General features: G+C 67.9%; 52 protein-coding genes (1 of these 52 cut by a window edge). 15 read left to right on the top strand and 37 right to left on the bottom strand.

Features of this window, described 5'->3' with window-relative positions; genetic code table 11:
- Positions 1-206: 206 nt before the first annotated feature.
- A complete protein-coding gene (locus tag ACFX4F_RS07520) occupies positions 207-596 on the top strand; it encodes a hypothetical protein (RefSeq protein ID WP_025877588.1) in 390 nt (129 codons plus the stop codon).
- A gap of 94 nt (positions 597-690) precedes the next feature.
- Here ACFX4F_RS07520 and ACFX4F_RS07525 read toward each other — a convergent pair whose 3' ends face one another.
- The gene (locus ACFX4F_RS07525; protein WP_380653740.1) at positions 691-1,230 is read right to left on the bottom strand and encodes a pseudouridine synthase; all 540 of its coding nucleotides are present in this window, start codon (positions 1,228-1,230) and stop codon (positions 691-693) included.
- A gap of 176 nt (positions 1,231-1,406) precedes the next feature.
- On the bottom strand, positions 1,407-2,264 hold the full coding sequence (locus tag ACFX4F_RS07530; protein ID WP_380653743.1) for a class I SAM-dependent methyltransferase: 858 nt from the start codon (positions 2,262-2,264) through the stop codon (positions 1,407-1,409).
- A 169-nt stretch (positions 2,265-2,433) separates the two neighbouring features.
- Between ACFX4F_RS07530 and ACFX4F_RS07535 the strand changes: the two genes are divergently transcribed.
- Positions 2,434-3,390, top strand: a complete 957-nt coding sequence (locus tag ACFX4F_RS07535; protein ID WP_089237704.1) for an aldo/keto reductase — start codon at positions 2,434-2,436, stop codon at positions 3,388-3,390.
- A 66-nt stretch (positions 3,391-3,456) separates the two neighbouring features.
- Here the strand turns inward: ACFX4F_RS07535 and ACFX4F_RS07540 are convergent, their stop codons facing one another.
- Positions 3,457-4,362, bottom strand: coding sequence for an NAD(P)/FAD-dependent oxidoreductase (locus ACFX4F_RS07540; RefSeq protein WP_375068831.1), 906 nt, complete (start codon positions 4,360-4,362; stop codon positions 3,457-3,459).
- Complete coding sequence (locus ACFX4F_RS07545) at positions 4,352-4,807, bottom strand: Rrf2 family transcriptional regulator (protein ID WP_265951649.1); 456 nt, start codon at positions 4,805-4,807, stop codon at positions 4,352-4,354. The genes ACFX4F_RS07540 and ACFX4F_RS07545 overlap by 11 nt, the downstream gene beginning before the upstream one ends.
- A gap of 183 nt (positions 4,808-4,990) precedes the next feature.
- Here ACFX4F_RS07545 and ACFX4F_RS07550 point away from each other — a divergent pair, with 183 nt between their 5' ends.
- Complete coding sequence (locus ACFX4F_RS07550; RefSeq protein WP_380653748.1) at positions 4,991-7,111, top strand: methyl-accepting chemotaxis protein; 2,121 nt, start codon at positions 4,991-4,993, stop codon at positions 7,109-7,111.
- Between the two features lie 125 nt (positions 7,112-7,236).
- On the opposite strand, the gene ACFX4F_RS07555 is transcribed toward ACFX4F_RS07550, so the two are convergent.
- Positions 7,237-8,139: a LysR substrate-binding domain-containing protein gene (locus tag ACFX4F_RS07555; protein ID WP_380653751.1), complete on the bottom strand. Its 903-nt coding sequence runs from the start codon at positions 8,137-8,139 to the stop codon at positions 7,237-7,239.
- A gap of 105 nt (positions 8,140-8,244) precedes the next feature.
- Here ACFX4F_RS07555 and ACFX4F_RS07560 point away from each other — a divergent pair, with 105 nt between their 5' ends.
- Positions 8,245-9,459, top strand: coding sequence for an MFS transporter (locus tag ACFX4F_RS07560; RefSeq protein ID WP_099819864.1), 1,215 nt, complete (start codon positions 8,245-8,247; stop codon positions 9,457-9,459).
- Positions 9,460-9,544: 85 nt separating this feature from the next.
- The gene (gene dkgB, locus ACFX4F_RS07565) at positions 9,545-10,354 is read left to right on the top strand and encodes a 2,5-didehydrogluconate reductase DkgB (RefSeq protein ID WP_329834300.1); all 810 of its coding nucleotides are present in this window, start codon (positions 9,545-9,547) and stop codon (positions 10,352-10,354) included.
- Between the two features lie 121 nt (positions 10,355-10,475).
- Here dkgB and ACFX4F_RS07570 read toward each other — a convergent pair whose 3' ends face one another.
- Entirely contained in the window at positions 10,476-11,183 is a 708-nt protein-coding gene (locus ACFX4F_RS07570) for an alpha/beta fold hydrolase (protein WP_380653756.1), read from the bottom strand.
- Positions 11,184-11,228: 45 nt separating this feature from the next.
- Here ACFX4F_RS07570 and ACFX4F_RS07575 point away from each other — a divergent pair, with 45 nt between their 5' ends.
- A complete protein-coding gene (locus tag ACFX4F_RS07575) occupies positions 11,229-11,609 on the top strand; it encodes a YbjQ family protein (protein WP_380653759.1) in 381 nt (126 codons plus the stop codon).
- 53 nt (positions 11,610-11,662) lie between these two features.
- Here ACFX4F_RS07575 and ACFX4F_RS07580 read toward each other — a convergent pair whose 3' ends face one another.
- Positions 11,663-14,383 carry a bifunctional acetate--CoA ligase family protein/GNAT family N-acetyltransferase gene (locus tag ACFX4F_RS07580; protein WP_380653762.1) on the bottom strand — a complete coding sequence of 907 codons (2,721 nt, stop codon included), beginning with the start codon at positions 14,381-14,383 and terminating at the stop codon, positions 11,663-11,665.
- Positions 14,384-14,636: 253 nt separating this feature from the next.
- Positions 14,637-16,007 (bottom strand): magnesium transporter, encoded by a 1,371-nt coding sequence (mgtE, locus tag ACFX4F_RS07585; RefSeq protein WP_099819869.1) that lies wholly within the window; start codon positions 16,005-16,007, stop codon positions 14,637-14,639.
- 343 nt (positions 16,008-16,350) lie between these two features.
- Here mgtE and ACFX4F_RS07590 point away from each other — a divergent pair, with 343 nt between their 5' ends.
- Complete coding sequence (locus tag ACFX4F_RS07590; protein WP_099819870.1) at positions 16,351-18,129, top strand: monovalent cation:proton antiporter-2 (CPA2) family protein; 1,779 nt, start codon at positions 16,351-16,353, stop codon at positions 18,127-18,129.
- A 171-nt stretch (positions 18,130-18,300) separates the two neighbouring features.
- Here ACFX4F_RS07590 and ACFX4F_RS07595 read toward each other — a convergent pair whose 3' ends face one another.
- The 26 genes from ACFX4F_RS07595 to ACFX4F_RS07720 all read right to left on the bottom strand — a co-directional run bounded on the left by ACFX4F_RS07595 (position 18,301) and on the right by ACFX4F_RS07720 (position 43,065).
- The gene (locus ACFX4F_RS07595) at positions 18,301-21,639 is read right to left on the bottom strand and encodes an ankyrin repeat domain-containing protein (RefSeq protein WP_380653766.1); all 3,339 of its coding nucleotides are present in this window, start codon (positions 21,637-21,639) and stop codon (positions 18,301-18,303) included.
- Positions 21,632-21,892, bottom strand: coding sequence for a YcgL domain-containing protein (locus ACFX4F_RS07600; RefSeq protein WP_089237730.1), 261 nt, complete (start codon positions 21,890-21,892; stop codon positions 21,632-21,634). The genes ACFX4F_RS07595 and ACFX4F_RS07600 overlap by 8 nt, the downstream gene beginning before the upstream one ends.
- A 159-nt stretch (positions 21,893-22,051) precedes the next feature.
- The gene (locus tag ACFX4F_RS07605) at positions 22,052-22,492 is read right to left on the bottom strand and encodes an excinuclease ATPase subunit (protein WP_380653771.1); all 441 of its coding nucleotides are present in this window, start codon (positions 22,490-22,492) and stop codon (positions 22,052-22,054) included.
- Positions 22,493-22,529: 37 nt separating this feature from the next.
- Positions 22,530-23,768 (bottom strand): beta-ketoacyl-ACP synthase, encoded by a 1,239-nt coding sequence (locus ACFX4F_RS07610; protein ID WP_380653774.1) that lies wholly within the window; start codon positions 23,766-23,768, stop codon positions 22,530-22,532.
- Positions 23,768-24,499: a 3-ketoacyl-ACP reductase FabG2 gene (locus ACFX4F_RS07615; protein ID WP_099819873.1), complete on the bottom strand. Its 732-nt coding sequence runs from the start codon at positions 24,497-24,499 to the stop codon at positions 23,768-23,770. The genes ACFX4F_RS07610 and ACFX4F_RS07615 overlap by 1 nt, the downstream gene beginning before the upstream one ends.
- Positions 24,496-24,954, bottom strand: a complete 459-nt coding sequence (locus ACFX4F_RS07620) for a hypothetical protein (protein ID WP_380653778.1) — start codon at positions 24,952-24,954, stop codon at positions 24,496-24,498. Before ACFX4F_RS07620 ends, ACFX4F_RS07615 begins: the two co-directional genes overlap by 4 nt.
- Positions 24,951-26,138: a beta-ketoacyl-[acyl-carrier-protein] synthase family protein gene (locus ACFX4F_RS07625; protein ID WP_380653781.1), complete on the bottom strand. Its 1,188-nt coding sequence runs from the start codon at positions 26,136-26,138 to the stop codon at positions 24,951-24,953. Before ACFX4F_RS07625 ends, ACFX4F_RS07620 begins: the two co-directional genes overlap by 4 nt.
- Positions 26,135-26,689, bottom strand: coding sequence for a DUF3261 domain-containing protein (locus tag ACFX4F_RS07630; protein WP_380653784.1), 555 nt, complete (start codon positions 26,687-26,689; stop codon positions 26,135-26,137). The genes ACFX4F_RS07625 and ACFX4F_RS07630 overlap by 4 nt, the downstream gene beginning before the upstream one ends.
- Positions 26,677-27,951, bottom strand: coding sequence for an NAD(P)/FAD-dependent oxidoreductase (locus ACFX4F_RS07635; RefSeq protein ID WP_380653787.1), 1,275 nt, complete (start codon positions 27,949-27,951; stop codon positions 26,677-26,679). Before ACFX4F_RS07635 ends, ACFX4F_RS07630 begins: the two co-directional genes overlap by 13 nt.
- A 62-nt stretch (positions 27,952-28,013) precedes the next feature.
- Positions 28,014-30,359: an MMPL family transporter gene (locus tag ACFX4F_RS07640; RefSeq protein WP_099819878.1), complete on the bottom strand. Its 2,346-nt coding sequence runs from the start codon at positions 30,357-30,359 to the stop codon at positions 28,014-28,016.
- Positions 30,352-30,981: an outer membrane lipoprotein carrier protein LolA gene (locus ACFX4F_RS07645; RefSeq protein WP_099819879.1), complete on the bottom strand. Its 630-nt coding sequence runs from the start codon at positions 30,979-30,981 to the stop codon at positions 30,352-30,354. Before ACFX4F_RS07645 ends, ACFX4F_RS07640 begins: the two co-directional genes overlap by 8 nt.
- A complete protein-coding gene (locus ACFX4F_RS07650) occupies positions 30,978-31,409 on the bottom strand; it encodes a thioesterase family protein (protein WP_033832524.1) in 432 nt (143 codons plus the stop codon). The genes ACFX4F_RS07645 and ACFX4F_RS07650 overlap by 4 nt, the downstream gene beginning before the upstream one ends.
- Positions 31,396-32,946 carry a histidine ammonia-lyase gene (gene hutH / locus ACFX4F_RS07655; RefSeq protein WP_108267710.1) on the bottom strand — a complete coding sequence of 517 codons (1,551 nt, stop codon included), beginning with the start codon at positions 32,944-32,946 and terminating at the stop codon, positions 31,396-31,398. Before hutH ends, ACFX4F_RS07650 begins: the two co-directional genes overlap by 14 nt.
- The gene (locus tag ACFX4F_RS07660) at positions 32,936-33,877 is read right to left on the bottom strand and encodes an acyltransferase (RefSeq protein ID WP_380653793.1); all 942 of its coding nucleotides are present in this window, start codon (positions 33,875-33,877) and stop codon (positions 32,936-32,938) included. Before ACFX4F_RS07660 ends, hutH begins: the two co-directional genes overlap by 11 nt.
- A gap of 1 nt (position 33,878) precedes the next feature.
- The gene (locus ACFX4F_RS07665) at positions 33,879-34,649 is read right to left on the bottom strand and encodes a glycosyltransferase family 2 protein (RefSeq protein WP_099819882.1); all 771 of its coding nucleotides are present in this window, start codon (positions 34,647-34,649) and stop codon (positions 33,879-33,881) included.
- On the bottom strand, positions 34,639-36,324 hold the full coding sequence (locus ACFX4F_RS07670; protein WP_380653797.1) for an AMP-binding protein: 1,686 nt from the start codon (positions 36,322-36,324) through the stop codon (positions 34,639-34,641). The genes ACFX4F_RS07665 and ACFX4F_RS07670 overlap by 11 nt, the downstream gene beginning before the upstream one ends.
- On the bottom strand, positions 36,317-36,868 hold the full coding sequence (locus ACFX4F_RS07675; RefSeq protein WP_380653800.1) for a hypothetical protein: 552 nt from the start codon (positions 36,866-36,868) through the stop codon (positions 36,317-36,319). The genes ACFX4F_RS07670 and ACFX4F_RS07675 overlap by 8 nt, the downstream gene beginning before the upstream one ends.
- A 22-nt stretch (positions 36,869-36,890) precedes the next feature.
- Complete coding sequence (locus ACFX4F_RS07680) at positions 36,891-37,148, bottom strand: acyl carrier protein (protein WP_025878014.1); 258 nt, start codon at positions 37,146-37,148, stop codon at positions 36,891-36,893.
- A 16-nt stretch (positions 37,149-37,164) separates the two neighbouring features.
- Positions 37,165-37,422, bottom strand: a complete 258-nt coding sequence (locus ACFX4F_RS07685) for a phosphopantetheine-binding protein (RefSeq protein WP_005411610.1) — start codon at positions 37,420-37,422, stop codon at positions 37,165-37,167.
- Complete coding sequence (locus tag ACFX4F_RS07690; RefSeq protein ID WP_089237756.1) at positions 37,409-38,206, bottom strand: 1-acyl-sn-glycerol-3-phosphate acyltransferase; 798 nt, start codon at positions 38,204-38,206, stop codon at positions 37,409-37,411. The genes ACFX4F_RS07685 and ACFX4F_RS07690 overlap by 14 nt, the downstream gene beginning before the upstream one ends.
- Complete coding sequence (locus ACFX4F_RS07695; RefSeq protein ID WP_380653804.1) at positions 38,199-38,945, bottom strand: beta-ketoacyl synthase chain length factor; 747 nt, start codon at positions 38,943-38,945, stop codon at positions 38,199-38,201. The genes ACFX4F_RS07690 and ACFX4F_RS07695 overlap by 8 nt, the downstream gene beginning before the upstream one ends.
- A gap of 228 nt (positions 38,946-39,173) precedes the next feature.
- Positions 39,174-40,187, bottom strand: coding sequence for a cytochrome d ubiquinol oxidase subunit II (cydB, locus tag ACFX4F_RS07700; protein ID WP_380653807.1), 1,014 nt, complete (start codon positions 40,185-40,187; stop codon positions 39,174-39,176).
- Between the two features lies 1 nt (position 40,188).
- Positions 40,189-41,586, bottom strand: a complete 1,398-nt coding sequence (locus ACFX4F_RS07705; protein ID WP_380653810.1) for a cytochrome ubiquinol oxidase subunit I — start codon at positions 41,584-41,586, stop codon at positions 40,189-40,191.
- 246 nt (positions 41,587-41,832) lie between these two features.
- Positions 41,833-42,048, bottom strand: a complete 216-nt coding sequence (locus ACFX4F_RS07710) for a hypothetical protein (RefSeq protein WP_380653813.1) — start codon at positions 42,046-42,048, stop codon at positions 41,833-41,835.
- Positions 42,045-42,698, bottom strand: coding sequence for an RNA polymerase sigma factor (locus ACFX4F_RS07715; protein WP_099819893.1), 654 nt, complete (start codon positions 42,696-42,698; stop codon positions 42,045-42,047). Before ACFX4F_RS07715 ends, ACFX4F_RS07710 begins: the two co-directional genes overlap by 4 nt.
- Before the next feature lie 37 nt (positions 42,699-42,735).
- A complete protein-coding gene (locus tag ACFX4F_RS07720) occupies positions 42,736-43,065 on the bottom strand; it encodes a hypothetical protein (protein ID WP_100554000.1) in 330 nt (109 codons plus the stop codon).
- Positions 43,066-43,232: 167 nt separating this feature from the next.
- Between ACFX4F_RS07720 and ACFX4F_RS07725 the strand changes: the two genes are divergently transcribed.
- The 7 genes from ACFX4F_RS07725 to ACFX4F_RS07755 all read left to right on the top strand — a co-directional run bounded on the left by ACFX4F_RS07725 (position 43,233) and on the right by ACFX4F_RS07755 (position 52,122).
- Positions 43,233-45,605 (top strand): S9 family peptidase, encoded by a 2,373-nt coding sequence (locus tag ACFX4F_RS07725; RefSeq protein WP_380653818.1) that lies wholly within the window; start codon positions 43,233-43,235, stop codon positions 45,603-45,605.
- Positions 45,602-46,021, top strand: a complete 420-nt coding sequence (locus ACFX4F_RS07730; RefSeq protein WP_380653821.1) for an NUDIX domain-containing protein — start codon at positions 45,602-45,604, stop codon at positions 46,019-46,021. Before ACFX4F_RS07725 ends, ACFX4F_RS07730 begins: the two co-directional genes overlap by 4 nt.
- Positions 46,022-46,051: 30 nt before the next feature.
- The gene (locus tag ACFX4F_RS07735; RefSeq protein WP_380653824.1) at positions 46,052-46,615 is read left to right on the top strand and encodes a hypothetical protein; all 564 of its coding nucleotides are present in this window, start codon (positions 46,052-46,054) and stop codon (positions 46,613-46,615) included.
- Positions 46,616-46,650: 35 nt separating this feature from the next.
- Positions 46,651-47,796, top strand: coding sequence for a hypothetical protein (locus ACFX4F_RS07740; RefSeq protein WP_380653827.1), 1,146 nt, complete (start codon positions 46,651-46,653; stop codon positions 47,794-47,796).
- 37 nt (positions 47,797-47,833) lie between these two features.
- Entirely contained in the window at positions 47,834-49,537 is a 1,704-nt protein-coding gene (locus ACFX4F_RS07745) for a hypothetical protein (RefSeq protein ID WP_380653830.1), read from the top strand.
- A gap of 40 nt (positions 49,538-49,577) precedes the next feature.
- Entirely contained in the window at positions 49,578-50,474 is an 897-nt protein-coding gene (hemF, locus tag ACFX4F_RS07750; RefSeq protein ID WP_380653833.1) for an oxygen-dependent coproporphyrinogen oxidase, read from the top strand.
- Positions 50,475-50,601: 127 nt separating this feature from the next.
- A complete protein-coding gene (locus ACFX4F_RS07755; RefSeq protein WP_380653836.1) occupies positions 50,602-52,122 on the top strand; it encodes a hypothetical protein in 1,521 nt (506 codons plus the stop codon).
- 55 nt (positions 52,123-52,177) lie between these two features.
- Here the strand turns inward: ACFX4F_RS07755 and ACFX4F_RS07760 are convergent, their stop codons facing one another.
- Together ACFX4F_RS07760 and polA are read right to left on the bottom strand one after the other, a co-directional pair.
- Positions 52,178-52,660, bottom strand: a complete 483-nt coding sequence (locus tag ACFX4F_RS07760) for a DUF421 domain-containing protein (protein ID WP_089237785.1) — start codon at positions 52,658-52,660, stop codon at positions 52,178-52,180.
- 315 nt (positions 52,661-52,975) lie between these two features.
- Positions 52,976-55,750 carry a DNA polymerase I gene (polA, locus tag ACFX4F_RS07765; RefSeq protein ID WP_380653839.1) on the bottom strand — a complete coding sequence of 925 codons (2,775 nt, stop codon included), beginning with the start codon at positions 55,748-55,750 and terminating at the stop codon, positions 52,976-52,978.
- Between the two features lie 97 nt (positions 55,751-55,847).
- On the opposite strand from polA, the gene ACFX4F_RS07770 reads away from it, so the two are divergent.
- Positions 55,848-56,132, top strand: a complete 285-nt coding sequence (locus ACFX4F_RS07770) for a DUF2782 domain-containing protein (protein ID WP_099819903.1) — start codon at positions 55,848-55,850, stop codon at positions 56,130-56,132.
- A gap of 207 nt (positions 56,133-56,339) precedes the next feature.
- On the opposite strand, the gene ACFX4F_RS07775 is transcribed toward ACFX4F_RS07770, so the two are convergent.
- Positions 56,340-56,488 carry the 3' portion of a universal stress protein gene (locus ACFX4F_RS07775; protein WP_025878044.1) on the bottom strand. 298 nt of this gene lie beyond the right edge of the window, so only the last 149 of its 447 coding nucleotides appear in the window; its start codon lies off the right edge, out of view — the gene reads right to left on this strand; the stop codon is at positions 56,340-56,342.

The raw sequence follows: 56,488 nt of genomic DNA on the forward strand, positions 1-56,488 counted from the left end.
GGTCGGATCCCTTTGCGTGGCAAAGGGCTCTGACCCAAGGATGCGCGCCGGGGTCAGAGCCCTTTCCCAACGGAAAGGGATCCGACCCCAACCTGCCTGATCCTGAATGGCTGCGGTAGAGTCACACCACGCGCCCGCCTGACTGACATACCGTTTACGGGCAACAGGCGACACTGGACTTCGACCCGAGGCAAGGACACCCCCGCATGAGCAAGTTGACCGTAATCACCGACCGCGCCCTGGAGCGCGCCCTCGACCTCGCCCACACCGCCGGCGATGGCCTGAAGAGCGCCGGCGGCAGCCTGCGGCACCTCGGCCCGCAGGCCAGCGACTGGATCAAGACCGGCGCCGCGCTTGGCGCGGTGAAGACCGGCGGCAAGGTCGCTACCAAGTTCGCCCGCCGCAATCCGGCGGTGACCATCGCGGCGGCTGCGGTGGGCGTGGGCCTGCTGGGCTACGCGCTGTACCGCAAGCAGCAGAAGAAGAAGGCCGCCAATGGCCATGTCGTGAACGGCCAGGCCCAGCGCATCAATGCGCGCGATCGCCGCAACGACACCGTGGTCGACGAGCACAGCGATATCGGCAGCGACGCCTGACTGGCCGGGGTCGGATCCCTTCCGCAGGAAGGGCTCTGATCCCATGACGCTGCACGAGGGCCGGACGCCGCAAGGCCTCCGGCCCTTTTTCGTTTCAGCCGATCTGCCGCCACTGCCCCGGCTGCAGGTCATCCAGCCGGTACGGCCCCATCGCAGCGCGTACCAGGCGCAGCGTCGGCAGGTTCACGGCCGCGGTCATCCGCCGCACCTGGCGGTTGCGTCCTTCGCGGATCGTGATCGCCAGCCAGCTGTCGGGCACCGTCTTGCGGAAACGCACCGGTGGATCGCGCGGCCACAGCTCAGGCGCAGGATCGAGGCGCTCGATCTTCGCCGGCAGCGTCGGACCATCATTGAGCACCACGCCATCGCGCAGCTGCTGCAGCTGCTCGTCGCTGGGCTTGCCTTCCACCTGCACCCAGTAGAGCTTGTCCGCCTTGTGCTTCGGGTCGGTCAGCTTGTGCGCCAGCGTGCCGTTGTCGGTCAGCAGCAGCAGGCCTTCGCTGTCATGGTCGAGGCGGCCGGCAGCGTAGACGCGCGGCGGCAAGCCGAAACCGGCCAATGTCGGCCGCGGCGGCACGCTGCGGTCGGTGAACTGGCAGAGCACGTTGAACGGCTTGTTGAAGGCAATCAGCATTACGGGCGCGGCAGGCGGCGGGTAAGGCATTGTCCCACGCCGCGCGTCGTGCAACCGACCTGTAGAGCCGAGCCGATGCTCGGCTGCTGTTGCGATCCGTCGCGCTGTGCGCGATGAGCCGAGCATGGGCTCGGCTCTACACTGGGGAATCCGCGCTGGCAGTACGACGTGCCGGCTTACGGCTTGATGAAGCGCAGGGTCATGCGGTCACTTTCGCCGATCGCCTGGTACTTCGCATCATCGGCCTTGTCGTGCTGGTTGGTCGGCGGCAGGGTCCAGACGCCATTCGGATGGTCCTTGGTATCACGCGGGTTGGCATTGACCTCGGTGCGCGCATCCAGCTTGAAACCGGCAGCCTCGGCCATCGCGATCACCTGCTGCTGGCCGACATAGCCGGTGTCGTCAGCGTCGGCCACGTCGGCCTTGGCGCGGTGCTCGACCACGCCGAGCACGCCGCCCGGCTTGAGCACGTTGAAGAAGCCCTGGAACATGCCCTGCGCCTGGCCCGCCTTGCGCCAGTTGTGCACGTTGCGGAACGTCAGCACCACATCGGCCGAGTTGGCCGCGCCGAACACAGGCTTGGCCGGGTCGTAGGCGACGACGGTGGTCTTGTCGAACTGTGCCGGTGCGGCGGCGTACTTCTTTTCCAGGCTGTCGCGGCTGCGCTGCTGGTAGTCGCGGCCGCGGCCTTCCGCCACGGCCTGCGGATCGACCACCGCAGCGATGTAATGACCCTTGTCGCGCAGCAGCGGCGCCAGGATTTCCGAGTACCAGCCATTGCCGGGCGTGATCTCGATGACGGTCTTTGCCGGCGCCACGCCGAAGAAGCCCAGCGTCTGCGCAGGATGACGGAAACCGTCGCGCTTGACGTTGGCCGGGTCGCGGGTCGACGCCTTCACCGCCGCATCGATCGCCGGCGACACCTGGATCTTTGCCGGTGCGACCGTGGCCGGTGCAGCGAATGCGGGAACGGCGACCAGCAGCGCCGAGGCAAGCAGCACGCGGCAACCACGCAGGGATGAGGCAGCAATCATCGGGGCGACTCCAGCGGAAGATGCGGCGAGACTAGCAGCCGCCGCGCCGCAGGTGTTCACAAAACGTTAGCCGCGTGCACGTCGCGGAACACAGTTTTGTGGTCAGCGCCGCAGCGCGGTCACACATCGCGCTCTATCCTGAAGGACTTCCCCCAAGGAGTCCGTGCCCATGACGGCAATCCGCGAACTGGGCCGTTCCGGCCTGCATGTAGCTCCGCTCGCCTTCGGTGGCAACGTATTCGGCTGGAGCGCCGATGAGAAGGCCAGCTTTGCGCTGCTGGATGCCTTCGTCGATGCCGGCTTCAACCTGGTCGACACCGCCGATGTGTATTCAGCGTGGGTGCCGGGCAACCAGGGTGGCGAATCGGAGACCCTGCTCGGCAAGTGGTTCGCGCGCAGCGGCAAGCGCGACAAGGTGGTGCTGGCGACCAAGGTGGCCAAGTGGGCCGAGCGGCCCGGCCTGACCCCGGACAACATCAATGCAGCGGTGGAAGATTCGCTGCGTCGGCTGCAGACCGATGTCATCGATCTGTACCAGGCTCACGAGGACGATGAATCCACGCCGCTGGAAGCCACCCTGGCTGCGTTCGGTCGCCTGATCGAGGCAGGCAAGGTGCGCGCGATCGGTGCGTCCAACTACAGCGCCACGCGCCTGGCCGAAGCGCTGAAGGTGTCCACCGACTACAAGCTGCCGCGTTACGAAACCCTGCAGCCGGAGTACAACCTGTACGACCGCGCCGGCTACGAGAAGGAACTGGAACCGCTGGTGCAGCGCGAGCAGATCGGCGTTATCAACTACTACGCACTGGCCAGTGGCTTTCTCAGTGGCAAGTACCGCACGCCGGATGATGCCAGCAAGAGCAGCGCGCGTGGTGCCACCGTGGTCAAGCGCTATCTGAACCCGCGCGGCCTGCGCATCCTGCAGGCGCTGGATGATGTGGCCAGCAAGCACAACGCCACTGCCGCGCAGATCGCGCTGGCCTGGCAGATCGCACGGCCGTCGATCACCGCACCGATCGTCAGCGCCACCAGCGTCGAGCAGCTGCACGACCTGCTGGCGGCGGCGAACGTGGCGTTGAGCGTGCAGGATGTGGCGCAGCTGGATGCGGCCAGCGTGGAAGGCTGAGGAAGGATGGTGCCGACCAACGTCGGCACCGTTCAGTAGATCCACGCCACGCGTGAATGCAGTAGCTCAACGCGGCAGGCTGTCTTCGCCGACCAGCGCATGGTGCACGCCGATACCCGCGCGCACGCCTTCGGCCATGGCCAGGGTGATGTTACCGACCGTGGTCGCATCACCGGCCGCATGGACGTTCGGCACCGAGGTCTGTTTCATCATGTCCACCTCGATCAGCACGCCCAGCGGACTTTCCACCAGCGCGCAGCCCAGCTGCTGCACCAGCGGCGTGGCCATCGCCTGGCCGGCAGGCACGAACAGCGCACGCTGGGCGACTCGGCGGCCATCGGCAAGTTCCACTTCCAGCCAGGTGGGCTGCTCACCGTGCACGCCGATGACCGGCGTGGTTTCGATCTGCACGCCGCGCTGCTGCATGGCGGCCAGTTCCTCGTCGCTGATCGGCAGGCCCTGGCTGAAGAAGGTGACGTTGCCCCAATCGGCGAACAGCGGCGCCTTGCCGGCCGACATCGGATGGCCGCCGAGCAGGCCGATCGAACCGCCACCCACTTCGTAACCGTGGCAGTACGGGCAGTGCAGCACGGTGCTGCCCCAGCGTTCGGCCATGCCGGGCAGGTCGGGCAACTGGTCGGCGATGCCGGTGGCCAGCAGCAGCTTGCGCGCGGTCAGCACCTGACCGTCGGCGGTATGCACCTCCACGCCATCGGCGCTGGCGGTGGCCCGCACGGCTTCGGCATTCAGCCAACGCACGGTCGGGTAGTCCAGCAACTGCTGGCGTGCGTTCTTCAGCAACTCGGCGCCACTGATCCCGTCCATGCCCGGCACGCCGTGCGAATGGCTGGCGAAGCGGTTTCGCGGCGAACCCGCGTCGATGATCGTGACCGGCCGGCGCGCACGCGCCAGGATCAGACCGGCAGCGATGCCGGCGTAGCTGCCACCGACAATGAGGACATCAGGATTCATGGTGAGCTTCCAGGGAACGGTGATGGGCAAGATGGCGGGCGAAGTCGGCGCCGAGCTGGTCAAGGGTGGTTGCCTGCAGCCGCTGTTCGAGCAGGCGCTGCGCTTCGCGGGCACTCTCCAGCAGGGCCTGGTTGACCAGCTGCTGGATCGGGCAGCCGCCCATGCCTTCGCGGGTACCGACCTGGACCATCGGCGGCGCGCCGATGGCCTGGTAGACGTCGTGCAGGGTGATCGTGGCCGCATCGCGGGCGAGCTGGCTGCCGCCACCGTGGCCGCGCGTGCTGCGGACCAGGCCGGCCTTGTGCATCTGCGCCAGCAGTCGCCGGATCACCACCGGATGGGTCGGCAGGCAGGTGGCCAGCTGTTCGGAGGTTCGCGGCCCGGGCTGGCCAACCAGATGGGCCATCACGTGCAGGGCGTCGGAAAGCGGGTTCGCGGATTTCATGTAACTACAATAGTTACATTTAAACCGGCTGTCGAGGGTCTGCTTTCGTTCCATATGGACACATTTGTCCTATTAAACACATCCTTCACATCACTAAACAGAACGGGAATGTGACACGCATCGCACTTCAGAGACCTAAAGGATGGTCGATACCGCATCGCACCCCTTCCGAGATCTCGTCCCATGAAAGCCTCTTCCCATGCGCCGCGGCTGCAGTCGAAGCTGCTCGGCGCCGTTTCTGTTGGTCTGGCCGTTGTCCTGGTATGCGCCCTGGCGGGCCTGGCGTCTGCCTGGTTGAAGCTGTCCACCGAAGTCCCTCCGGAGGTCGCCCACAGCCGCGACGCCGAGCGCCTGCAGCGTGAGTTCCGCGGGCAGGTGCAGGAATGGAAGAACGTGCTGCTGCGCGGTCACGATGACGCGTTGCGCCAGCACCACCTGCAGGCCTTCGACAGCGAAGGCCGCCTCGTCGCCGAACTGGCCAAAGGCCTGGCGGCCAGCCCCGATGCGCGCACGCGTGAACTGGCGCAGGCGTTTTCCGGCCTGCACGCACAGCTGCAGCAGGATTACCACGCGGCACTGCAGGCCTTCGCTGACGCCGGCTACGATCCTGCGGCCGGCGATTCGCTGGTGCGTGGCAAAGACCGTCCGGTGGCGACCGCGCTGGATGCGTTGGGTACGCAGGCCACCCAGGTGGCCGAAGCCGCAGTGACCGCGCGTTCGCACCAGGCACGGCAGACGCTGCTGCTGTGCGCCGCACTGACCATTGGCGCGGCCGTGCTGCTGTTGATCGGCCTGGGCTGGTGGCTGCGGCGCGCCGTGGTGCAGCCGGTGCTGGCCGTGGAAGCGGCCGCGCGTGCGGTCGCTGCCGGCGATCTCGACTACCGCGTGCAGGTGCGCAGCCGCGACGAGATCGGTCGCCTGGCGCAGGCGATGCAGGCCGTGCAGAGCACCGTGCGCGGCGTGCTCGACGCGCAGACCGCGATGGCCAAGGCACACGATGCCGGCACGATCAGCCACCGCATGGACAGCAGCGCCTTCCCCGGCGCCTACGGCACGATGGTGGCCGACACCAACACCCTGGTCGATGCACACATCCAGGTGAAGATGCGCGCGATCGCGATCATGGGCCGCTATGCAGTGGGCGACCTCAGCCTGGACATGGAGCGCCTGCCGGGCGAAAAGGCGGTGATCACCCAGGCGCTGGATGCGGTCAAATCCAACCTCGGTGCGATCAACGGCGAGATCCGCCGCCTGGCCGAAGCCGCTGCCGCAGGCGACTTCAGCCAGCGCGGCGACAGCGCGCGCTTCGAGCATGATTTCCGCGCGATGGTCGATGGCCTGAACCGGTTGATGCAGACCACCGAACACAACCTCGGCGAGGTCTCGACGATGCTGCGCGCCATTGCCGATGGTCGCCTGGGGGCACGCATGCAGGGCGATTTCCAGGGCGTGTTCGCCCGCATTGCCGGCGATGCCAACACCACGGCGGCGCAGCTGGCCACGATCGTCACCGACATCAAGCACGCCTCGGGCAACATCCACACCGCCGCTGCCGAGATTGCCGCCGGCAACAACGACCTGTCGCGCCGCACCGAACAGCAGGCGGCGAACCTGGAAGAAACCGCTGCATCGATGGAAGAACTGACCTCCACCGTGCGCCAGAACGCCGAGCATGCACGGCAGGCGAACCAGCTGGCGATCGGTGCACACAGCGTGGCCTCGCACGGCGGTGAAGTGGTCGGCCAGGTGGTGGCGACGATGGACGCGATCGAAGGCTCCTCGCGGCAGATCGCCGACATCATCAGCGTGATCGACGGCATCGCATTCCAGACCAATATCCTGGCGTTGAATGCGGCGGTGGAAGCAGCGCGTGCCGGTGAGCAGGGCCGCGGCTTCGCGGTGGTCGCCAGTGAAGTGCGTACGCTGGCACAGCGCTCGGCGGCGGCAGCCAAGGAAATCAAGTCGCTGATCGAGGCGTCGGTGGAACAGGTGGGCCACGGTACGCAGCGTGTGCGCCAGGCCGGCGACACCATGGCCGAGATCGTCGCTTCGGTGCAGCGCGTGACCGACATCATGGCCGAGATCTCCGCTGCCTCGCAGGAGCAGTCGGCCGGCATCGAGCAGGTCAGCCAGACCATCATCCAGATGGACGGCACCACCCAGCAGAATGCTGCGCTGGTGGAAGAAGCGAGCGCGGCGGCACGCAGCCTGGAACAGCAGGCGAACCGGTTGATCGACTCGGTGGATGTGTTCGATCTGTCGACCACGGCGGCGGCAAAGGATGCCTTGGCGCGCGCGGCCTGATCCTTTGCAGGCAGCCGAGCATGGGCTCGGCTCTACACCGGGCCGTCGATCGTTCCGGGCTCGGCTCTACACCGGGCCGTCGGTCGTTCCGGGCTCTGTAGAGCCGAGCCTACGCTCGGCTCACATCAGCGCAGGTAATCCGATGCGGCCATCGCTTCACCCAGGTAATCCAGGAACGAGCTGATCCGTGCCGACACGGCCGTGTTGCGGTAGTACACCGCATGGATCGGCTGGTACACATCCATCGTCTGTGCGGCCAGCACCGGCACCAGCGTGCCGGCCGCACGATCACGTTCGGTCACGAAGTCGGACAGGCAGGTGATGCCCACGCCTTCCACCGCCAGCGTGCGCAGCGTCTCGCCGCTGGACACCGCGATATCCGGGCGCACCAGCAGCTGCCCGTCGGCATCGCCCGGCAGCGGCCAGCGGTTCAGCGATTCCGGTTCGTTGAAGCTGAGCAGCGTGTGCTGGCCCAGCGCCGCCACGCTGGCCGGCTCTCCGTGCGCGGCCAGATAGCCCGGGCTGGCCAGCACCTGCAGCCGGCAGCGCCCCAGCGGCCGCGCATGCAGCGTGGAATCAGCCAGCGGGCCGATGCGGATCGCCAGGTCGGTACGCCGTTCCAGCAGGTCGATGTAGCGCTCGGAACTGTTCAACTCCAGCTGCACCTCCGGATAGCGCGCGCGGTAGCCGGCCACCAGCGGCGCGATCACGTGCAGCACGAACGGCATCGCCGCATCCACCCGCAGCCTGCCAGCCGGGCGCTCGCGGCGCGCGGCCATCTGTTCCTCGGCCGATTCCACTGCATCGATGATCGCGCGCGCATGACGCAGGTAGGCCTCGCCCTCGGCGGTCAGGTGCAGGCGACGGGTGGTACGGGTCAGCAGGGTGGTGCCCAGCTTGTCCTCCAGCCGGCCCAGCGCGCGGCTCACGCCTGAAGGCGTCTGCCCCAGCTGCTCGGCGGCGGCGCTGATCGAACCGCTGTCGATCACCGCCAGGAAGGCCTGCATTTCGTCGAGGGTGGTTTTCATGCCGCCATTATTGACCACGCGGCAAGAGTGATTGGCGTGAAGACCGGTTTTTCGGCAAAGGTCGACCGCGCACACTGCGCCCCTTCCTTCGCTCTGGACACTGTCATGATCCGTGGCATTCCGCTCGCCCTGCTGGCGCTGACCCTCGGCGCCTTCGCCATCGGCACCACCGAGTTCGTCATCGTCGGCCTGATCCCGACCATCGCCGCCGACCTCCAGGTCAGCCTGCCGTCGGCCGGCCTGCTGGTCTCCCTGTATGCCCTCGGCGTGGCCGTCGGCGCACCGGTGCTGACCGCGCTCACCGGCCGCGTACCGCGCAAGACCCTGCTGGTCGCGCTGATGGTGCTGTTCACCCTCGGCAACGTCATCGCGTGGATGGCACCGGGCTACACCTCGCTAATCGTCGCCCGCATCCTCACCGGCCTGGCCCACGGGGTGTTCTTCTCCATCGGCTCGATCATCGCCACCGCCGTGGTGCCGAAGGAGAAGGCCGCCAGTGCCATCGCCATCATGTTCACCGGCCTGACCGTGGCGCTGGTGACCGGCGTACCGCTGGGTACCTTCATCGGCCAGCACCTGGGCTGGCGCGCCACGTTCCTGGCCGTGGCCGGGCTGGGCGTGATCGCGCTGCTGGGCGCTCTGCTGTTCGTGCCTCGCGGCCTGGCGCAGAGCGCGCCGGCCACCTTCCGCCAGCAGCTGGGCGTGCTTGCGCAGCCGCGCCTGCTGATGGTCTACGCCATCACCGCACTCGGTTACGGCGGCACCTTCCTGTCCTTCACCTACCTGACGCCGATCCTGCAGGACGTCACCGGCTTCTCCGCCAACGCGGTCAGCCTGGTGCTGCTGGTGTATGGCGTGTCGGTGGCGATCGGCAACCTGTGGGGCGGCCGCATGGCCGACCGCATGGGCCCGGTGCCCGCGCTGAAGCGCATCTTCGCGCTGCTGGCCGTGGTGCTGCTGGTGATGACCTTCACCGCCCACAACACCTGGTTGATGCTGCTGACCGTACTGGCATTGGGCGCGGTGGCATTCGGCAACGTGCCCGGCCTGCAGGTGTATGTGGTCAAGCAGGCACAGCGCTACGCACCGCAGGCCACCGATGTGGCCTCGGGCCTGAACATCGCCGCGTTCAACATCGGCATCGCGCTGGGTGCATCGCTGGGTGGCCTGGTGGTCGAACACATCGGCCTGATGCACACGCCGTGGCTGGGCGCGCTGGTGGTGGTCGGCGCGTATGGCCTGACCGTGCTGAGCGGTCGCCTGGACCGTCGCGACGGCATCGATGATCGCGCCGAAGGCATCACCATTGCGGCGCATTGATGAGCGCAATGCACCGTTGCCGGCATGCACACGGCCCCTGCCCTACCCTTTGCAATCACCTCCTTCCCCCGCTTTGGAGTTCCCCATGACTGTCCCCGCTTTCGGTCTCGGCACCTTCCGCCTGAAAGACCAGACCGTGATCGACTCGGTGCGCAACGCACTGGACGTCGGCTACCGCGCCATCGACACCGCGCAGATCTACGGCAACGAAGCCGAGGTCGGCCAGGCCATCGCCGAGTCCGGCGTGCCGCGTGACGAGATCTACCTGACCACCAAGGTGTGGATCACCGAGTTCAAGCGCGACGCACTGCTGGCGAGCCTGCGTACCAGCCTGGAAAAGCTGCGCACCGACCATGTCGACCTGGCGCTGATCCACTGGCCGTCGCCGAACGACAAGGTCGATACGCCGATGGAGGAGTACCTGGCCGCGCTGGCCGAAGCCAAGGCACAGGGACTGACCCGCGAGATCGGCATCTCCAACTTCACCATCGCCCAGACCCGCAAGGCGATTGAAATCCTCGGCGCCGATGCGATCGCCACCAACCAGGTCGAGATCCACCCGTACCTGCAGAACCGCCTGCTGGTGAAGTTCCTGCAGGACAACGGCATCCGCGTCACCGCGTACATGAGCCTGGCCTATGGCGAGGTGATCAAGGACCCGGTGATCCAGGCCATCGCCGGCCGCCACCAGGCCAGCCCGGCGCAGATCGCACTGGCGTGGGCGCTGCAGCAGGACTACGCGGTCATTCCGTCGTCGACCAAGCGCGAGAACCTGGCCAGCAACCTGGAAGCGGCAGCGATCCGCCTGACCGAGGACGACATGGCGCAGATCGCCAAGCTGGACCGCGGCCATCGCCTGGCCAATCCGGAAGGCATTGCGCCGGCCTGGGATTGAGCAAAAGCCGCCGGGCATGGCCCGGCGCTACCGGTAGGTGCCGACCTTGGTCGGCGCTTACCTCTGGTCGATCGATGAAACACCGTGCCGACCAAGGTCGGCACCTACCAGAAGCGTGGGTTCAACCCTCACCCTGCAACAACCACCCGCGCATCGCCGCACTCACCTCGTCCGGCTTTTCCATCGGTGCCAGGTGCCCGCAATCAGGCACCACCACCAGCTGCGAATGCGGCACCAGCGCGTGCATCTCCTCGCTCACCGCCAACGGCGTGATGCGGTCGTTCGCACCACAGACAATCAGCAGCGGATCGCGGTAAGCGGCCAGCACGTCGTGGCCATCACTGCGTTCCAGCGCGCTCTGCCGCAGGAATACCTCCGCACCCAACCGCGCGGTCATGTCGCGCACGCGCTGCACCAGCACGTAGTCGTCCAGCCGCGAGGCATCGATGTAGCTGCGCATCAGCACATCGCCGAAACCGTGGAACTTGCCCGGCAGGCGCACGCTGGCACGCTGGCTGCGGCGCTGTTCGGCGCGTTCCGCGGAGTCGGCATGGATCGAGGTGTCGATCAGGGCCAGCTGCAGCACGCGCTCAGGCGCCGTGCGCAGGATCTGCTGGGCGACGAAGCCGCCCAGTGAGAAACCGGCCAGCGCGAATCGGGGGGGCGCCTGCGCCAGCACGTCCTCGGCCACCGCCTGCAGGGTCTCGCCCCGGGTCTGGTCGCCCACGGTGCAGTCGGCGATATCGGCCAGGTCGGCCAGCTGCGCGCGCCAGAGTTCGGCATCGTTGAGCAGGCCGGGGAGCAGCAGCAGCGGAATACGGTCGGTCATGCGGGTATTGTGGCGCCTTCAAACCCACAACACGACCACACAGCCATGGCCGATCCCTACAACAGTGGCACTCCCACCACCTCCGCAGCGCGCTTCGATGATTCGATGGTCACCACCGCCTTCGAGCTGCCCGGCTACCGCATCGCACGCAACCTGGGCGTAGTGCGTGGCATCACCGTGCGCTCGCGCTCGATCGTCGGCAACTTCCTCGGCGGCCTGCAGACGATCTTCGGCGGCAACATCACCATCTACACCGAGTTGTGCGAGCAGGCGCGCGAGGAAACCTACCGAGACATGGTCAAGCACGCGCGGCAGCTGGGCGCCAACGCGGTCATCGGCATGCGCTACGACGCCACCGATGTGATGACCGGCCTGACCGAGGTGCTGTGCTATGGCACGGCGGTGGTGGTGGAACCGTTGCGCTGAATCCGGCGTTCCGCCGGGCATGGCATCAAGTGCAGCCGAGCGTGGGCTCGGCTCTACAGCGGAGGCGCAGCGACTTCCACCTGCTGCACCGGCAGCGTCACCATCATCACCGTCGGGTCGTCCGGGTCCAGTTTGGTCTTGAAGCCCAGGCTCTGGCACATCGCCAGCATGGTGCTGTTCTCGCGCAGCACCTGGCCTTCCACCACGTCCAGGCCCAGCCACTTGGCGTACTCGATCATGATCGCCATCAGGCGCCAGCCGATGCCATGGCCCTTCAGGTCCGAGCGGATCAGGATGCCGTACTCGCCGCGGTGATAGTCCGCATCGGCATGCAGTCGCACCGCACCGAGCATTTCACCGGTGCGCGGCTCAATGGCCACCAAGGCGATCGAGCGCGCGTAGTCCAGCTGGGTCAGGCGGGCAATGAACTCGTGGCTGAAGTGCTTGACCGACTGGAAGAAGCGCAGGCGCAGATCCTCATCGCTGACGCGCGCGAAGAACGCACGGAACAACGCGTCATCTTCCGGCCGCACCGGGCGTACGAACGCGCGACCGCCATCGGACAGCTCGATGGTGCGCTCCCATTCCTTCGGGTACGGGAACACGGCGAAGCGTGGATGGCCACGCCCTTTGTGCAGGATGCGCGACGGGGCAACCGCCACGCGCGCGTCCAGCGCCAGGATGCCCTTGCTGTCCACCAGCAACGGGTTGATGTCCAGCGTGCGCACTTCGGGAATATCCGCTGCCAGCTGCGCCAGCTTGACCAGCGCCAGCGCCAGTGCGCGCTCGTCGGCCGCTGGCACATCGCCGTAGGCCTTGAGGATGCGCGAGGCGCGGGTCTGGCCGATCAGCTCGTGGGCCAGGCGCAGGTCCAGCGGCGGCAGCGCCAACGCCTTGTCATTGATCACTTCCACCGCCGTGCCACCACGGCCGACCACGATTACCGGGCCGAACGTGGCGTCGTCGGCGATACCGACGATGAGCTCGCGTGCCTTCGGGCGGACGATGGTCGGCTGCACCAGCAGGCCGTCGATGCGGGCGTCCGGTCGCAGCTGTCGCGCACGGGCAAGGATCGCCTTGGCCGCGCTCTGCACCGCAGGCAGCGTCGCCAGATTGAGTCGCACGCCATCCACTTCGGATTTGTGCGGAATATCGGGCGACAGGATCTTCAGCGCGACGGTCGCGCCACGCTCCAGCAGCGGTTGCGCCAGATCCATCGCCTCGTGCGCATCGCGCGCGTGCATCACCGGCGCAGAAGGAATGCCGTAGGCCTTCAGCAGCTCATGGGTGGCCAGCGGATCCAGCCAGCCTTGACCGTTGGCCAGCGCGGCCTCGACCAGCGCGCGTGCACGCACGGTATCCACGCTGAAGTCCTGCGGCAGGCTGGGCGGCGTTTCCATCAACGCGTTCTGTGCTTCGCGGTAACGCACCAGATGCTGGAAACCGCGCACGGCCTCGGCTTCGGTGGGATAGGTCGGCACGCGTGCCGCATTGAGAGTGGCGGTGGCCTGGTCGTCGTTGCCCAGCCACACCGCGAACACCGGCTTGTCACGGTGATGACGCGGGCGCAGGCCCAGCGTGCGGGTCAGCGCCTGCGCGGCGTCGGCCGAGGAGGTGAACGCCGTGGGCACGTTGACCACCAGCACCGCGTCGTTCTCGTTGTCGGCCAGCAGCGCCTCGATGGCCGTGGCATAGCGATCACCATCGGCATCGACCACGATGTCGACCGGGTTGCTGCGCGACCAGCCCTGCGGCAGTACTGCATCGAGCTTCTGCACGGTGCTGTCGGACAGTTGCGCCAACGTGCCATGCAGGGCGATCAGCTGGTCCACCGCCAGGTGGCCGACACCGCCGCCGTTGCTGAGGATGGCCAGGCGACGCCCGGGGAAGGTACCCAGGCGGCCCAGCGATTCGGCTGCGGTGAACAGTTCGTCCAGCGCACTCACCCGCAGCAGGCCGGCACGGTTGAATGCCGCGCCGTAGACATCATCAGCGCGCGCCAGTGCCTGCACGTGGGTATCGGCGCTGCCCGGCTGCACCCGTTCGGCGCGGCCGGACTTCACCACCACCACCGGCTTGGCACGCGCAGCGGCACGTGCGGCCGACATGAATTTGCGGGCGTCCTTGATCTGCTCGACGTAGAGCAGGATGGCGCGGGTACGGTAGTCGGTGGCGAAATAGTCCAGCAGGTCGCCGAAGTCCACGTCCATGGTGTCGCCCAGCGAGACCACGGCGGAGAACCCCACCGAACGTGCCACGCCCCACTCCACCAGGGCGGCGGCGATCGCCGAGGATTCGGAGATCAGCGCGAGGTCGCCGGCCTGCGGGAAATGCGCGGCGATGCTGGCATTGAGCCGTGCATGCGGTGCGATCACGCCCAGGCAGTGCGGGCCGAGGATGCGCAGGCCATGCGCGCGCGCGGCCGCCTCCACCTGTGCCCACGGCGAACCCGGGCCTTCACCCAGATGCGCGGTGAGGATGATCGCGGCCTGTACGCCACGTTCGGCGGCGGTGCGTACCACCTGCGGCACGATGGCGGCCGGCGCGGTGATCACCACCAGTTCCGGTACCCAGTCCAGGTCCTTCAAGCGTTTGACCGTGCGGATGCCATCGATCTCGGCGTGGCGCGGGTTGATCCATGCCACCTTGCCGGGGAAGCCGGTGCCACGCAGGTTGCGCATCACTGCGCGGCCGGCCGAGCGCTCACGCGGGCTGCCGCCGATCACCGCGACCGACTGCGGACGGAACACGGACTGCAGGTGGTAGGTACTCATGTGCCTACGTTACACGGACCGGTGCTGCGGCGGCATGATCGTGCGCAGGAACCTGGCATCGCATCCACGCATGGCGTGGATCTACTACGGCGGCCACGACCGATACATCCACGCATGGCGTGGATCTACCACGGCTGCCAGGACCAGTAGATCCACGCCATGCGTGGATGACGCCCCCTTACAGTAGATCCACGCCATGCGTGGATGACGCCCCCTTACAGTAGATCCACGCCATGCGTGGATGACGCCCCCGTTACAGCAGGGTGCCGTGCAGGATCATCGCGGCGATGCTGAAGTAGATCACCAGGCCGGTCACATCCACCAGGGTGGCGACGAACGGGGCCGAGGCGCTGGCCGGGTCGAAGCCCAGCCGCTTGAGGATGAAGGGCAGCATCGACCCGGACAGCGAACCGAAGGTGACGATGCCCACCAGCGCGGCGCCGATGGTGATCGCCAGCAGGATCCAGTGCTCGCCGTAGTCATGGAAGCCACCAAGCTGCCAGATCACGATGCGTACGATGGCCAGGCAGCCGAGGATGGCACCGAGCACCATGCCAGTGGGCACTTCGCGCAGGGCCACCTTCCACCAGTCGCGCAGGCGCAGCTCGCGCAGGGCCAGGCTGCGGATCAGCAGCGAGGTCGCCTGCGAACCGGAGTTGCCGCCCGAGCTCATGATCAACGGAATGAACAGGGTCAGCACCACCGCGCGCGCCAGTTCGTCCTCGTAGTGCTGCATCGCGCTGGCGGTCAGCATCTCGCCCACGAACAGCACGCTCAGCCAGCCGGCGCGCTTGCGCAGCATCTCGAAAAAGCCGATCTGCATGTACGGCTTGTCCAGCGCTTCCATGCCGCCGAACTTGTGCGCGTCTTCGGTGGACTCTTCGATCAGTGCATCGAGAATGTCATCGACCGTGACGATGCCGAGCATGTGCTGCTGCGCGTCCACCACCGGGATCGCCAGCAGATCGTGGCGGCGGATCAGCCGTGCCACGTCTTCCTGGTCCATCTGCGCATCCACCATCACCGGCGGATTGACCTGGGCCACGTCCAGGATCGATTCCTCCGGCAGGCCGGTGATCAGCCGGCGCATGGTCACCACCTGCTGCAGCTGCTGGGTGGCCGGGTCGAGGACGTAGATCGCGTACACGGTCTCGCGCGTGCGCTCGACCTGGCGGATGTGCTGCAGGGTCTGGGCCACGGTCCAGGTGGCGGGCACGGCGACGAACTCGGTGGTCATCAGCGCACCGGCGGTGTTCGGCGGGTAGCTCAGCAGCTTCTGGATGGTCTGCCGGGCTTCGTTGCCCAGCAGCGGAATCAGCCGCGCGCGTTCTTCTTCATCCAGCTCGTGGACGATGTCGGTGGCACGGTCGTCGGCCATCAACCCCAGCAGCGCGGCGGCGCGTGCCGGCGGCAGCGCGGCAACCAGTTCGCCACTGCGGTGCAGCTCCGGCGCCTCCAGCATCTTCACTGCACGCGGCAACGACAGCGCAGCCAGCGTCTCGGCGGCGCGCTGCAGTTCGAGCGTGTTGAGGAATTCCACCGCGTCGGCGGTGTTGTAGTTCGCCAGCGGTGCCGACAATGCTGCGGCATCGGCCACCGGACGCAGCAATTGCTTCTGGTTCATGGTGATTCGCCTTCATGGGGTGCGACATCGCGCAACGCCAACGCAGGCAAACCGTCCCGATGTCAGGCGGTGGCCATCGCTGGCGTCGACCGAGGTCGACTTCTACTGTCGCTGGACATGGGTTGGGGACTCTGGAGGGGTGTACTGACGGACATGCCGGCAGCGGCGGGCAGTCTGGACCGGCGACCGGTGCAGGTCAACCCGCAGCCGGTGACCGGGCAAGGGGCCCACTGCCGTTCTCGTGCGTACACAGCCGCGCGCGCATAATGGCCAGGTGGCCTCCGCCGCGCTTCCCCCCCGCCGAACGGACGCACAGCCGGCCTTCCGATGACCAGGTATTCCCATGCATAGCGGTGGTCTGGAACTGGCACTGGTGCTGCTGCTGGCCGCGGTGATCGCGGTGCCGGTGTTCAAGAAGTTCGGCTTCGGCGCGGTGCTGGGCTACCTGGCGGCCGGCGTGGTGCTGGGGCCGGATGGCCTCGGCTTCGTGCAGGATGCCGACCGCATCCTCGGCGCGGCCGAGATCGGCGTGGTGATGCTGCTGTTCGTGATCGGGCTGGAGCTGTCCCCTGCCCGGCTGAAGGTGATGCGGCGCTCGGTGTTCGGTGCGGGCGCAGCGCAGGTGGCGCTGTCCGGGCTGGTGCTGGGCGGGCTGCTGCTGCTCGATCACTTCCAGTGGAAGAGCGCGCTGGTGGTGGGCGTGGCGCTGGCGCTGTCGTCGACCGCGGTCGGCCTGCAGCTGTTGTCCGAGCACAAGGCGATCAACAGCGACCACGGCCGGCTGGGGTTTGCCATCCTGCTGTTCCAGGACCTGATCGCCATTCCGCTGCTGGCCGCGATTCCGCTGCTGGGCGGGGTCAAGAACGAGACGCTGCGCTGGGAAGATGCGGCCGTCGCGCTGGGCGCGCTGGCGGTGGTGATCCTGTGTGGACGGCCGGTGCTGCGCCGCCTGTTCGGCATCATCGCGCGCACCCGCAGCCCGGAAGTGTTCACCGCTACTGCGCTGCTGGTGGTGCTGGGCACCGCCTGGTTCATGCAGGAAGCCGGCCTGAGCCCCAGCCTGGGAGCGTTCCTGGCCGGCGTGCTGCTGTCCGATTCGGAATTCCGGCACGAACTGGAATCGCAGATCGAGCCGTTCAAGGGCTTGCTGCTGGGCCTGTTCTTCATCGCCGTGGGCATGGGCATCGACCTCGACCGCATCGCCGCCGAGCCGTGGATGATCGCCGCGGGTGTGGCGATCCTGCTGGTGGTGAAGTTCAGCCTGCTGTACGCCATCGGCCGCATCGCCAAGCTCAGTTCGCGGCAGTCGCTGCTGCTGGGCAGCGTGTTGTGGCTGGGCGGCGAATTCGCCTTCGTGGTGTTCAACGAAGCGCAGCGTGCGCATCTGCTGGGCAATGCCAACCATGACCGGCTGGTGGCGATTGTCGGCCTGTCGATGGCGATCACCCCGTTGCTGATGATCGCCCTGCTGCGCCTGCTCGGCGAGGAGAAAGCCGCGCCACGCCAAGCGGCGGAGGCCGACAAGGTGGCGCCGGACAATCGCCCGAAGGTGCTGATTGCCGGCATGGGCCGCTTCGGCCAGGTGATCGCGCGCCTGCTGACCGCGCAGAAGGTGCCGTTCGTGGCGCTGGAAGCGAACCCGGACACCGTGGCCGACCTGCGCCGCTTCGGCAACCAGCTGTACTACGGCGACCCGACCCGGCCGGAGATGCTGCGCGCCGCCGGTGGCGAGCACATCGACGTGTTCGTGATCACCGTGGACGACCCGGAAACCAACCTGCGCGCGGTGCGCATGGTGCGCCGCCTGTACCCGGATGCGACGGTGCTGGCACGCGCACGCAACCGCCAGCATGCGTGGCGGTTGATGGACATGTCGGCCGAACCGTTCCGCGAAGTGTTCGGTACCAGCCTGGAAATGAGCGGGCGCGTGCTGACCGCGCTGGGCGTGGCCCCGAACGTGGCCGAGCGCCATGTGCAGCAGTTCCGCGAACACGACGAGAAGCTGCTGCGCGACCAGTACCTGGTCTACGACGACGAGGCGGCGGTGATCCAGACTTCGCGCGATGCGCGCAACGACCTGATGCACCTGTTCGAAGCGGACGCGGAAAGCGACGACAAGTAGATCCACGCCATGCGTGGATGTTGTTGTTTCCGTGCGCGGCGATCATCCACGCATGGCGTGGATCTACTGAAGGCATCCTGCCGACCAACGGTCGGCACCCACCAGGGGTAGGATCCCAAGGTATTGGGGTCAGAGCCCTTTCCGTTGGAAAGGGATCCGACCCCGGGCCGGTCAGCCGTTGTCGCGCAGGAACCTGGCCATCGACGATACGCCCGGCACGCGCGGCTCGAACTCGGCGGCGACGTCGATGAAGCCGCGCATCACCGCGATCTCGCGCGGGCTGCGGTTCAAGCCATCGCGCGCTTCCGGATCGGCACCGGCGCGCAGCAGGCGCTGCACCAGCAGCGGCAACCCGTGGAGGGCGGCCAGGTGCAACGGGCCGAAGCCACGCGGGTCGCGCACGTCCAGGCTCACGTCTTCATCGAGCAGGCGCTCGACCGCGGCCATCACCACCTGCTCGTCGCAGGCGGTGCCCGGTTCGGCGCGCGCGCCCATCAGCAGCAGCAGCGGCGTGACCGCACCGGCGGCGGCCTGGTCCGGTTCTGCACCGGCCAGCAGCAGGGTGTCGAGCAGCGCCAGCAGGCGCGAACGGTCGCGCGCACTGAAGCCATACAGGGCGGCGCAGTGCAGCGGTGCCAGCTGCTGGGCATCGCCGGCATGCACGTTGGCACCGGCGGTGAGCAGGCGCGCCACGATGTCCGGCAGGCCCAGCGCCGAGGCCAGCATCAGCACGGTGACGCCGCCCGGCAGGCGGTGTTCGAGCTGCGCACCAGCATCAAGCAGGGCCGAGACGATCTCGACCTGGCGCATGCTGACCGCCGCCGACAACGGCGTCGCACCACTGGCAGCGGCATGCTGCGGATCGGCGCCGCGCGCCAGCAGCAGGTCGACCACGGCCAGATGGCCACCGCCGGCAGCACGCAGCAGCGCGGTGCAGCCCTGCGCATCGACGGCGTCGACGGCAAAGCCCAGATCATTCAAACGACGCACGGCATCGACATCACCGGCCATCGCGGCGGCCGGCAGATCGCCTTCGCGCAGGGTCCTGCGCGGCAGCGGCCAGACCCGCCAGTCCAGCCAGTCGGCCAGATCGCGACGACCGATCGACAGCGCCACGCCCAGCGGCGTCTGCCCATCGGCAGCACGCGCTTCCGGCGAGGCGCCGTGCTGCACCAGCAGCTTCAGGGCACTTTCGCGCGCCAGTGCGGTGGCCAGATGCAGCGCGGTCATGCCATGGCTGTCACGTGCTTCACGGTCCACGCCGGTGGTGAGGAGGGCCTGCTGCAGGCGCAGCCACCCCAGGCGCACCGCCAGTGACAACGGCGGATCACCGGCCGGCGAGGCAGCAAACGGATCGGCGCCGCGTTCCAGCAGTTCCAGCGCCAGCTGTTCCAGGCCACGCGCCGCCTGGTCGTGCTGCGCGCAGGCGGCCAGGAAACGCGCCAGGCCACCACGGCCGGCCGGCGACAGGCCATGCTGCAGCATCACCTGCAGGGCTGGCACGGCATCGATACCGCGCGACAGCAGCGCGAACATCGGTGTATCGGCACAGGCGTCACGCACGTACGGATCGGCACCGTGGGCGAGCAGCCAGTCGACCGCACGCGGCTCCAGCGCCAGCTCCGGGTCGAGCAGCAGGCCACCCAGTTCTTCAGGCTGGCACAGCCTGGCCAGTGCGGCCATGCCATCGGTGTTGCCGAACCCCAGCGCCTCGCGCAGCAGGGTCAACGGCGGACGATCAGGCAGCAGGCCGCTGGCACTGGCCGCCTCACCGCGCTCGGCCAGGCCATCGCTGACGGCGGCAGGCAACGGATAGGACGGATCCAGCAGGGCGACGATCGCCCAGCGACCGGCTTCGGCGGCGTAGTCCACCGCGCGCCGGCCGGCCGGATCGCTGCCGTCGGCGGCGATGCCCAGTTCCAGCAGGCGCTTGATCAACAGCGGCGAAACGTCCTCGGCCATCGTTGCCAGCAGCACCGCGTTGCGGCCATCGGTGTCGACAGCAACCAGGTCGGGCTTGTGTGGCAGCAGGTGCTCGACCACGGCGGCGCGGCCGGCACGTGCAGCTTCCAGCCACGGGGTACGGCCGAGCGCGTCGCGCGCTTCCAGGTTGGCACCGGCGGCAAGCAGCACGCCGATGATGTCCACGTGGCCGGCCAGTGCCGCTTCATGCAGCGCGCTGCGGCGCTGGCGGTCACGCGCGTCGGCACGTGCCTTGTGCTTGAGCAGCAGCTGCACGCCGGCCGGATCATCGTCTTCGGTGGCGGCCGCGGCCAGCAGCACCGGGGTGCCGTCAGCCGGCTCGCTGCGGGCGCCGCGCTCCAGCAGGAAGCGCGCCAGGCGCCAGTTGCCGACCTGGCAGGCCACCGCCAACGGCGACCAGCCATCACGGTTCAGCGCGTCGACTTCAGCCGCTGCATCGCGCAGCAGCGCGGCCACGCCCGGGTCGGAACTGCGGGCGGCATGGTGCAGGGGCGTATTGCCCTCACTGTCGGTGGCGCGCGAATCGGCACCGTTGGCCAGCAAGGTCATCACCGCCTCCGGACGCCCATGCCAGCTGTCGCGGGTCGCGGCCAGCAGCGGGGTCATGCCGCGATGCGGCGCGTTCACATCGACGCCGCGGCCGATCAGCTCACGCAGCAGGCGCAGGTCCGGCAGGACGGCGGCGAGCACTGCCAGGCTGCGCTGGTCGCGCCAGTTCGGGTCAGGCAGGGAGTATGGATCGGCGCCGGCCTGCAGCAGCTGCAGCGCACGGTCGATACGGCCGTGGCGTGCGGCTTCGTACAGGGCCGGGGTCAGCTCTTGCGGCGCCAGGGCTTCCAGCGGCGTGGTGTCCACCACCGCGCTGAACAGCGTTTCGCGATCGACCGGCAGTTCAGCGCCAACCGCGCTGCGCAGCGACACGAGCGGCGCCGGTGCAATGCGCTGCAGCAGCAGGTGCAGCAGCGGCGACAGCAGCAGCACCGCCAGTGCCGACGGCCAACGCGCGCTTTCCGGCAGCAGGTCCGGCCAGGTCGGCAGTACCACCAGTGCCGCCAGGGCCATCACCAGGGCCGCCACGCCAAGACCACGCCAGGCGCTGAGGTCACGACCCGCCAGCGCCTGCCAATGCTGGGCCAGGCCACCATCGAGACGCTCGACATCGTTCCACAGCGGCCAGGTGCGCCATGCCGCCAGCAGGCCGGCGCTGACCAGCACGCTCAGGCCCAGCACCGCGGCCAGGCTGCCGCTGTCGCGCAGCGCGGCCAGCGGCCAGGCCAACAGCAGGGCCAGCAGCAACGGCGCGGCGGTCCACAGCGCCAGCAGGGCCGGCAGGTCCTGGCGGGCGATCACCTTCGGCGACAGCAGCGCACGGCTGCGCCGCCACCACGAAATCCCCAGCGCGAACGCCGGTTGGGCCAGCGCCGCCAGCACCGCGCCGGGCAGGCCACCCAGCGCCGATCCCAGCGCCAGCAAGGCACCGACGGTGAAGGCCAGCGACAGGGCGCGGGATCGGGAAAGCTCAGTCATAGTGGCGCAGCATCATGCTGCTCACCGACGGCGGCACCTGCAGGTAGAACCCGCGCTCGGTCAGTTCGCTGCGCACCTTGGCCGGGTCGGCCTGGGCCAGCTGGCGCTGCGCGTCCAGGGTCACTTCCAGCACGAAGACGAGCGAACCCAACGACGCCGACAGCGGCGCAGGCAAAGCGCTGAAGTCATCGCGTCGGGCGAGATAGACGTAGGTGTCCGGCTTGAGTTGGCTTTTATAGACGTAGGCGTGCATGTCCACGGGACGATAACCCGGGAAGAGCCGTGATTGTGTCGGAAAGCCGACACCGGGGAAAGCCGTCACGCGACGATGGCGGCGTGATCGACGGCGTTTCCCCGGTGAGGTTCAGCAATGTGGCGACGCCGTTCAGCCAGCGCCACCGGTCGGCCGCGCTTACTTGACCTTGGCGTAGGTGCCCTTCAGGGCCACGCCGGCGACGAAGGTGCCGGCCCAGCACTCGTAGTTGGTCGCGCTCTTGAACTCGTTCTTCTTGTAGTAGCTGACGATATCGACCACGGCGTTGGCGCCGCGCGACTTGGCACCGTCCTGCAGGGCCAGCAGCGCCGACAGGGCCACCCAGTTGCAGGCCTCGACGTCGCTCTTGTTGGCAGCGTTGGTCTTCTTGTTGGTCACGTCTTCGCCCAGGCGCTGCTGCACGCTGACCGGCTGGCCGGCCAGGTAGAAGCGCACGCTGCCGTCGATGCCGGCATCTTTGGCGGCCTGCGAACTGATCAGCTCGCGCAGGGACTGTTCGACGCGGGTATCGCGCGCCGAAGCGGTGGAAGTCAGGGCCAGCAGCGCGGTGGCAGTGGCGATCATCAGGGTGCGGCGCATCGGAACGTCTCCTTGTTGAGGTGCGGGTACGGCGGGATCACGCGCTCCAGCGGCGGAACACCAGCGAGGTGTTGATGCCGCCGAAGGCGAAGTTGTTGCTCATCACGTACTCGGCCTGCAGCTCGCGGCCTTGCCCGGTGATGAAGTCGAGCTGGCCGCAACGCGGGTCCACCTCGACCAGGTTCAGGGTCGGCGCGAACCAGCCGGCGCGCATCATCTCGATGCTCATCCAGGCTTCGAACGCACCGCAACCGCCCAGCATGTGGCCGACGTAACTCTTCAACGAGCTGATCGGCACGCGGCTGCCGAACACCTGGGCGGTGGCCTGGGTCTCGGCGATGTCGCCGTGGTCGGTGGCGGTGCCGTGGGCGTTCACGTAGTCGATCTGCTCCGGTTGCAGGCCGGCGTCTTCCAATGCCAGGCGCATGGCCTGGGCCATGGTGTCGGCGCTGGGCTGGGTGACGTGCTGGCCGTCGCTGTTGGTGCCGTAGCCCACGATCTCGGCCAGGATGGTCGCGCCGCGTGCCTGCGCGTGCTCCAGATCCTCCAGGATCAGCGTGCAGGCGCCCTCGCCCAGCACCAGGCCGTCGCGGCCGGCATCGAACGGGCGCGGAGTGGTGTGCGGCGCGTCGTTGCGCGTGCTGGTGGCGAACAGGGTGTCGAACACTGCCGCGGCGGTGGCGTCGAGCTGCTCGGCGCCACCGGCCACCATCACCGTCTGCTTGCCGCTGCGGATCGCTTCGTAGCCGGCGCCCACGCCCTGGCTGCCCGACGTACAGGCGCTGGAGGTGGTGTAGACACGCCCGGACAAGCCAAAGAACACACCGATGTTGACCGGCGCGGTGTGGCTCATCATCTTCAGGTAGGTGGTGGCGCTGATGCCGTCGGTGGTGAACTCATGCAGCATGCGGCCGAATTCGCCGGTGGCCTCGTGGCTGCCCGACGATGAGCCGTAGGCCACGCCGGTGCGGCCGCTGCGCAGCACCGGGTGCTCGAACAGGCCCGCCTCACGCAGGGCGACCTCGGTGGCGCGCACCGACATGATCGCGACCTTGCCCATCGAGCGGGTGGTCTTGCGGTTGTAGTTCGGCGGCAGCTCATAGTCCTGCGCCGGTGCGGCCAGCTTGGTATTCAGGCCCGCATACACATCCCATTCCGGCATCGAACGCACCGCGTTGCGGCAGCTGCGCAGATGGGCCTGGATGGTCGGCCAGTCGTGGCCGAGCGGACTGATGGCGGCGGCACCGGTGACCACCACGCGACGATCGGCGGCCATCAGATCATCCCCCCGTTGACCGAGATCACCTGGCGGGTGATGTAGCCGGCCGGCTCGGACAGCAGGAACGCGACCGTGGCCGCCACTTCCTCGGGACGGCCGACGCGGCCGGCCGGAATCAGCTTCAATGCGTGTTCGACCACTTCTTCGTTGAGCATGTCGGTCTCGATCAGGCCCGGGGCCACGCAGTTGACGGTGATCTGGCGGCTGGCCAGCTCCAGCGCCAATGCCTTGCTGGCACCGATGATGCCGGCCTTGGCTGCACTGTAATTGACCTGGCCACGGTTGCCGGCCACGCCGGACACCGAGGACAGAGTGACGATGCGGCCCGGCTTGCGCCGCCGCACCATCGGCATGATCAGCGGATGCAGCACGTTGTAGAAGCCGTCCAGGTTGGTGTGGATCACCTGGTCCCAGTCGTCCTCGGACAGCGCCGGGAAGGCGCCGTCACGAGCGATGCCGGCATTGCACACCACGCCGTAATAGGCGCCATGTGCCTCCACGTCCGCTTCCAGCGCGGCGCGCGCGGCGGCACGGTCGGCCACGTCGAAGGCCAGCACGCGGGCCTGCTGGCCCAGTGCCTGGATCTCGTCGGCCACTGCCTGTGCTTCTTCCACACGGCTGCGGCAATGCACCACCACGTCGAAGCCATCGCGCGCGATACGCAGCGCAATGGCCCGGCCGATGCCCCGGCTCGCGCCGGTCACCAGCACGCTTCGATTTCCTGTCATGCCTGTCCACTCTCCAGATAGGCCATCGAGTCGGCCGGTTCGAACACCGACACGTTGGCAACCGCCCATTCTTCCTCGCCTGCCAGGATGCGGCAGGCGAACATCCCTAATCCATTGTCGCCCAACAGTTCGCAACGCGCCTGTACCTGCAGGCTGGTGCCGCTGGGGAAACTGCTGCGCGTGCTGGCATAGCGCCGGCTGCCGAGCAGGAAGCCCAGCTGCGGCGGGTTGCCGGCCGTGCGCGCACGGCAGCCGGCCCACGCCGCGATGGCCTGGGCCATGTATTCGATGCCGACCCATGCCGGGACGGCACCGTCTTCGATGAACAGGCCGGCCTCGGGCACCACCAGTTCCGCCTCGATGCTGTCCTGGTCCCAGCGCAGGATGCGGTCCAGCAGGCACATGTCCTGGCGGTGCGGCACCACCTCTTCGATGGCATACAGCGGCAGGTTCATCGGCGCTCCAGTGCCAGCACGGCATTGCTGCCGCCGAAGGCGAACGAATTGCTCAGCACACGCCGCGGCAGCTGCTGCAGGAAGGTCGCCGGGGCGACCAGCGGCAACGCCGGCAGCGCCGGATCGGCCACGCCGTCCCACCAGTGCGGCGGCAGCTGCTGCTGCGGATTCTCGGCCAGCAGGATCCAGCACAGCGCCGCTTCGATCGCACCGGACGCACCCAGCGTGTGGCCGGTCAGTGGCTTGGTCGAACTGGCGGGCACATCGGTGCCCAGCACCTGCGCCACCGCCAGGCTTTCCATCGCGTCGTTGTGGCCGGTCGCAGTGCCATGCAGATTCACGTAATCCACTTCCGAAGGCGCCCAGCCGGCACGCTGCAACGCCTGCTGCAGGGCATCGATGGCGCCCAGACCCTGCGGGTCCGGTGCGGACATATGGTGCGCGTCGGCCGACTCACCCCAACCGGCCAGGCTGACCGCACCCGGTTCGCGGGTCAGCAGGAACAGCGCGGCGCCCTCGCCGATGTTGATCCCGCAGCGATGCTGCGAGAACGGATTGCAGCGCACGGCGGAGACCGATTCGAGCGCGCTGAATCCAGCCACGGTGAACCGGCACAGGGAATCGGCACCACCGGCGATGACCGCATCGACGACGCCCGAACGCAGCATGCGCGCGGCCGACATCAACGCCTTGGCGCTGGACGAACAGGCCGTGGACAGCGTCCAGGCCGGGCCCAGCGCACCGCTGCGGGTTCGCACGAACTGCGCGGCGGTGCCCATTTCCTGCTGCGCGTAGTCGAAGCCTTCGGGCCAATGGCCGTGCTCGGCGCGGGTACGCAGTGCCTGTTCGGATTCACCGATGCCCGAGGTACTGGTGCCCAGCACCACGGCCACGCGCTCGGCACCGTAACGGCTGATGGCATCGGCAACGGCCGGCGCGATCTGCGCCAGGGCCACGTCCAGCAGCGCGTTGTTGCGGCCACGCAGGGACACCGGCAGTGCTTCCAGCGTCGGCAGCGGGCTGTGCACTTCGCCCAGCGCCAGGGTGCGACCTGGCAGCAGGGTGGCGTTGTCGCTCAGCCCGCTTGGCGCATCAGCGAACAGCGCAGCGGCGACCGCGGCGCGACCCTCGCCCAGTGCGCAGACCACGCCGAGGTCGTTGAGGAAAATGGGCGCGCTCTTCATGGCTGGCCGGCCATGTCGATCGATTCGATGCGCAGCGTGTAGCCCTCGGCGCGGTTGTCCAGCTGCACGCTGCCATCGTCCAGGCGCTGCAGCTGCAGCCACACCTGGCCATCTCGCGAGAGGCTGCGCTGGCGGCCGTCATCGCTCACCTGCCAGCCGGCCGGCAGCGCGGCGGCAATGGCATCGGTCGGCCACAGTGCGAACTGCAGGTCGTCCAGCACGCGCTCGGCACGCACCTGTGGCGGCAGCCAGGGCGCACGCTGCTGGGTCAGCTGCTGGCCGTCCCACTGCAGGCGCACGCCGGTCTGGCCCATCGCCTGCACGGCCAGCTGCACCTGCTGCGCGTCGGCTTCCAGCAGCGCGTCCAGGTCACGCTCGTGGCTGCCGAAGCGGAAGTGCAGCTGCTGCTGCAGGGCCAACGGCGCCGGCAGGCTGGATGGTGCCAACCGCAGCGGCGGCAGTTCGACCAGCGGCCGCGGCATGCGGCTGGCACAGGCGGCCAGCAGCAGGCACAGCAGGACCGCAGAAAGGCGGGCAATCAGGCGCTGCACAATTCCTCCAGCACACGCATGCGGCGGCCACTGTCATCGGCCACATACGGATTGTTGGTGTCCCAGGCGTAGCCGGCCAGGATGGAGCTGATCATGTCGCGCACCTGCGGCTGCTGGTTGGGGTGGTAGATGATCTTCTGGAAACCGCCCTGGTACCAGCTTTCGACGAAGCGGCGGAAGGTTTTCACGCCGGCACGCAGCGGAATCGAGAAGTCGCGTTCCCAGTCGACCGTTTCACCCGCGTAGCGGCGCTTCAGGCATTCGCTGGCCAGCTGCGCGGATTTGAACGCGATGGTGACGCCGGAGGAGAACACCGGATCGAGGAACTCGCCGGCGTTGCCCAGCAGCGCATAACCCGGGCCCCACAGCGAACTGACATTCGCCGAATAGCCGGTGATGCGGCGCACCGGCAGCACCGCCCACTCCGCGTTGGCCAGCAGCGAGGTCAGGTTCGGGTCCTCGCCGACGATGGCCTGCAGCTTCTGCAGGTCGTCGCCTTCGTAGCGTTCGAAGAATGACGGCTCGGCCACCACGCCCAGCGAGCAGCAACCGTTGGAGAACGGGATCGTCCAGTACCAGACGTCGATATGCTCGGGATGGGTGGTGATCAGGATCTTGTTGCGGTCGAAATCCGCTTCGGCCGGGATGTTGTCACGCACGTGGCAGAAGATGGCGCCACGCACCGGGAAGTTGGACGGCGATTCCAGGTCGAGCAGGCGCGGCAGCAGGCGTGCGAAGCCGGAGGCGTCGAGGATGAAATCGGCTTCGATGCGGTACTCGCTGCCATCCGGGCGGCGCACGTTCACCACCGGCTGTTCGCCCGGCTCGACCGCCAGCACTTCGTCGCCGAAGCGCAGGGTCGCGCCCATGCGCTCGGCGCCGCGCGCAAGCACGTTGTCGAAGTCGGCGCGCTGCACCTGGTAGGTGGTGCCCCAACCCGGCGAGAACTTCTTCCTGAAGTCGAACGCGGTGCGCGCGTCCCCGTGCACGAAGGCCGCGCCGTTCTTGTACTGGAAGCCCGCCTCGACCACGTCCTGCAGCAGGCCCGCCGCTTCGATGTATTCCATGCTCTGCGGCAGCAGGCTCTCGCCGATGGAGAAGCGCGGGAACTGCTGGCGTTCCAGCATCAGCACCTTGCGCCCCTGCTGGCGCAGCATCGCTGCGGCCACCGAACCGGCCGGGCCGGCGCCGATGATCAGGATTTCGGTACGTTCCACGTCTTCGTGGCTGGAAGAATCAGCGGCATCCACAGCAGTAGTCATCGGTGCGTCCTTGTTGCTCGATCAGGTGGAAAAGCGGAGGAATCGGAATGAAGCGTGTCCGTTCAGGCCGGCGGCACGTCATGCGGTGGCGGCCGGAACAGCGGCGAGATCAGCCAGACCAGGCCGATGCCGAACAGCAGGGTGAGCCCGAACGCGCGCAGCGCCGGCGTCTGCGAAAGACCCAGCAGGCCGAACGACAGCCACGTGCTGGCCGCGCCCACGCACACCGCCAGCCAGGCACTGGCGTCGCCGCGGTGCTCGATCAGGAAGATGCCGTAGTCGATGCCCATGCCCAGCAGCAGCATCAGTGCCAGCACATTGAACAGCTGCAGCGGCTGGCCGAACAGACCGAGCAGGCCCAGGGTGAGCGCACCGGCGACCAGGGTGGGGGCGAACACGCGCCAGGCATGGCGCCGATAGCGCAGCCACAGGGCGCCGAACACCAGCACGATGCCAACCAGCAGCAGGCCACCCATCAGCTTGCGGTAATGGCCCAGCAGCTGCGAGAAATCAGCGGTGCGGTCGACCCAGCGCACGCCGTCCAGGCCTTCGGCAGCGCCACGCAGGGTGGCCAGCGCATCGGCACGCGACAGGTCATCGACCATCACCACGCTGATCATCTGCCCGCCTACGTTGCCGACCCACAGGTGGCGGAACGGCTGCGAAGCCGGCGAGGCGAGGAAGGCCTCGGCGCTCAGCGGCGCCGCTGCGAATGCAGGGCGCTGCAAGGGCTCACCCACCGCTTCGCCGACCGCGGCCAGCACACCCGGTTCCACCCGGGCGGTCAGCGCCGCATCGGCCTGCTGTCGCGCGGGCGATGGCAACCAGTCGCTGATCGCGCGGTAGCCGCCGATGCGCTTGTCGTGGGTAAGTTCACGCAGGCGTTCGGTCAGTGCTTCTTCACGCTGCAACAGCTGTGCGGCGTCACTGCCCTGCACCAGGTAGAACTGCGCCGGGCTGGGCATGCCCAGCAGCTGGCTGAGGCGGATCTGCTGGGCCATCAGCGCCGGCGGCGACGATTGCAGGCTGCGCAGGTCGTCGTTGCTGTGCAGGCGGGCGATGCCGATGGCCGACACCAGCGCGGCCACGCCAAGGAAGATCGCCACCGGGCGACGCCCGTGCAGGCGCGGGAAGCGCTCCAGCGTATTGCCCAGCCACTGCGCGAAGCGGGTGGTTCGGATCTCGCCGCCGTCCAGCCAAGGGAACCAGAAGATCACCGTGAGGAAGGCGGCGGCCAGACCGACCACGGAGAACAACGCCATCTGCCGCAGGCCGGGGAACGGCGCCAGGCCCAGTGCCAGGTAGGCCAGCGCGCTGGTCAGCAGGGCCAACCACAGGCCCGGCAGCAGATGCCTCAGCAGCTTCCAGCGGCGGTCGGCCGGCTCGGCCTGGCGCGAAGCAAACCAGTGGATGCCGTAGTCCTCGGCCACGCCGACCAGCGAGGCACCAAACACCAGGGTCAGCACATGCACCTTGCCGAACACCAGCACGGTCACCGCCAGCGCCACGCCACAACCGATCAGCAGCGAGGCGGCAACCAGCAGGATCGGCCGCAGCGAGCGGAATGCCAACCACACCAGCAGCAGCACCGCCGCCAGCGAACCCCAGCCGATGGTGTTGATCTCCTGGTTGGCCTGCACCGCGGCGGCTTCGGCATGCAACGGCACGCCGGCATGCAGGATCTCCAGACCTGGCGCAGCGGCCTTGGCCGCTTCTCCGGCGCGTTCGAGCAGGCCATCGAGATGGCGCTCGCCATCCAGCCTGAAGGCCGAGCCCGGCGTATCGAACTGCAATGCCGCCCAATGCTTGCCCTCGGCCTCAAGCAGACCGTCATCGCCCAGGCGCAGCCCGGAGCCCTGGGCCTGCTGCTGCCACCACTGCGGCCACAGCGACAGCGGATCCTGCCGCCACTCGGTCAGGCGCGGCGCGCCCATCGGGCCGTACAGCGCGCCCAGCGCCTGTTCGGCCAGCGCAGCGGGTTCGGCCTGTTGCAGCTGCTCGCGCTGGGCCGGGGTCAGCAGGCGGTCGCGGTACGGTGCGTAGAACGCTCGCGCGTCATCGAACCAGCCTTCGATCGAACCACTGGGCACCAGCAGCGCGCTGTCGGCATCACTGGCCATTGCCGCAGCGAACGCCGCCTGCGCGCGCTTGGCAGCGGCACCGTCAGTGCTGCCGAGCAGCACCACCACCTGCCGCGAGCTGCCATCGGCGATGCGCCGGGTGACGTCGCTGAGCAGGCGGTCGTGCGCGTCCTGCGGCAACAGGGCGAGGATGTCGGTGTCGATCCGCGACTCCTGGCTCCACAGGCGCCACTGCTGCGCGCCCAGCACCAGCAACAGCAGCAGCCAGGCGATGCCCAGCCAGTGCCACCAGCGGCGCAGGCGATCCGGTGCGGCGCTGTCACTCAAAGCGGCGCGCCTCGTCGGCGTTCAACGTTGCCGGAGCCTCGCTCAGCGCAGTGAACTGGATGCGGGTGCGATCCTGGTTGGCTTCGATGATCTCGACCTGGCGCACGTAACGGTCGCCCTGCAGTGTCAGCGACTGGAAGGCCTTGGCCAGCATCGCCGACTTCGGCGTCAGTTTCAGACGCCAGCCCTGCCCTTCACGCGTGGCCTGGACGTTGAACTGGCTGGACAGTGCCTGCACGTCACCGCTCATCAACGCGAACATGATCGCGTTGACCGAGCGCATCGCCGGCTGCTGGCGCGCGTCCAGCTCGACGCGGGTGCTGCCATCGCGCTGGCGGCTGAGGATGCGGTCGGCGGTGACCACCACCTCGGACGGGAACGGCTTGAGCGTGGACCAGATCACGCCATGCTTGCGCGCGACCACGAACTGGCCCTGCGAGCGCAGCGGGTTCTTGAAGCCGCTGACCTGCTTTTCCTGGGTGAACTGCCCACGCAGCACGTCCGGCCGGGCGACGGCCTGGGTGATGGCATCGACGGCGGGATCGGCGGCCTGCAGCAGCGGCGCGGCAACCAGCAGCAGCGCGCACAGCAGCACGCGCGGAAGACGAAGGATTCGGATCACGGGGCAGGCACTCCAAGACGCTGCCACAGCACCGGCGGGCACTGGTACAGCATTTCCTTGCTGGCCGCGTCGACCGCGACCTGGATGGTCATCGCGCGGGTCAGCACCTGGCCGCTTTCCGCATCGAGGATCTCGTATTCGATCTTCAGCCGGTTCTCCCACTCGACGATGCGCGAGCGCACGCGCAGCGCCTGCCCGAACAGCAAAGGCCGCACGTACTTCACCCGCGCATCGACCACCGGCCACAGGTAGCCCGATTCGAGCATCTGCGGATAGTCGTAGTCGTAGCGCTTCAGCAACGCGCAGCGCGCGATCTCGAAGTACTTGAAGTAGTTGCCATGCCAGACCACGTTCATCGGATCGCAGTCATGGAACGCAGGGGCCAGCTCAATTTCGCCGACCAGTTCGTTGCCTTCATTCACCGACATACAGCTCCCAGCGTTGCGCGCGGATCTCCACCAGCAGTTCCCGCAGTTCGCGATCCAGCGCGCGGTCTTCTTCGACCAGGGCGATGCGCTGCCCCAGGTCGGCGTACATGTCGGCCAGACTGCCATGCAGCTGCGCGTTCATGCCAACCCGTTCGCGCAGTGCCAGCCCCTGGCGGGCGGCGATCAGCATGGCCGCCACCACCTGTTCAGTCAGTTCGATCACGCGCAGGCAGTCGCGCGCGGCGATGGTGCCCATGCTGACCTTGTCCTGGTTGTGGCATTCGGTGGAGCGCGAGAACACGGAGGCCGGCATGGTCTGCTTCAGTGCCTCGGCTGTCCATGCGGAAACGCTGATCTGCAGCGCCTTCAGGCCATGGTTGATCGCCGCACGCGGGCCGGTCGCCGCCGACAGGTTGGCCGGCAGGCCATGGTTGTAGCGGGCATCGACCACCAGCGCCAGCTGCCGGTCAAGCAGGTCGGCGATGTTGGCCACGGTGTTCTTCAGCGTATCCATCGCCAGCGCGATGTGGCCGCCGTAGAAGTGGCCACCGTGCAGGATGCGCTCGCCGTCGGCATCGATCAGCGGGTTGTCATTGGCGCTGTTCAGCTCGGTTTCGATCAGCTGGCGCAGGAACGGCAGGGTGTCTTCCAGCACGCCGATCACGTGCGGCGCGCAGCGCAGCGAGTAGCGGTCCTGCAGGCGCTGCTCGTTGCGCGGCGGGCGCTCGCTGTGCAGGTCGCTGCGCAGGCGCGCGGCAATGCGCGACTGCCCCGGGTGCGGCTTGGCGGCGAACAGGGTTTCATCGAAGTGGTGCGCGTTGCCGTCGCTGGACAGCACGTTGAACGCGGTCAGGCGCGTGGCCATGCGTGCCAGGTAGTCGGCGCGCTGCCAGGCCAGGCAGGCCAGGCCGGTCATAACCGCGGTGCCGTTCATGATCGCCAGGCCTTCCTTCGGCCGCAGCTTCAGCGGGGTCATGCCGATCTTCGCCAGCACCTCGGCCGCCGGCTGCACGCGGCCGTCGTGCAGCACCTCGCGTTCGCCGCACAGCACGGCTGCCACGTACGACAGCGGGGTCAGGTCGCCACTGGCGCCCACCGAGCCTTCGGCGGGAATCAACGGCAGCACATCGTGCTGCAGCAGCGTGGCCAGGCCTTCCAGCAACGGCACGCTGACGCCGGACATGCCGCGCACCAGCGAGGCCAGGCGCGCTGCCAGCACGGCACGGGTCTCGGCCGGGTCCAGGTAACGGCCCAGGCCGCAGCCATGGTAGGTGTACAGGTGGTGCGGCAGTTCGGCGACCAGTGCCGGCGGAATGTTCACCGTGCACGAATCGCCGTAGCCGGTGGTCACGCCATAGATGACGCCATCCTCGCGCAGCAGGCGGTCGAGGAAGTCGGCACCACGCTGGATATGGGCGCGGAACGCCGGCACATCGCTCAGCGCGGCCTCGCACGTGCGCTGGGCCAGGGCGACCACGTCTTCGATGGTCAGCGGTGCATCGCCGAAACGGCACACGGGTACGGCGTCAATCGTCATGAGGAGCCTGATCCCAGAAGGGGAAGAAATTGAACCAGTCCAGCGGGGACTGGATGACCTGGAGTTCCAGCCAGTGCGCGAAGCGCTGCGCCTGTTCGGCCAGTGCGGCATCGCGCGAACCGCGCGGCAGCACCACGCGCTCGGCGAACTGTTCGAAGGCCACCCGATAGCCGTCGCCTTGGTGCAGGCACGACATCGTGTAGACCGGGCAGCCCAGCGCAGCCGCCAGCACGTAGGCGCCGATCGGGAACGGCGCACGGTGGCCGAGGAAATCGGCCATCACACTGCGCCCGCCCTGCACCGGCACGCGGTCGCCGACGATGGCCACGAAACCACCGGAGGCAACCTTTTCGGCGAGCATCACAGCCGTGGCCGGGCCCATTTCGGTGACCTGCACCAGCTCCACCGCAGCCAGCGGGTCCAGCCGCTGCAGCAGGCGGTTGAAGCGCTGCGCGTGCGCGGTATGCACCAGCACGGTAATGCGGAACCCCGGCACCTGCTCGGCCAGTACCTGGCACAGTTCCAGGCAGCCGATGTGCGCGGTCAGGATCAGGCCGCCTTCGCGGCGCGCGATCTTGCCCAGCACCAGGTCGCGCTGCAAGCGGATGCGCTCGGGCGGATAGCGGCCGCCAAGGCCCAGAATCTTGTCCAGCATCGTGTCGGCGAAGCTGAAGAAATGGCGCAGGCTGTCGCGCCGGGTCGGCGCATGGCCAATCGCCCCGGTATGCGCCTGCAACCGCTGCAGATACTGCATCGAGGCCTGGCGGCCGACGCGGTTGCCGAGCCAATGGCAGGCCACCACCGGCCACACGCACAGGCGGAACGGCCAGCGCCCGAACCAGCGATGTACCCAGCACAGGAACAACACGCCGGCCACCGAGGTGGACTCGCCGATATCGGCCCAGTGCGGGGCGCTCTGCGCGCGGCTCATCTCAGCCCTGCCCCCGCAGCCGGCGCCACAGCAGGCGCGGCGCACGCCAGAGCATGCCGAAGAACAGCCGGGTATGCATGCGGCTGATGCGCACGTTGTCGCGCCACACATCGAAATGCGAAACGCCGTCGGCCGGATAGGTCACGCGCGTGGCCAGGTGCTCGACCGGTACCTGCCGCCAGTACAGGCGCACCATCACTTCGGTGTCGAAATCCATGCGCCGGCCGATGGTTTCCTCACCAATCAGGCGCAGCACTGGCGGCAGCGGATACACGCGGAATCCGCACATGGTGTCGCGCAGGTGCAGCGACAGCGTATTGATCCACACCCAGATGTGGGTGGCGTAGCGACCATACAGGCGCGCCTTCGGCACGCTGGCATCGTAGGCCGGAATGCCGCAGATCACCGCGTCCGGGTGCGCGCGGGCGGCATCGATGAAACGCGGCAGGTCGCCGGTGTCGTGCTGGCCGTCGGCATCGATCTGCAACACGTGGGTATACCCACGACGCTGCGCTTCAGCGAAACCGGCCAGCATCGCCCCGCCCTTGCCCTGGTTCACGTCCAGCCGCAGCAGGTCGACGCCCGATCGCTGTGCAAGTTCCCGCAGCACCCGCGCGCAGGAGGACTGCGAGCCATCGTCGACCAGCAGGCAGGGCAGGCCCGCGGCCTGCACGCCGTCGACCACCGCGCCGATGGCGTGTTCGTGGTCGTACACGGGAATGACCACCAGCGGCGCGAACGCGCCGCCAGCGGTGGCTGGTTCAATGCGCATCGGCGAAGACCACCCTGCCGCTGGCGTGCACGCCATGCACGGAGGTGTAGCGGAAGGTCAGCACGCCGCGTTCGGCGTCCCACTGCAGTTGCAGGGTCAGCTCGTCGCCGGGGCGGGCCACGCGCTGGAACTTCACCGCATCCATGCGCTGGAACCCGGCCGGCAGCACGAAGGCCTGCCGACCGAAGCGCACCGCCCAGTCCAGCTGGGCCACGCCGGGCAGGATCGCCGCCTGCGGGAAATGGCCCTGGAACGCGCGCAGCGCAGGGTCCAGCATCATCCGCAGGGTGGCCGCGGCCTCTTCGCGACAGTCCCAGACCGGCACCGGCAGCAGCGGCTGGAACAGCGCGACCAGCGCCGCCTGGGTGACCTTGCCCTGGGCATTGATCGGCAGCGATTCGACCAGGCGCCAGCGGCGCGGCCGGGTGACCGCGTCATGGCCCTGCGCCAGCCGCGTGCCCAATCGCTGTCCCAGCGCGCGCCGTGCGCTGTCGCCGGCACGTGCCAGCGCCGTATCGGCCGGCACCACTACTGCCGCCAGCTGCTCGCGCTGGCCCTGAAGCACAAGTACGCGCGCGTCCTCGACCTCGGGATCTTCGCGCAGGGCGCGCTCCAGTGCGTCCAGCGAAACGCGCCGTTCTTCGATCTTGACGATGCGGTCGGCGCGGCCCAGCAGGCGGAAGCGGCCATCGGCCAGTGCTTCCACGCGATCCTGGGTGCGCCACCAGTCCGACGTCTCCAGGTGCGGCGAGGCAACCGCCAGGCAGTCCTCCTCGATCCGCCACTGCACGCCCGGCAACGGCCGCCACGGCGGTGCATCGGCGTCCCAGCGGCGCCAGGCGATACCGCCGGTTTCGCTGCTGCCGTAAACCTCGGTGGGCGCCACGCCCAACCACTGGCGGACCTGGCGCGCGGCGTCCTCGGGCAGCGGGCCGCCGGAGGAAAACACCGCACGCAGGCGACCGTGCAGGCTGGCCCAGTCGAGCTGCTCGGGCAGGCGCTTGAGATGGGCCGGGGTGGCGACCAGCACCGTATCGGTACCGGCCAGCGCGCCCACCAGATCTTCGTGGAAGAAGCGCCGGGGCTGGATCGCACGGCCGGCGGCCAGCGGCCACAGCACGCGGAACAGCAGGCCATAGATATGCTGGTGGGACACGGTGCCATGCACCTGGGCGCCATCGAGCTGGGCGCCGAACGCGGCCTGCAGGGCATCGACCTCGCGCGCCAGCTGGTCCAGCCGCTTGCTGATGGCGCTGGGCTGGCCGGTGCTGCCGGAGGTGAACACGCACAGTTCGCAGCCGCGCTCGTCCAACGGCTCCAGCGGCGCATCGTCGGCGACGGCGGTCGCCTGCAACGGCTGGTAATCGGCCGACAGGTCACCGGCAAAACCACTCACCTGCGGCTGCAGCGCCTGCAATGTCGCGGGCAGGTTGTCGGCAGCCAGGAAGACCCGCTTGCCGGCATGCCAGGCACCGAACAACGCCGCAGCGAAGGCCACGGTGTCATCGAAGTAAAGCGCCCAGTCGCGGCCTTCGGCAGTGCTGAAAGCGTCACGCCAGGCCAGCACGCGCAGGCGGAAGGCGACGTGGTCGACGGCAATGCCATCGCAGACACCGATGTCGCGGCCGGGCTGCGCCGTGATCAGCAGCCGATCCAGGGCGATCCAGTCAGCCATGCGCGTGCGCTGCCTTGACCCGACGCCGTACCAGCCATTCGCCCCCGAACAACAATCCCATCATCACGTACGCCAACAATCCGTTGTAGAGCATCCAGACCCGGTCCGACGCATACAGCGCGGTGAGCAGGGCAAGACCACCATTGAGAACGAAAAAGCCGCACCACACCTGGGTGACGCGACGGGTATAGATCACCGCGAACGGTGGCAGGTCCGGCTCCTGCAGGCGCGCCAGGCGTTCCACCAGCGGCGGACCGAAGCGCAGGCTGGTGGCGAACACCGTCAACATCACCACGTTCACCAGTGCCGGGTACAGCTTCAGCGGCAGCGCCTGGTTGAGCACGGTGGCCAGCCCGGCCAGCAGGCCCGCGCCGGCGGCAGCGGCCCACCACAAGTGCTGGCGGGTGCTCAGCGCGCGCAGCAGGGCCAGCGCGAACAGCAGCAGCGCCAGCCAGCGCGGCTCGAAGCGGCCCATCGCCACGTAGACCAGTACCGGATAGGCAAGCGAAATCGCTGCCACCACGACCATGCGTGCCCGTGCCATGGTCGCGGCGTCCGTGCTGCTGTCAGGCAGCGGCCTGACCGGGCAGCAGGCCATGCACGACATCAACGATGTCCTGCACGGTGCGCACGGCCTTGAACGCTTCAGGCTGCAGGTTGCGGCCGAGCAGCGGCTTGAGCTGCACGATCAGGTCCACCGCATCGATGCTGTCGATGTCCAGGTCGTCGTACAGGCGCGATTCCGGGCTGATCCGCGCCGGCTCGATCTCGAAGCTGTCGGTCAGGATGCGGACGATGCGCTCGAACAATTCATTCTTGGTCATGGCAGTTCCTGGCGCCTTACGACTGGCGGGCGGCGACGAATTCGCCGAGCGCGCGCACGCTGGAGAAATGGCGACGGGTTTCTTCCGAGTCGGCCGAGAGGCTGACACCGTACTTCTTCTGCAGCGCCAGGCCCAGTTCCAGCGCATCGATCGAGTCCAGGCCGAGGCCTTCCACGAACAGAGGCGCGGTCGGATCGATGTCCTCCGGGGTGATGTCCTCCAGCGAAAGCGAGGAAATGATCAATTCCTTGATCTCGTGCTCAAGTGCTTGCACGGGTCGGATCTCCAGACAGGTCGAAATAACGAGTGAGGTGGTCGGTGACGCGACGGGCCGCCAGGGCATCCCCCCTTGGCGAGTCATCTTCGGCCAGGAACGGCGCGATCGGGATATCTTCGCCGATCTGCAGCTGAACGTGAAAACGACGTGAGGGCACACGATACCACTTCTGGCCCTTGGTCAACGTCGGCGGGGTGCAGGTGATGCGCACCGGGGTGATGTCCAGGCGCCCGCGCACGGCGATGTTGGCGGCGCCACGCTGCAGCCGCAGCGGCTGCCCGGGCACGCTGCGGGTGCCTTCCGGGAAGATGACCAGGGTGCCGCCGGCATGCACGGCCGCCGCGCAGTCATCGACCAGGCCGGCGCCGTCGTCATTGGAGATGTAGCCCGCCGCACGCACCGGCCCGCGCATGAACGGGTTGCAGGCCACCGCCCGCTTGACCACGCAATCGGCGTTGGGCAGCAGGGCGATCAGGCAGACCACGTCGATCAGGGTCGGGTGGTTGGCCAGCACCAGCAGGCCGTCGCGCTGCAGGCGTTCGCGCCCTTCCACCTGCAGGGTCATCACCCCCAGCCGGCACATCAGCCACACGTGGCTGGCGAAGGCGCGCTGGACCAGCCGGCGGGCCCGGCGTCGACGCGCCACCGGGTCGCGCATCAACAGCAGCACCGGCATCACCAGCACGCCCAGCAACAGGCCGCCGACGCCAAACGCGGCGAAGCTGAGGCCGGTGCCGAACACCCGCCAGGCATGATCGAGGCGGCGCAGCGCCTCAGCCACGGCGGCGCCAGGACCAGCGCTGGCCTTGGGTCACGTGCTGCAGCAGCGGATCCCCGGCCAGCAGGAAGCGGTGCAGGTCCAGCGCATGCGGCAACACGCCCGGCGCGCTCGGATCGACGTCGCCGGCGACCTGCCAGGACAGCGAAAGATCGGTGCCACCGGCCGTGCCGACGGGTGCCAGACGCCAGCACCAGGCGAAGAACGGGTCGGGTTCGTCGGCGAATTCGGCGTAAACGTCGGGCAATGGCGACTCATACACTACGATCCGCACTTCACGGGCACCATCACCGAGCAGGCCGACGGCCTCCAGGCACGCCGCTTCCACCGTCGACTGGCCGGCCGACAGCGCCAGGTAGTTGCCACGGTGGCCGCGGGCGATCGAATACAGCGCGGCGATCGCGTTGTGCACCGACAGGCCGAAGCCGGTGGGCGACAGCGGCTGATCGGCCACCAGCGAGCCCAGCAGGTCCATCGAACGGGCGACATCGCCATGGCGGCTGGCGAACACCAGCGGCACCTGGCTGTCAGCGCCCTGCCCGTCCTCGCACCAGCACGCGGCCTGGATCGCCATGCGGCCCAGGCGCTCGATACGGCGGCGCTGCATGGCCGGAATCTCGGCCAGCGCCGGTGTGTCCTCGCCCTGCGGCAGGAACGGCGACCCGGCCCAGCCCGTCCATTGGCTACGCTCGGTCAGGCCAGGCGCCCAGGCGGCCCAGTCGACAACGGAAAATTCGATCATTACCGGTGATGTTTCGATGGGCGAACGAGAGTCTCGAGCCATTACGGCGACACGCGGCTGCCCCCATTCCTGCAGCCATGCATCCGTCCAGGACGTCGCCGGCTGCCCCCCTGGCTGCCGGAAAGGAGCGCACGCTAGCACGTCCGACACAGGGATGACATGTTTCACAAACCACAACGGGGAGCGGTCAGCGACCGCCCCCCGCGTGGACTGCACCAGCGAACGGAGTCAGTGGTAGCCGGCGTCGGCGCGCACCTTGCCGCGGAACACCCGGTAGGACCAGGCCGTGTAGCCCAGGATCACCGGCAGCAGCAGCACCAGCCCGACCAGGGTGAAGCCCAGCGAAGAGGCCGGCGCGGCGGCCTGCCACAGCGTCATCGACGGCGGCAGCAGGTACGGCCACATGCCCAGCACCAGGCCGGCGAAGCCGAGCACGAACAACGCCAGGCTGAGCAGGAACGGCGGCAGGTCGCGACGCGGATGGGTGGCACTGCGCCACAGCGCGATGGCCACCGCCAAGGTCAGCAACGGCACCGGCGACAGCCACCAGAAGTTGCCGTCGCTGAACCAGCGCTCCATCAGCCGCGACTGCAGGAACGGCAGCCAGCTGCTGACCAGGCCCATCGCCGCGATCACCGCCACCACCAGCGGGCGGGTCATCTGCCGGGCCAGCGCCTGCACGCGGCCTTCGGTCTTCAGGATCAGCCAGGTACTGCCCAGCAATGCGTAGCCGGCCACCAGCGCGGCACCGGTCAGCATCGCGAACGGGCTGAACCAGCCGAACGCACCGCCCTGGTACACACCATCGACCAGCGGCAGGCCCTGCACCAGCGTGCCGAGGATCACGCCCTGGGCAAACGTGGCCAGCAACGAACCGAGGCCGAACGCCACACTCCACAGCCGCCGCGAACGGTGCGCCTTGAAGCGGAACTCGAAGGCCACGCCACGGAACACCAGCGCCACCACCAGCAGCAGCACCGGCAGGTACAGCGCCGACAGCAGCACCGCGTAGGCCTTCGGGAACGCCGCCATCAGGCCGGCGCCGCCGAGCACCAGCCAGGTCTCGTTGCCGTCCCAGATCGGCGCGGCGGTGTTCATCATCAGGTCCAGCTGTTCCTCGTCTTCGGCGAACGGCGCGAGGATGCCGATGCCGAGCACGAAGCCATCCAGCACCACGTACATCAGCACGCCGAAGCCGATCACCGCGAACCATGCCACCGGCAGCCAGGTCATCAGGTCCATGTCAGCGCTCCTCCAGCGGTTCGTCGGCGGCCGACAGCGGCCGCGCCGGGGTGTGGCTGCCATGGTCCAGCGACGGGCCTGCGTCGTACGGCTGTGGGCCATGGCGCAGGATCTTCACCAAGTACCAGATGCCCCAGCCGAACACGAAGGCGTAGCCGACCACGTACACCGTCAGCGACAGCGCGGTCATCCATGCGCTCTGCGGGCCCACCGCATCGGCGGTGCGCAGCACGCCGTAGACGACCCACGGCTGCCGTCCCATCTCGGTGACGAACCAGCCCGATATCAATGCGATGAAGCCACTGGGCAGCATCCAGTTCCAGCCGCGCAGCAGCCACGGCGAATCCAGCAGCTTCTTCCGCCACAGCTGGAAGGCCGAGACCCAGGCCAGCACCAGCATCAGCGTGCCCAGCCCGACCATGATGCGGAAGGCAAAGAACACCGGCGTCACCGGCGGCCGCTCGCTGGCCGGCACCGAGGTCAGCGGATCGAAGGTGCCGTCCAGGCTGTGGGTGAGGATCACGCTGCCCAGCTTCGGGATGGCCACTTCGAAGTCGTTGCGCTCTTCCTTCTCGTTGGGCAGTGCGAATACCACCAGCGGCACGCCCTCGCCCTCCTTGGTCTCATGCCAGTGCGCTTCCATCGCCGCGATCTTCATCGGCTGGTGCTTGAGCGTGTTCAGGCCATGCATGTCGCCAACGAAGATCTGCACCGGCACGGTCAGCGCGGCGAACGCGACGGCGGCGATCAACATGCGTCGGCCCGCGTCCACGTGCTGGCCACGACGCAGGTACCAGGCACCCACGCCACCGATCACGAAACAGGTGGTGATGAACGAACCCAGCGCCATGTGCGCCAACCGGTACGGGAAGGACGGGTTGAACACCACCTGCCACCAGTCCACGGGATGGACGATGCCGTTGACCATCTCGTAGCCGGCCGGCGTATGCAGCCAGCTGTTGGACGAGAGAATCCAGAAGGTGGAGAACAGCGTGCCCAGCGCCACCATGCAGGTGGACAGGAAATGCAGGCGCGGCGACACCCGGCCCCAGCCGAACATCATCACGCCGAGGAAGCTGGCTTCCAGGAAGAACGCGGTCAGCACTTCGTAGGTCAGCAGCGGGCCGATGACCGTGCCGGCTACTTCGCTCAGCCGCGGCCAATTGGTGCCGAACTGGAAGGCCATCACGATGCCGCTGACCACGCCCATGCCGAACGACACCGCGAAGATCTTCTGCCAGAAGAAATACAGTTCGCGCCATACGGGCAGCTTCGTGCGCAGCCAGCGCCATTCGATGAAGGCCAGCCAGCTGGCCGTGCCGATGGTGAAGGCCGGGAACAGTACGTGGAAACTGATGACGAATCCGAACTGGATCCGCGACAACAACAACGCGTCCAAGGGACGCCTCCTGCCAGGAGCCGGTGGGATACCAGACCACTTTAGGGGGATATCGTTAAGCCGGGATGCGACCGGGTGACGCGCTGCTTCACTTTGTCGCAGGTGGAGGTGGCGCAGCCGACATGGCGCGGCGCTATCGTTTAATCGCTCTGGTAGCTGCCAACCTTGGTTGGCACACACCCAAGCGCCGACCAAGGTCGGCATCTACCAACAGCGATTGAAGCAGCCCATCACCCGGCGGGCGCCTCAGCGCCAGAAGTACCAGACGCCCCCAGCCACAAGCGCCCCCAGCAACACCACCTGCACCACGACATAGCCCACGCCGCTATCGCGCGATTCGGAGACAATGCGCTTCCGCAGCGCCTCACTCACATCCGGTGTCTCTTCCTGCTGCGCCTGCTCACGCAACGCCTGTGCCAGCGCGCGCTCTTCCGCATCGCGGGAATCGGTCGGTCGGTTCACAGCAGCTCTCCGGCGGTGGCGTGCCGCACCAGTTCCTGCTTCAGGACTTGGCGCGCACGGTACAGGTGGCTCTTGATGGTACCGCGGGCAAGGCCCGTCACCTGTTCGATCTCGGCCAGATCGAAATCCTCCAGATAGTGCAGGCCTACGATCAGGCGCTGCGGCGCACTCAATCGTTCCAGCGCCGCGCCGAGGTGGCGGCCGGCCTGCAATGTCTCGCTGATTTCCGCCGGGCCAGGCCCGTCGTCACCAACCCCCAGTTCCTCGGGCGCTTCCACCGCCACCATCCACTGCGCTTCCAGTCGCCGCCGCCGCAGGTACTGCAGCGCGGTGGTGTAGGCCACGCGCGAAATCCAGGTACGCAGTGAGGATTCGAAACGGAACCGGTGCAGCTGGCGGAACACCGCCAGGAACGTTTCCTGCAGCAGGTCGGCCACCTGGTCGCGGTCGCCGACCATGCGGCCGATCACATGCGCGCAGGTGCGCTGATGTGTTTCCACCAGCTGCGCGAAGGCCGGTTGCGAGCCGTCGATGATGGCGCGCACCAGCGCCTGGTCCGCATCCAGCGGCTCGGCAGGGGTGGTCGCGGCCGCGGCATCCTGTCGATGCCGCCCCCGCAATGCGGCCAGCGCTTCCCCCAGCAGGCTCATGCGTGGGGCTCCTCCTGTGCCCGCAGCATGCGCCGGCTCAGCCCTTGCGCACTGCGGGGCGGGTGAAGTGCCAGGCCAGCAGCTGACCCAGGCCGGCGCTGCCGACCATCGCGGCGGCGGCGCCGAACGTCAGGTCGCGTGCACCGATCGCCTCCAGCAGCGCCATGGCCAGTGCCAGGCACACCAGGCTGATGCCCCAGCGCAGCGCGCCCTGGCGGCGGCGCTCCTCTTCCAATACCGCCAGCGAGCGGATCACCTCTTCCGGCACGTGCGGCGCCACCAGCTTGCTGCGCGCACGCGCATCGGCGATGGCATGGATCGCATAGGCGGTGCAGATGAAGAGGGTGATCGGGATGAGTTCCTGCATGGTCGTGCTCCTGTCCGCTGGATGATGCGGGTTCAGAAGATTGGATGCGCGACCCTGCCCACCGGTTGCACCGCTTTGCCGATCCCGCTGCCATGACCTGTGGCCCCCTCCCCCGGCCCTTGCGGCTGCTACGCTTGCCCGGTTTCCTCTTCTGGTGCTGTCCGCCCATGTCCCGAGTGCTGCCCCTGTCCCTCCTGCTGTCTGCCGTGCTGGCCGCTCCGGCCGTGCATGCCGCGCCCACGCCGATCACCATCGAACAGGCCATGGCCGACCCGGACTGGATCGGTCCGCCGGTGGAGAAGGCCTGGTGGTCGTGGAACAGCCAGCAGGTGGAGTACCAGCTCAAGCGCAACGGCAGCCCGGTGCGCGACACCTTCCGCCAGCCGGTGGCCGGTGGCGTGGCCGCGCAGGTGGCCGATGACCAGCGCGGCAGCCTCGACGTAGCCGATCCGGTGTACGACCGCAGCCGCACCCGCAGCGCCTTCGTGCGCAACGGCGATGTGTTCGTGCGCGACCTGCGCAGCGGCGCGCTGACCCAGCTGACCCGCAGCAACGAACGCGCCGCCGGCGTGAACTTCGCCGCCGACAACGGGGTGATCTGGCGTGTCGGCCAGAACTGGTTCCACTGGACCGCCGCCAGCGGCGTGCAGCAGGTGGCCAGCCTGAAGGCCGACAAGGATCCGAGCACGCCGCCGAAGGCCGACGTGCTGCGCGACCAGCAGCTGCGCACGCTGGAAACCCTGCGCCGCGACCGCGAGCAGCGCGAGGCGCTGAAGGACCAGGACCAGCGCTGGCGCCAGGCCGACCCGACCCGCGCACCGGGCCCGGTATTCCTGGGCGCCGACGTGGAGATCGTGGACAGCGTGCTGTCGCCGGACCTGGGCCACCTGATCGTGACCACCAAGCCGAAGGACTTCGATGACGGCCGCGGCGGCAAGATGCCGCTGTACGTGACCGAGTCGGGCTACGAGGAAACCGAGGACACCCGCACCCGCGTCGGCCGCAACGGCTTCGAGCCGCACACCCTGTGGTTCGTGGATGTACGCAGCGGCAAGGCCGAGAAGCTGTCGCTGTCCAGCCTGCCGGGCATCGGCACCGATCCGCTGGCCGAGCTGCGCCGCAAGGCCGGCAAGGACGCGCTGAAGGGCGAGCGCAGCGTGCAGGTGATGAGCGACTTCATGGGCGGTGGCATCCGCTGGAGCGCTGATGGCCAGCAGGCCGCGGTGATGCTGCGCGCCAACGACAACAAGGACCGCTGGATCGTCAGCGTTGCCGCTGCCGACGGCCGCGTGCAGAACCGCCACCGGCTGACCGACAACGCCTGGATCAACTGGGGCTTCAACGATTTCGGCTGGATGGCCGATGGCCGCACGCTGTGGCTGCTGTCCGAGGAATCGGGCTTCTCGCACCTGTACACCCAGGCCGGTGGCAGCAAGCCGCAGGCGTTGACCAGTGGCAAGTGGGAGACCTCGGCGCCGGTGCTGTCGGCGGACGGCAAGGGCTTCTACTTCCTGTGCAACCAGCAGGCCCCGCATGACTACGAAGTCTGCGCGGTCGATACCGCCGCCCGCCAGGTGCGCGAGCTGACCAACCTCAATGGCGTGGAAGACTTCTCGCTGTCGCCGGACGGCCAGCAGCTGCTGGTGCGCTACTCCGGTGCCTACCTGCCTGCGCAGCTGGCGGTGGTGCCGAGCACCGGCGCTGGCCAGGCGCGCGTGCTGACCGATACCCGCACCGCCGAGTACAAGGCGCGCCAGTGGGTCCAGCCGAAGCTGGTGGCGGTGCCGTCCAAGCACGGCGCCGGCGTGGTCTGGGCCAAGTACTACGAGCCGGAAAACAAGGAACCGGGGAAGAAGTACCCGATCGTGATGTTCGTGCACGGTGCCGGCTACCTGCAGAACGTGCACCAGCGCTACCCGGCCTACTTCCGCGAGCAGATGTTCCACAACCTGCTGGTGCAGAAGGGCTACATCGTGCTGGACATGGACTACCGCGGCAGCGAGGGCTATGGCCGCGACTGGCGCACGGCGATCTACCGCAACATGGGCCATCCGGAACTGGAAGACTACAAGGACGGCCTGGATTGGCTGGTCGACACCCAGCAGGGTGACCGTGACCATGCCGGCATCTACGGCGGTTCCTATGGCGGTTTCATGACCTTCATGGCGCTGTTCCGCTCGCCGGGCACGTTCAAGGCCGGTGCCGCGCTGCGCCCGGTGGTCGACTGGCACCAGTACAACCACGGCTACACCAGCAACATCCTCAACACCCCGGACATCGATCCGGAGGCGTACCGCGTGTCGTCGCCGATCGAGTACGCGCAGAACCTGCAGGACAACCTGCTGATCGCCCACGGCATGATGGACGACAACGTGTTCTTCCAGGATTCGGTGAACCTGACCCAGCGCCTGATCGAGCTGCACAAGGACAACTGGTCGATCGCGCCGTACCCGCTGGAGCGCCACGGGTACGTGCGTGCCGACTCCTGGCTGGACCAGTACAAGCGCATCCTCAAGCTGTTCGAGCAGAACCTGAAGTGAGTGCTGCCGCGGCCACGATCCACATCGTGGCCGCGGTCATCCTCGATGATCGCGGCAGTGCGCTGGTGGTGCGCAAGCACGGTGCCAGCCGCTTCATCCAGCCGGGCGGCAAGCCCGAGCCGGGCGAGGCGCCGCTGCAGGCACTGGCACGCGAACTGCACGAGGAACTGGGCGTGCGGTTGGATGCCGCCTCGGCGCTGCCGTTGGGCACGTTCGAGGACTGGGCGGTGAACGAGCCCGGCCACCGCGTGCAGGCACAGGCCTGGCGGGTGTGGATCGAAGGTGAGCCGTGCGCACGTGCGGAGATCGCCGAACTGGCCTGGGTACCGCTGCAGCCGCCGCACGGCCGGCCCTTGGCACCCTTGAGCGAACACCATATCCTGCCGGCGGTCGCTGCCCTGGCGACGGCCCGCTGACGAGGCGGGCATCGCTCACCCGGACAACGGATGTCAGCCTCGATTCCCCCGATTCCCGCCCCCACCCCACCGCCACCCAACAACTGGGTCGCCGCGATGGCGCAGGGCTCGTTCTGGCTGTGCCTGCTGGTCACCCTCTACTTCCTCGCGCAGGCGCTGATGGCCGCTGCACTGGCCCGCACCGAGTTCTGGATGACGCTGGTAACAGTGGCGTGGGAGCAGCAGCTCGACGGCAGCCTGTGGTGGATGCTGAAACACCCGGCGGCCACCTCGCTGCTTGTTGCCCTGCTCTGCCTGGTCTCGACCCTGGCCAGCTGGGGCCTGTGGCGCGGGCGACGATGGGGCCTGTGGGCCTACGTGTGGATGCTGGGCCTGAGTGCGTTGGCCAACTTCGTGATCGCCTGGTGGATGGACCGCCTGCTGCTGGTATTCATCGCGCTGCTCGCCAGCGACCCGACAGCGCAGCATGAGCTGCAGGTGCAGCGCGTGCTGTTCACCCTGACACTGGTCGGCACCTCGGTCTTGTTCGCGGGGCTGCAGGGTTGGCTGGGCTGGCGCCTGCTGCGGCCGGATATCCGCGCGCGTTTCCGCTGAGCCCTATCTCTTTCCCGCACGACAAGGACCGTCGCATGCGTTTGTTGAACTTCCTGCCCACCCTGTTCCTGCTCATCGCACTGCCTGCCGGTGCCGATGCGCTGCGGTGTGGCGAATACCGCAGTACCGATGGCGGCATGGCGCTCGTGTTCACCACCCCCAGTACCGGCTACCGCCACAACCACATCAGTGAGCCGGAGCCGCTGTGGGTCGATCGCAGTGCGGCGCGGACCCGGCTGGTCATGCTCGACGATGGCGTGGCGGAGCCGATCCGGATCAGTGCCGATGGACAGCGCATCGAGGACGACGTCGTCACGGTCTACACCCTGCGCCAGGCGCGCGCCTGCACCATCGAACCCACCGCGATGGACGGCAGCTGCCGCGCCGCCGGCAGCCACTGCATCGCGCAGCTGCCCATGGCCTCGCCCGGCCAGGCCCAACGCGCGTGCAACGAAGGCGTTGGCGCGGGCTGCTCGACGGTGCTGCGACAGCTGCACGATGAAGTGACTGCGGTGGGAAGCGACGACATCGGCCCCGCGCGCTTCGAGCGCCCGCCCGTCTGCCGCGAACACACGCCCGGGCATGACCCACGGGCCTGCGAGGCGCTGACCGACGATGCGCTGGTTGCCGCCATGCAGCGGGTAGGTGAACGCCTGCAGCAGGAAGACGAAGACACACTGGATTCGCGCCTTGCGGCCGCTGCACGCGATCACCTGCAGCAGCTGTGCCTGCAGCACCGCAGTGGCCGCTTCTGCGTCGAAGTGGCCGAACAACAGTTGATTGCGCTGGAACCTGCGTTGGCGGTGCAGGCCCTGCAGGTGGTCTGCGATGCGGGCCGCGTCAGCGCCTGCGAACGTACCGCACCATTGCGTGAACTCGGTGCCGATCTACGCCTGGTGCCGCTCCTGCAGGTGCCGTGCGGCCGCTATCAGGCCGATGGTGGCAGCCTGGACACGCTCACGTTCGACGATGCCGGGCGGGCCAGGGTCGATACGCAGGACGTGCGCGCGCTGCTGCTGGACGGCACCCTTCACATACGCCACGACAATGGCGCCGATTACGTGCTGGGCCTGCTGGCCAATGGCGATCTGCTGGGGCTGGACGCATTTACCGGGTACCAGCGTTACCGACGTCCTCCGGGCGCCCCGCAGTTTTGTCGCGAACGACCCGCCCGGCGCTGAAGCCGCGACGGCAGGTCCTGCGTTCTGGCGGATTTGATTGCGGATCGGGATGGGCTGGCTATCGTGGCCCGCGTCTTTCTGCTGTGGCCTCGACATGTCTGCTTACGCTCCGCGCAACCGGCTTCCGCGCTGCATCGCGTTGCTGTCCCTGCTGCTCTGCACCCAACAGGCCGCCGCATCCGGCCTGCCACGCTGCGGCGTTTTCGAGGCCGAAGGCGGCGGCAACCAGCTGCGCGTGGATGGGCCTGACCGCGGGGTCGAGAAAGGCAGCTACATCTCCGATCGGCCCTTCGTTGTCCAGCGCAGCGAAGGCACCCTCAATCTGGTTGATCTCACCTTCGGCCTCGTCTCTGAACTGGAGGTCCAGCGCGATGGTCGCGCCCTGCATAGGGACGGCAAACGCTACCGCCTGATCCAGCCGGCCGCGTGCCTGCCCCCGGTCGAACATACGCCCGGCAGCTGCCTGGCCGACGCCCGGCAGTGCCTCTACAACCACCATGAGCTGAGCCTTCCGGCACTGGAATCGGGCTGCGCCGAAGGCGTTCCGCAACTCTGCCAGCGCCTGCCCGATCGCTATCGCAAGGCCGACCAGGCCCCCGGCAGCGATACGCCGACCGAAGCACAGATCGCGGTGATACAGGCCACCATGGAAAAGGCGATGGCCGAGATGGATTTCCCCCGCCAGTGCCGCGACGATGACCCTGCTGCCGACGCCGAGGCCTGCATGGCCATTCTGGAAGAGCGGCCCGAGCTCGTCGAGGCAGTCGACACCGCCATTCGCACGGCCTCGATGGCGGCCAGCATGGTTGAAGTGTTTTCGCCTGCAGTCAAGCCCACACTGTCGGATACTCGGCTGCAACGCCTGCAGGGGCTCTGCACGAAGGTGGGCGAAAGTGGCTTCTGCGAGGATGTCGCCAAGCTGCAGTGGACCGCCGGCAATTTTCAGCAAGGCCGGGCGGCCTTGCAGGTGGCCTGCGACGGCGGCGACGAGCGATCGTGCCGTCAGGCGTCCGCGTTGCTGCAGCTGGGCGAAGCGCTGGTGCAGCACCCCGCCGCCGCCGTGCCCTGTGGCCACTATGCGGCCTCCGGCGGGCTGATGGACGAACTGACTTTCGGCGACGGTGGCATGGTGGAGGTTGGCTTCGGCTCGCGAGTACGCGCGCGCGTACAGGACGGCCAGATCCGCATGCGCCACGAGCGTGGGGCTGACTATGTACTGCAGCCGTTGGCCAACGGCGACTTGCTGGGGCTGGACGATTCGACGCGTTTCCAGCGGTTCCAGCGGCAACCGGGCAATGCACAGTGCAGCGCGCCACTGGTGTTCGACGAAACTCCGTTCCCGCAGGACTGCCCGCGCGCGCCCATCGACGGTGAAGCCGAAGCCTGCTGCGCCGCCGGCAGGATGCAGGGCTGCCACGTGCTGGGCAGTCGCGCCGCGCTGAACGGGAAGTGGGTGGAGGCCAGCCAGCATTACCAGAAGGTCTGCCAGGCCGGTATCCGCGAGGGCTGTGAGAACCTGGTCAGCGTCATGGAGAACAGCAGCAGGGTAGACGCCCGCCCCATGCTTGAGGCCATCTGCGAGGCCGATGGTAGTGGCCGCCATGTAGCCTGCGACGTGCTGGCGACGCGCAACTGGGGGTTGCTGGAGTTCGGCCAGGCTCTGGACCGCGCGGTCCAGGAACAGTCCGCGCACGAGGATCGGACCAGACCGGCCCCACGCACCCCCAACCACAAGCAGTAAGGGAGCTTGCCTGGCCGGGCCCTGCGGTAAAGTACGCGCCATGAACGAATTCGAGCGCGTGCGCGCCTACCTCACCGACCTGCAGGACCGCATCTGTGCGGCGATCGAGTCCGCCGATGGCCGCGCACGCTTCCAGGAAGACCTGTGGCAGCGTGCCGAGGGCGGCGGTGGCCGCACCCGCGTGCTGCGCGATGGCGCGGTGTTCGAACAGGCCGGCATCGGCTTCTCCGACGTGGCGGGCAGCCGCCTGCCGCCGTCCGCCTCGGCCAACCGCCCGGAGCTGGCCGGCGCCTCATGGCGCGCCACCGGTGTGTCGCTGGTGTTCCACCCGCTCAATCCCTATGTGCCGACCACCCATGCCAACGTCCGCTTCTTCCAGGCGCAGCGCGATGGCGAAGTGGTGGCCAGCTGGTTCGGCGGTGGTTTCGACCTGACCCCGTTCTACCCGTTCGACGAGGACGTGCAGCACTGGCATCGAACGGCACGCGATCTGTGCGCGCCGTTCGGTGAAGAGCGCTATGCCGCGCACAAGCGCTGGTGCGATGAGTATTTCTTCCTGCGCCATCGCAACGAAACACGCGGCGTGGGCGGTCTGTTCTTCGACGATCTGCACGGCGATTTCGAGCGTGACTTCGCCTACCTGCGCGCGGTCGGCGATGGCTTCCTCGATGCGTATCTGCCAATCGTGCAGCAGCGCAAGGACACGCCGTACGGCGAGCGCGAACGCGAGTTCCAGCTTTACCGCCGTGGCCGCTACGTCGAGTTCAACCTGGTCTACGACCGCGGCACGCTGTTCGGCCTGCAGAGCGGCGGCCGCAGCGAGAGCATCCTGATGAGCCTGCCCCCGCGCGTGCGCTGGGAGTACGGGTTTACCCCGGAAGACGGCAGCGCCGAAGCGCGCCTGGCCGATTACCTGGTGCCACGCGACTGGCTGTAGGCGCTTCGGGCACCGGACGCTGCACGCGTTGCCGCTGCGCAATCCGGGCAGTTGTGTGAACCACCGCCCGCGCTGCGGCGTGCTCCGCTTCATTTCCCCCTCTTGTCTTGAATCAAGGAAGACCGTGATGCCCGTTGTTGTTTCCCCACGCCGCCGGATGACCACCTGGCGCCTCATGCTGCTGCTCGCGCTGGCCGTGCCCAGCCTGCCTGTGGCCGCGCAGTCGATGGCCTGTGGCACCTACCTGCAGGACGATGGCAACGCCAGCCTGACCATCGAAAGCGAAGCCCACGGCTTCCTTTCGGGCCCCTACCAGGCCACGGAGCGGCTGCGGCTGGTACGCCAGGACAACCTGCTGGGCACCGGCAACCTGTCCACCGGTCGCCTGGAGAACTGGGAGTTCAGCGACAACGACCGCACGGTCACCGGCGGGTACCACACGTTCCACCTGAAAGCAGCGGCCGCCTGCAAGCCGGTACCGGAGATGGTCGAAGGCAGCTGCATGGCCGACACCAGTGACTGCCTGGAGGCACTGCCCGAGGCCGCGCCCACGCAGCTGCACGCCTGGTGCCGCGAGGGCGTGGAGGTGGCCTGCACCCAGTTGCAGGAGACCTACCAGCGCCAGGCCACGGCGGCGCAACCGCAGCGTGCCCGGGCCGAGCCGCAGATGCCACCCTACTGCCGCGATGACGCATCGCCCGAGGAGGGGGAAGCCTGCATGGCCGTCATGAAGGCCATGGCCGGCGAGCTGATGGGCAGGGCGGTGATGGGCCTGGAGCAGACCCTGGACGCACCGCTGCCAGCAGCGCAGCTGGATGAACTGGCGGCGCTGTGCGCGCAGCAGCAGGGCGAATCGTTCTGCAGCAACGTGGCCGAGGCGCTGTGGAACGGCGGACGCCTGCAGCAGGCGCAGCAGGCCCTGCAGCGCTCGTGCGCGCAGCGCGAGGGCACCTACGCCTGCGGCCCGGCCAAGGGCCTGGCGATGCTGACCCCGCTGGCGCCGTCGGCGCTGACCCCGGTCGCAGCTACCGCGCTTCCCTGCGGCCGCTTCGAGGCCGAGCTTGGCCTGCTGTCGTCGCTGCGGTTCCTGGATGCCGGCCTGGTCGAAGTGGAGGGTGTCGGCACCCGCCTGCGCGCACGCGTGCAGGACGGCAGGATCCTGATCCGTCGTGACGTGGGCAGCGATTTCGTACTGCAGCCACTGAGCAACGGAACCCTGGCCGGGATGGACAAGGACAACCGCTACGGCTACTACCAGCGCATGGACAAGTCCGCGACGAGCTGCCAGCCGCCGCCGGCATTCGTGGAGATCCCGCAGCCGCTGGACTGCCCGACCCTGGCCCGCAAGGGCGGTGCCGCGTCATGCTGCAACGACGGCAAGCTGCTCGGCTGCAAGGTCGCGGGGGAGGAACTGCACAACGCCGAGAAGTGGGCGCAGGCCCAGCCCTATTTCATCAAGCTGTGCAGCGCCGGCGTGCGCGATGGCTGCCTGGGGCTCGCCGCAGGCTATGCACATACTGCCGACCCCAAGGTACCGCAGACGATGGCGGCGATCTGCGCCAAGGACGGCAAGGGCACCCATGTAGCCTGCGATGTGGACGCCACACGTGACTGGGTGGGCATGAAGGCGCAGGCGGCCGAACAGTAAACCGTGTCGGCGTGGGTCGCAGGAGTACTGCCTTCGGCCCACGCTGTGGCGCGCGTCAATCGTCCTTGCGCTTGGGAATGATGGTGATGTGGCCGTTGGTTTCCAGCAGTGCCAGTTCCACCTCTTCCACGCCGATGCAGCTCTGCTGGCGCATGGCGACCTCGAAATCGGCGCGGCTGACCAGCTCGCGCCGCAGCACGCTGTCGAAGAGCTTGCCGTTGCGCGCGATCACCACCGGTTCGCCCTCGATCAGCCGTTCCATGCGGCGGCTGCGGGCGGTGATCCAGCCCACGCCGTAGTTCAGCAGGATCAGCGTGGCGGCCAGCAGCAGGCCACCGGCCAGCGACGTATCGGTACCCAGCAACGCGTTCTGCACCGCGTTGCCAAGCAGCACGATCAGCAGCACATCGAACGGCGTGACCTGCCCCAGCGCGCGCTTGCCGCTGAGCCGGACCATGCCCAGCACCACGGCATAGACCACCACCGCGCGCAGGATGAATTCCCACCACGGCATCGCCAGGGCGAACAGATCGGGCATTGCGGGTTCCCCTGCTGAGCGATGGCCCAGCGTGGCGCAGCAGCGCACAAATAAAAAGCCCCGCTGACCAGGGGGAGGTCAACGGGGCCGGGGAACGGGTGCTTGGGGAGGAGCCCCCGTTCCGAGATCTGCTCCAGGGGATGGGAGAGATCCACAACAGGCGTTGCGCCTGTCGGGAGTTATAGAAGCACTCCGAACACTAACGGTTCGTGAAGGGGCCCAATTTAATAAGCACCCCTCAGGGAAACATTCATGTTCGAGTCAGAAATATCACGCAAATGAACGAATTCACGGCGTTTTCGGCCTGAATGCGACTCAGTGCGCCTCATCCCAGTTACTGCCGGTGCCGGTATCAACCACCAGCGGCACGCGCAGTTGTGCTGCTTGCGACATGTGCTGCACGACATTGCTGCGCAGCTCTTCAATGAATCCGGTCTCGGCTTCGAATACCAGTTCATCGTGCACCTGCAGGATCATCCGCGCCGGGGCACCGCTGTCACGCAGCCACTGGTCCACCGCGACCATGGCGCGCTTGATGATGTCGGCGGCCGTGCCCTGCATCGGGGCATTGATCGCCGCACGTTCAGCGCCGGCACGCAGGCCCTGGTTACGTGCATGAATGTCGTTCAGGTACAGGCGGCGACCGAACAGGGTCTCCACGTAGCCCTGCTCCCGGGCCTGCTCGCGCATGCGCTCCATGAAGTCACGCACGCCCGGATAGCGACTGAAGTACAGCGCCACGTAGTCCTGCGCCTGGCCTCGGTCGATGCCGAGGTTGCGGGCCAGTCCGAACGCGCTCATGCCGTACATCAGGCCGAAGTTGATCGCCTTGGCCGCGCGACGCTCGTTGCTGGTCACTTCTTCCAGGGTGCGGCCGAATACCTCGGCGGCGGTGGCGCGATGCACGTCGGCGCCCTGCTCGAAGGCGCGCACCAGGCCCGGGTCTCCGGACAGGTGGGCCATGATCCGCAGTTCGATCTGCGAATAGTCGGCCGCCAGCAGCTGGAAACCTTCCGGGGCGATGAACGCGCGGCGGATGCGGCGGCCATCCTCGGTGCGGATCGGGATGTTCTGCAGGTTCGGATCGGACGAAGACAGGCGGCCGGTGGCGGCGCCGGACTGGTGGTAGCTGGTGTGCACCCGGCCGGTATCCGGGTTGACCATCTCCGGCAGCTTGTCGGTATAGGTGCTGCGCAGCTTGGCCAGGCCACGGTATTCAAGGATCACCCGCGGCAGCTCGTGCTGCTCGGCAATCGCCTCCAGCGCCTCTTCATTGGTGCTGGGCTGGCCCTTCGGGGTCTTCACCACCGCCGGCAGCTTCAGTTCGTCGAACAGCACCGCCTGCAGCTGCTTGGGCGAATCCAGGTTGAAGCTGCGTCCGGCCAGTTCGGTGGCCTTCTGCTGCGCGGCCAGCATGCGCGAGGACAGGTCTTGGCTCTGCCGGCGCAGTTCGTCGGTGTCGATCCGCACGCCGTTGGCTTCGATGCTGGTCAGCACCGGCACCAGCGGCATCTCGATGCTGCGGTACACGCTGTCCAGGGTCGGTTCGGCCCGCAGCTGCGGCTGCAGCGCATGGTGCAGGCGCAGGGTGATGTCGGCGTCTTCGGCGGCGTAGCGGCTGGCCTCGTCGATGTCCACCTGCGAGAACGAGATCTGCTTGGCGCCCTTGCCGGCCACCTCCTCGAACTTGATGGTGTTGTAGCCCAGGTAACGCAGGGCCAGCGAATCCATGTCGTGGCGGGTGGCGGTGGAATTGAGCACGAAGCTCTCGAGCATGGTGTCGTCGTGGTAGCCCTGCACGTCCACGCCATGGCGGCGCAGCACGTGCAGGTCGTACTTGCCATGCTGGCCCAGCTTCTTCTTCGCCGGGTCCTGCAGCACCGGCCGCAGCGCGTCGAGCACCTGTGCCAGCGGCAGCTGTGCCGGCGCGCCCGGATAGTCATGGCCGACCGGGATGTAGGCGGCCTTGCCCGGTTCCACCGCCAGGCTGATGCCCACCAGTCGCGCACGCATCGCATCCAGCGCGTCGGTCTCGGTATCGAAGCTGATCAGATCGGCCTGCTGCACACGTGCGACCCAGGCCTGCAGCTGCTCGGTGGTCAGCACGGTCTCGTACTCGCCGGGCGCCGACAGCGCCGGATCGAGTTCGCCCGCCGGCGGCGCTTCCGCGCTGCCACGGGCAAAGCCGGCCGCGGTGCCACGCAGGCTGGGCGTCGCGTCGTTGGCCACCGCAGGCGCTGGTACCGGCCCACCCAGTTCCTTCAATGCCTGGGTGAAGCCGTAACGCAGGTACAGCTCGCCCAGCGTGGACACATCCGGGTCACGCAGGGCCAGCGTGGTCGGGCTGGCGTCCAGCGCGACGTCGGTGCGGATGGTCACCAGCTCCTTGTTCAGCGGCAGGCGCTCCACCGCGGCGCGCAGGTTCTCGCCGATCTTGCCCTTCATGGTCGGCGCGGCCGCGATCACCCCGTCCAGGTGCTGGTATTCGGCCAGCCACTTGGCCGCCGTCTTCGGCCCGCACTTCTCGACCCCGGGCACGTTGTCCACGGTGTCGCCCATCAGCGCCAGCAGGTCGACGATCTGGTCGGCACGCACGCCGAACTTGTCCATCACCGCCGCATCCGAATCCATGCGGCTGCCGGTCATGGTGTTGACCAGTTCGATGCCCGGCCGGACCAGCTGGGCGAAATCCTTGTCGCCGGTCGAGATGGTGACCTTCAGGTCCTGTGCGACGCCCTGCAGGGCCAGGGTGCCGATCACATCGTCGGCCTCCACGCCATCAATGCGCAGGATGCTGATGCCCAGCGCTTCGACGATGCGGCACATCGGCTCGACCTGGCTGCGCAGTTCGTCGGGCATCGGCGGGCGGTTGGCCTTGTACTGGTCGTACAGGTCGTCACGGAAGGTCTTGCCGGGGGCATCGACGACGAACGCGACGTAGGCCGGGCGCTCCTTCAGCGTCGAGCGCAGCATGTTGACCACGCCGAACAGCGCGCCGGTGGGCTCACCCTGTGCATTGGACAGGGGCGGCAGCGCGTGGAACGCGCGGTACAGGTAACTGGACCCGTCGATCAGGACTAATCTGCTCATGCGACGATTCTACGCGCCCACGCCTGCACCGAGGCGACACGGCAGTGACGCGACGATGGGGCATAATCAAGGCTCTTTCCAGGCAAAGGCCCCGCCGATGAAAACCCTGATGCTGGCTTCCGTGCTCCTGCTCGCTGGCTGCGCCAGCATGGGCGGCGCCGGCGCGCCCCCGGTGGACGTCAAGGGCGCCGATGTCTCCAAGCGCACGATGGACAACGGTGACACCATCGAGGAGTACCGGGTGTCCGGCCAGCTGCGCATGGTCAAGGTGACGCCGGCACGCGGCGCGCCGTTCTACATGTACGACAAGAACGGCGATGGCCGCTTCGACAACGACAAGGATGGTGTGTCGCCGGTGTACTGGAAGCTGTACAGCTGGTGATGCGACCGGGGTCGGATCCCTTTCCACAGGAAAGGGCTCTGACCCCATCAAGGCGATCGGCAAGGCCCATCCACGCATGGCGTGGATCTACTGGGCATTTCGGTGGCCCTATCCACGCATGGCGTGGACCTACTGGGCGCCGGAAAAAACAACGCCGGCGCGCATCCTGCGGCCGGCGTCGGGTCCCCTCCCCGGGAACGCTCTGTATCAGCGAATGACCAGCACCGGCAGCGTGCTGCGCGCCAGCACCTCGGCGGTCTGGCTGCCCAGCAGCACGCGGGTGACACCGCGGCGGCCGTGCGAGGTCATCACGATCAGGTCGCTGTTGCGCTGGCCCGCCGTCTCGATGATGCCGT

The organism is Stenotrophomonas sp. YIM B13575, from assembly GCF_042787595.1.
GTDB lineage: Bacteria > Pseudomonadota > Gammaproteobacteria > Xanthomonadales > Xanthomonadaceae > Stenotrophomonas > Stenotrophomonas lactitubi_B.

What these genes read in the sequence shown, in the direction of transcription:
- ACFX4F_RS07675 (WP_380653800.1), bottom strand. Translation starts at nt 36,868, where the DNA reads ATGGCACGGGCACGCATGGTCGTGGTGGCAGCGATTTCGCTTGCCTAT.
- ACFX4F_RS07720 (WP_100554000.1), bottom strand. Translation starts at nt 43,065, where the DNA reads ATGCAGGAACTCATCCCGATCACCCTCTTCATCTGCACCGCCTATGCG.
- ACFX4F_RS07535 (WP_089237704.1), top strand. Translation starts at nt 2,434, where the DNA reads ATGACGGCAATCCGCGAACTGGGCCGTTCCGGCCTGCATGTAGCTCCG.
- ACFX4F_RS07735 (WP_380653824.1), top strand. Translation starts at nt 46,052, where the DNA reads ATGTCAGCCTCGATTCCCCCGATTCCCGCCCCCACCCCACCGCCACCC.
- ACFX4F_RS07665 (WP_099819882.1), bottom strand. Translation starts at nt 34,649, where the DNA reads ATGCGCATTGAACCAGCCACCGCTGGCGGCGCGTTCGCGCCGCTGGTG.
- hutH (WP_108267710.1), bottom strand. Translation starts at nt 32,946, where the DNA reads ATGACGATTGACGCCGTACCCGTGTGCCGTTTCGGCGATGCACCGCTG.
- ACFX4F_RS07570 (WP_380653756.1), bottom strand. Translation starts at nt 11,183, where the DNA reads ATGACCGACCGTATTCCGCTGCTGCTGCTCCCCGGCCTGCTCAACGAT.
- ACFX4F_RS07595 (WP_380653766.1), bottom strand. Translation starts at nt 21,639, where the DNA reads ATGACTGAGCTTTCCCGATCCCGCGCCCTGTCGCTGGCCTTCACCGTC.
- hemF (WP_380653833.1), top strand. Translation starts at nt 49,578, where the DNA reads ATGAACGAATTCGAGCGCGTGCGCGCCTACCTCACCGACCTGCAGGAC.
- ACFX4F_RS07670 (WP_380653797.1), bottom strand. Translation starts at nt 36,324, where the DNA reads ATGGCTGACTGGATCGCCCTGGATCGGCTGCTGATCACGGCGCAGCCC.
- ACFX4F_RS07770 (WP_099819903.1), top strand. Translation starts at nt 55,848, where the DNA reads ATGAAAACCCTGATGCTGGCTTCCGTGCTCCTGCTCGCTGGCTGCGCC.
- cydB (WP_380653807.1), bottom strand. Translation starts at nt 40,187, where the DNA reads ATGGACCTGATGACCTGGCTGCCGGTGGCATGGTTCGCGGTGATCGGC.
- ACFX4F_RS07520 (WP_025877588.1), top strand. Translation starts at nt 207, where the DNA reads ATGAGCAAGTTGACCGTAATCACCGACCGCGCCCTGGAGCGCGCCCTC.
- ACFX4F_RS07550 (WP_380653748.1), top strand. Translation starts at nt 4,991, where the DNA reads ATGAAAGCCTCTTCCCATGCGCCGCGGCTGCAGTCGAAGCTGCTCGGC.
- ACFX4F_RS07740 (WP_380653827.1), top strand. Translation starts at nt 46,651, where the DNA reads ATGCGTTTGTTGAACTTCCTGCCCACCCTGTTCCTGCTCATCGCACTG.
- ACFX4F_RS07530 (WP_380653743.1), bottom strand. Translation starts at nt 2,264, where the DNA reads ATGATTGCTGCCTCATCCCTGCGTGGTTGCCGCGTGCTGCTTGCCTCG.
- ACFX4F_RS07540 (WP_375068831.1), bottom strand. Translation starts at nt 4,362, where the DNA reads ATGAATCCTGATGTCCTCATTGTCGGTGGCAGCTACGCCGGCATCGCT.
- ACFX4F_RS07560 (WP_099819864.1), top strand. Translation starts at nt 8,245, where the DNA reads ATGATCCGTGGCATTCCGCTCGCCCTGCTGGCGCTGACCCTCGGCGCC.
- ACFX4F_RS07695 (WP_380653804.1), bottom strand. Translation starts at nt 38,945, where the DNA reads ATGATCGAATTTTCCGTTGTCGACTGGGCCGCCTGGGCGCCTGGCCTG.
- ACFX4F_RS07650 (WP_033832524.1), bottom strand. Translation starts at nt 31,409, where the DNA reads ATGTCGGTGAATGAAGGCAACGAACTGGTCGGCGAAATTGAGCTGGCC.
- ACFX4F_RS07590 (WP_099819870.1), top strand. Translation starts at nt 16,351, where the DNA reads ATGCATAGCGGTGGTCTGGAACTGGCACTGGTGCTGCTGCTGGCCGCG.
- ACFX4F_RS07575 (WP_380653759.1), top strand. Translation starts at nt 11,229, where the DNA reads ATGGCCGATCCCTACAACAGTGGCACTCCCACCACCTCCGCAGCGCGC.
- ACFX4F_RS07580 (WP_380653762.1), bottom strand. Translation starts at nt 14,383, where the DNA reads ATGAGTACCTACCACCTGCAGTCCGTGTTCCGTCCGCAGTCGGTCGCG.
- ACFX4F_RS07600 (WP_089237730.1), bottom strand. Translation starts at nt 21,892, where the DNA reads ATGCACGCCTACGTCTATAAAAGCCAACTCAAGCCGGACACCTACGTC.
- ACFX4F_RS07760 (WP_089237785.1), bottom strand. Translation starts at nt 52,660, where the DNA reads ATGCCCGATCTGTTCGCCCTGGCGATGCCGTGGTGGGAATTCATCCTG.
- ACFX4F_RS07615 (WP_099819873.1), bottom strand. Translation starts at nt 24,499, where the DNA reads ATGACAGGAAATCGAAGCGTGCTGGTGACCGGCGCGAGCCGGGGCATC.
- ACFX4F_RS07625 (WP_380653781.1), bottom strand. Translation starts at nt 26,138, where the DNA reads ATGAAGAGCGCGCCCATTTTCCTCAACGACCTCGGCGTGGTCTGCGCA.
- ACFX4F_RS07545 (WP_265951649.1), bottom strand. Translation starts at nt 4,807, where the DNA reads ATGAAATCCGCGAACCCGCTTTCCGACGCCCTGCACGTGATGGCCCAT.
- ACFX4F_RS07660 (WP_380653793.1), bottom strand. Translation starts at nt 33,877, where the DNA reads ATGAGCCGCGCGCAGAGCGCCCCGCACTGGGCCGATATCGGCGAGTCC.
- ACFX4F_RS07680 (WP_025878014.1), bottom strand. Translation starts at nt 37,148, where the DNA reads ATGACCAAGAATGAATTGTTCGAGCGCATCGTCCGCATCCTGACCGAC.
- polA (WP_380653839.1), bottom strand. Translation starts at nt 55,750, where the DNA reads ATGAGCAGATTAGTCCTGATCGACGGGTCCAGTTACCTGTACCGCGCG.
- ACFX4F_RS07555 (WP_380653751.1), bottom strand. Translation starts at nt 8,139, where the DNA reads ATGAAAACCACCCTCGACGAAATGCAGGCCTTCCTGGCGGTGATCGAC.
- ACFX4F_RS07525 (WP_380653740.1), bottom strand. Translation starts at nt 1,230, where the DNA reads ATGCTGATTGCCTTCAACAAGCCGTTCAACGTGCTCTGCCAGTTCACC.
- ACFX4F_RS07610 (WP_380653774.1), bottom strand. Translation starts at nt 23,768, where the DNA reads ATGGCCGCCGATCGTCGCGTGGTGGTCACCGGTGCCGCCGCCATCAGT.
- ACFX4F_RS07725 (WP_380653818.1), top strand. Translation starts at nt 43,233, where the DNA reads ATGTCCCGAGTGCTGCCCCTGTCCCTCCTGCTGTCTGCCGTGCTGGCC.
- dkgB (WP_329834300.1), top strand. Translation starts at nt 9,545, where the DNA reads ATGACTGTCCCCGCTTTCGGTCTCGGCACCTTCCGCCTGAAAGACCAG.
- ACFX4F_RS07755 (WP_380653836.1), top strand. Translation starts at nt 50,602, where the DNA reads ATGCCCGTTGTTGTTTCCCCACGCCGCCGGATGACCACCTGGCGCCTC.
- ACFX4F_RS07620 (WP_380653778.1), bottom strand. Translation starts at nt 24,954, where the DNA reads ATGAACCTGCCGCTGTATGCCATCGAAGAGGTGGTGCCGCACCGCCAG.
- mgtE (WP_099819869.1), bottom strand. Translation starts at nt 16,007, where the DNA reads ATGAACCAGAAGCAATTGCTGCGTCCGGTGGCCGATGCCGCAGCATTG.
- ACFX4F_RS07635 (WP_380653787.1), bottom strand. Translation starts at nt 27,951, where the DNA reads ATGACTACTGCTGTGGATGCCGCTGATTCTTCCAGCCACGAAGACGTG.
- ACFX4F_RS07605 (WP_380653771.1), bottom strand. Translation starts at nt 22,492, where the DNA reads ATGCGCCGCACCCTGATGATCGCCACTGCCACCGCGCTGCTGGCCCTG.
- ACFX4F_RS07715 (WP_099819893.1), bottom strand. Translation starts at nt 42,698, where the DNA reads ATGAGCCTGCTGGGGGAAGCGCTGGCCGCATTGCGGGGGCGGCATCGA.